Origin of the sequence: Pseudomonas sp. W2Aug9 (genome assembly GCF_023127755.1) — a bacterium.
GTDB lineage: Bacteria > Pseudomonadota > Gammaproteobacteria > Pseudomonadales > Pseudomonadaceae > Aquipseudomonas > Aquipseudomonas synxantha_A.
Genome location: NZ_SPKL01000009.1, coordinates 1 through 52,547, shown reverse-complemented (window position 1 = coordinate 52,547; position 52,547 = coordinate 1). Strand labels below are relative to the sequence as shown.

Here is a 52,547-nt window from a genome sequence, read left to right as displayed (position 1 = left end):
AGCCACAGGCGCTCATCGTCGGGTGCAGTGATGATGGTCGGCGTGGCGGGTGCGTCCACCACCAGGCTGGGATTGACCGCCACTTGCACAGTGCGCGCCGGCAGGCTGGTGCGTTCCAGGTGATCTTCGTGGGTGTTCCACCACACCACTTCCACCGGCGGCAGTTCCAGCTCGCCGGCGCGGGTTGGCACCAGGGCTTCGCGGTCTTCACGGCTGCCGATCAGGCCGCGGTCGCTGGTCTGGTTGCCCAGTACCGGTTGGTCCGGGTAGCGGCGCAGGCCGTTGACGTCGGCGCTGGGCAGCGCCGGCAACTGTGCGCTGGATAAGCCCTCGGCCTGCACGGTGAGGCTGCGAGTCAGAGAGTCGCCGACCTGCACGTGGTCCGGCGTAGGGTTCCAGCCTTCGCTCAGGGTCAGGCTGCGCGCCGGCAGCCAGGGAGCGTCGGCGGGGTAGAGGTCCGGCTTGGGTTTGATCGTCAACGGCAGGGCCGCAGAGCTGACGTGGATCATCTTGCCCGGCTTGGTGCCCTGCAGTGTGTTTTCCTGGGGTGGACGCGACTCCACCAGGGTAGCGCTGAAGGTCTGCGCCGGAATCACCACCGTGCCGCTGTGCTGCGGGTAGACAGCGTAGCGGGTCTCGATCACGCCATGGCGGATGCTGTTGATGACCTTCTCATAGGTACGCGACTCGCCCAGTTGTTCGACACGTGCATCGGGAATCTGCAAGGGCGTGAGGCTGCTGTCGTCATACAGCGATACCGAGTGGTACACGCGTACGGTCAACAGCGCTTGGGCCTGGACGTACACGGCGGTCTGGTCGAGGTTGGCCTCGATAAATACTGGGGCCAGCTCGGTGCTGGTGTTCTGGCTGGCGGTTTCGACCACTTGCAGGGTGATCGGCTGGGTCTTGAGTGCGCCCACTTGCAACGGCGGGATGATCACGTTGCCGTTTTCCTTGGGCAGCAGGGTGATGATCCAGCGGGTGGTGGCGTGGTTATCGCCGCCCAGGGTGGTGAGCTGGTTGATCTGGCGGGTGCCGCTGACTTCAAACTGTGCGTCCAGGGGCGACAGGTCCGGCTTGCCGAATTGGGTTACATCGCTGGACTCCACCGTCAGCTCCACCGTTTCCCCGGAGTTGAGGCGGTTACGGTCAACGCTGGCAACCAGGTTCGCCGCCTGGGCGTGGCCTGCCGACAACGCGAGCAGAAGCAAAAGGGTGGTGCGGCGGCTCATCGAGTCGTGTCCTGATGTTGTTGCTGTTCGTACCAGAATTTGCGCCGCAGCAGCTCACCGGGATTGTCCGGGATCTCTTGCAGCCATTGCTCCAGCGCCTGGCGGCGCTCACCTTCAAGGCGGGTGTCGACAGGGCGCAGGGGCGGCGTGGTGGTGTGCTCGTCGCCCAGTTCGCTGCCCGGCACTTCATTGTGGCCTGGCTGTGGGGTGGCGCCGGCCTGAGTTTCACCGCTGCTGGCTTCGCCCTGGCCCTGGGGCGATTGTTCGCCGCTCTGGCCCGTTTGCCCGCTGGCCCCCGGTTGCGCAGTTTGGCCGGGTTGGGGGCTTTCGTCATCTTCGTTTTTTGCAGGCTGGGTCGGCTCGGGCTCGGCTTGCTCTTGCATCAGGGTTTCAACCAGGGCCTTGTTTTTCAGCGCCGGTTGCAGATCGGGCTGGGCTTCCAGGGCTTGCTCGTAGGCGTCGATAGCGGCTTCAAGTTCACCGGCTTTGGCCAGGGCATTGCCTCGATTGTAGTGGGAATAGGCGTCGTTGCCCTGGGCAAAACGTTTGATCGCCTCGGCGTAATTGCCGGCTTCGTACAGGGCTACACCTTGCCATTGCGGGTCTTGAAAGTGTTCGGCGGCTTCGGCTGGGCGCTTGTGCTTGAGCAGGTATTGACCTTGCTGGTCGGGGCGCAGCCACAGGTCCTGAAGGCCAAAGGCGTAACTGGGTTGTGGCGCGCCCAGCAACAGCAACGGCAGGCAGAACAGCCAGCCGCGACGCCCGGCGCAGGCGGCCAGCAGTAACAGCGGCAGCAGCAGCCAGTAACCCTGATCGGCCCAGGTGTCCAGGTGCAGCACTTGGCCGTCGTTGCGCAGGGCTTGTACGCTGTCGAGCATACCCAGTTGGCGCAGGTCCTTGTCATCCAGGCGCGCTGCACGGTAGCGGCCACCCATTTCACTGGCGAAGGCCTTGAGCGTCGGGCTGTCGAGGCGTGGCACCAGGATCGCGCCCTGGTCGTCCTTGAGGAACTCGCCGCTTTCCTGGGTCACCGGTGTGCCTTCACGGCTGCCGATGCCGAGGATCGACAAGGGCGGTGCCTGGGCGCTTTGCAGTTGCAGGCGGATGCCCTGGCGCTCCTGTTTCGACAGCGAGGAGCCGATCAGCAGCAGGCGCCCCTGGCCGAGCCCGCCTTGCTTGAGCAGGCCGAGGGCTTTTTCCACGGCCAGATCGGCGCGATGGCCGGGCTCGGGCATGATCGAAGGGCGCAGGGCCTCCAGCAGATTGCGGCTGGTGGCCAGGTCGTCCGACAGCGGCACCAGCGTATGGGCGCTGCCCGCATACACGACGATGGCGGTTTGCGCATCGGTGCGTGCTTGCAGCAGGTCATACAGCTTGCGCCGCGCCTGCTCCAGGCGGTTGGGCGGGCTGTCGGTGGCAAGCATTTCCGGGGTCAGTTCCAGCAGTACCACCAGCGGGTCAGCGGGTTTCTGACTGGGCTGTTCAACCCGTTGCCAACTGGGCCCCAGCAACGCCAGCACGGCCAACAGCCAGGCGATGCCCAGCAGCACCCACGGCGATTTGCTCTCGCGGCCGTTGCCGCCACTGAGCAGTACGGCATGGAAGGCCGGTGGCAGGATCATCTGCCAGCGGCCGGCGCGCTTTTGTCGGTGCCACAACTGCCACAGCAACCAGCCGAGCAGCGGCAGCAGCAACAGCCACCAGGGCCGGAACCAGTGCGGCCACAGGGCGATCATCGACGTCTCCGCAAACGCAAGCGCTTGAGGCGCTGGCGCCATTCAGGGTGTTGTTGCAGGAAGATCCCTTTGCTCGACAGCTTGTTGAACCCGCGTTGCAAGGCGTTGTTGGGCCAGCGTTCCTGGATCACCAGCAACAGGCTCAAGATCAGCGCCAGCGCCAGCGGGCCGCTGTACAACGCCTGGGCCGGTCGCGCTTGGGTGGGTTGTTGTTCGACGGGCTCCAGGGTGTCGAGGGTCTCCTTGATCTGCTGCAGTTCCTCGCCGTCATGGGCGCGGAAATATTGACCGCCGGTGGCCTCGGCCATCGCCTTGAGCGCCGGCTCGTCGAGGTCCAGGCTCGGATTTACGCCGAGAATGCCCAGGGAACCGGTTTGCTCCGGGTCGGCGCCAATGCCGATCGGGTAAATCTTCACGCCTTCTTCGGCCGCCAGTCGCGCTGCCGTCAACGGGTCGATCTGCCCGGCGTTATTGGCGCCGTCGGTGATCAGGATCAGCACACGGCTTTGCGCCGGGCGTTGGCGCAGGCGTTTCAAGGCCAGGCCAATGGCATCGCCGATGGCGGTGTTCTTGCCGGCAATGCCGATACGCGCTTCGTCCAGCCAGGTACGTACGGTGCGCCGATCAAAGGTCAGCGGTGCCTGCAGGTAGGCTTGAGTACCAAACAGGATCAAGCCCACGCGGTCACCTTCGCGTTCTTCAAGAAAGTCCCCGAGCAGGTGTTTGACCAGGGCCAGGCGACTCACGTCCTCACCCTGCCAGTGCATGTCGGGGAAATCCATGGAGCCTGACACGTCGACCGCCACCAGCAAGTCCCGGCCACTGGCGGCAATTGGCAAAGGCTCGCCCAGCCATTGCGGGCGTGCGGCGGCAGTCAACAGCAGCAGCCACAGCACCACGAAGGGGGCCTGCTGGCGCCAGCCTGGCAGGTTGGCGCGGGCGCGACGGCGGGCCAAGCCTTCGAGGTCGCTCAGGTAGCTGACTTTCAATGCCGGTTCGCCGCTGTCGGCCACGGGCAGGATCAGGCGCATCAACCAGGGCAATGGCAACAGGGTAAAGATCCACGGCCAGGCGAACTCAAACATGTTTGCGGATCCAGGTGTCGACAGCTTGAGTCAGGCCGGCGATGGCTTTGTCGTCGAGTTTGCATTCGGGCTTGTAGGCGCCTTCCACTAGTACCATCCAGCGCGTCAGGCCGGCGGCGGGGCAGCGGTTGTCGAGGAAGGCCAACCATTTGCGGCCGTTGAGGGTATGGCTCTGGCTATACGGGTAGTCGTTACGGCACAGGCGCTTGAGCAGGCCGTTGAGTTGTTGCAGCCAGGCACCTGCGGGCGCGCCGTCGTAGGGCTTGGGCATCAAGGCCAGTTCGGCGAGGGCGGCGATGCGCAGCGGGTCCAGCGGTTGTTCGGCGCGGGCCACGGGGCGGCGGGTTGGCAGGAAGCGGCGCAACCACCACAGGCCCCAGCCGAGCAGCGGGATCACCAGCAGCAACAGCCACCAGCCGGGCGCAGGCGGCCAGAAGCCGATGGCCGGCGGGGCGATCAGCGGTTGCAGTTGGTCCAGGCTGCTCATTGTTTTTTAACCGGGCGTTGCGGGTTGAGGTACTCGCGCAATTGCTCGACCATTTCACTCTGTGTGCTCAACGGCATCAACAATACCCGCAGCTTTTGCGCGAGCCGTTCCCAGCGGGCGATACGCGCTTCGGCCTGGGCTTTGTAGGCCTGGCGCAAATCAATGTTCAGGGTGTCCAGTTCCAGCTGTGCGCCGCGTTCTGCAAAGCGCAGTAACCCGGCGGCGGGCAGGGCGTGATCAAGCGGGTCGGAAATGGGCAGCAGCAGCAGGTCGCAATGTCGCGACAGCAGGCTCAGCTGTTGCTCGGCGCTGTCAGTCAGCGCCCGTTCATCGCAGATCACAATTCCCAGGCTGCCCGGTCGCAACACTTCACGGCCACGGCGCAAGGCCATGCCCAGGGCATCAGCTTCGGGGCGGCTTTCGGTGTTCAGGCTCTGGTTGACCCGCACCAGGCGGTTAAGCAGCTGCAACAGGCTTTGTTTGCTGCGTCGAGGCTTGATTTCGTAGTGCTCGCTGTCGCCGAACACCAGCCCGCCGACCCGATCGTTATGCCCCAGGGCCGCCCAGCCGATCAGGCTGGCCGCTTGTGCGGCGAGCACCGACTTGAACATCTGCCCCGAGCCGAAGAACAGACGGCAGCTTTGCTCCACCATGATAAAGATCGGCCGTTCGCGTTCTTCGTGGAACAACTTGGTGTGCGGTTCCTGGGTGCGCGCTGTCACGCGCCAGTCGATGGTGCGCACGTCGTCGCCCGCCTGGTACACCCGCACCTGATCGAAGTCCACACCGCGCCCGCGCAGCTTGGAGTGGTGCAGGCCGATCAACGGGCTGCGCTGGCCGGGCGTGGAGAACAGCTGCACTTCGCGCACGTGGTGACGCATCTCAATCAGTTCACTGAGGGTTACGCGTATACCATCGCTGGCGTTCATCGGCTTCAAGCGACGGCAACAACGTCAAGAATGCGTTGCACCACGCGGTCCTGGTCGATCCCGGCAGCTTCGGCTTCGAACGACAGGATGATGCGGTGACGCAGCACGTCGAACAGCACCGCCTGGATATCCTCGGGGCTCACGAAGTCGCGACCGGCCAGCCAGGCGTGGGCGCGGGCGCAACGGTCCAGGGCGATGGAGCCTCGGGGGCTGGCGCCATAGGCGATCCACTCGGCCATTTCCGGGTCGAACTTGGAAGGCGTACGCGTGGCCATGACCAGTTGCACCAGGTATTCCTCTACCGCATCGGCCATGTACAGGCCAAGGATTTCCTTGCGGGCGGCAAAGATCGCCTGTTGGCTGACGCGCCGCTCGGGCTTGGTTTCGCCATTGAGCGCTTCGCCGCGGGCCTGCTGAAGGATGCGCCGTTCGACGGCGGCGTCCGGGAAACCGATCTTCACGTGCATGAGGAAGCGGTCGAGCTGGGCTTCGGGCAGAGGGTAGGTGCCTTCCTGCTCGATGGGGTTCTGCGTGGCCATCACCAAAAACAGCGGCGATAGCTCGTAAGTGCTGCGGCCCACGCTGACCTGGCGCTCGGCCATCGCTTCAAGCAAGGCCGACTGGACCTTGGCCGGGGCGCGGTTGATTTCGTCGGCGAGCACCAGGTTATGGAATATCGGCCCCTGCTGGAACACGAAACTGCCGGTTTCCGGGCGATAGATCTCGGTGCCGGTGATGTCGGCGGGCAGCAGGTCGGGGGTGAACTGGATACGATGGAACTGCGCTTCGATGCCTTCGGCCAGCTCCTTGATCGCCTTGGTCTTGGCCAGCCCCGGTGCGCCTTCGACCAGCATATGGCCGTCGGCGAGCAGGGCGATCAGCAGGCGATCGATGAGTTTTTCCTGGCCGAGAATCTGCGTAGAAAGAAAGGTTCGCAGCGCAAGCAGCGCTTCACGATGTTCCATCGATGACGGTTCCTGGAAAGATGAGCCTGATGGTGGAGCGCGAGCGCCAGGCTTGGGAGGCTTACTTTAATGCATCGAAGGGGGTGACGACTAACGACGTCACGGGTATTTTCAGAAAAACTTGTAGGCTTTTGGTGTGGGAACACGGTCAATGTGGGAGGGGGCTTGCCGCCGATGCCCGTGTGTCGGGCACCGATGTATTAACTGGCCCGCCGCTATCGGGGGCAAGCCCCTTCCCACATTTGAACCAGGGTGCAGCTCAAGTCCGGATGAAAGTGCCAGTGCCTGCGAGGATTTTCTGCAAGGTTTCCTCCACTTCAGCCAGGTCGGATGCGGCCGTGGCGTGGGTGATCTCCAGATGATCCTTGCCACCCAATGCATCGGCATCACCGGCTGCAAGTTCGATCAGCAACGTCGTGGCACTCAAGGTGATCTTCAGCCCATCCAGCGTCGACGGCTCGTAATCCCAGGTCAGTTCCACTTCCTCTTCATCCGGGTAGCGGCTCAACATGAACATTTCGCCGTTCTTGCCGTGGCAGCAAAGCATGGCCATGTTGTCTTCTTCTTCGTCGCACGGGGTGGCCATCAGGGCGTCGGTTTTCAGCTGCAGCATGGGAAATCCTGTGTGGAGGAGGGCGTTGCGCTGGCAATTGTGCCATTGCGGCGAATTTTATGCTGCAGGGTGTGTCAGACCCAGGGCATGACCTGGCTTGCGGTATCAGTCATTTTCGGTACTCAGGGGGTTGAAATACGCAGGTTTTTTGCCCGAAAAAACGCGGTTGCCCAAGTTGCAACCTATTGCCTGCTTACCGATGACCGAATATGTCGCAGCGTCGCAAGCAGCGGTCTTCCTACACTCGTTAAGCTGCGCAACGGATGTGCCCCGCGCCCGGCGCCTGACCTGCCCGTCGTACCGTCACCCGGCAAGGTGTGCATCTTGTGGAAGTTGTATGTGACCTGACTGTCCTGTCCAGCTTCACCCACCTGTCGGCCTGATTCGTTTATCGTGACCCACGAACAGAGCTGACGGTCTCCCCGCAAGGGGATAACACGCGACGCTTCCATCAATAACAAGCCCAAGCGGAGTACCACAGATGGCGTTCTTCACCGCAGCCAGCAAGGCCGACTTCCAGCATCAACTGCAAGCGGCACTGGCGCAGCACATCAGTGAACAGGCACTGCCACAAGTGGCGCTGTTCGCTGAGCAATTCTTCGGCATCATTTCCCTGGACGAACTGACCCAGCGTCGCCTTTCCGACCTGGCCGGTTGCACCCTGTCTGCCTGGCGCCTGCTTGAGCGCTTCGATCACACCCAACCGCAAGTGCGGGTCTACAACCCCGATTACGAACGTCATGGCTGGCAATCGACCCACACCGCGGTCGAAGTGCTGCACCATGACCTGCCATTTCTGGTGGACTCGGTACGCACCGAGCTGAACCGCCGTGGCTACAGCATCCATACCCTGCAAACCACCGTGCTCAGCGTGCGCCGTGGCAGCAAGGGCGAATTGCTGGAAATCCTGCCCAAGGGCACCCAGGGCGAAGGCATCCTGCAAGAATCGCTGATGTACCTGGAAATCGACCGCTGCGCCAACGCCGCCGAGCTGAACGTGCTGAGCAAAGAGCTGGAGCAGGTGCTGGGCGAAGTTCGCGTGGCCGTGGCCGATTTCGAACCGATGAAAGCCAAGGTCCAGGACCTGCTGGCCGGTATCGACGCCAGCGCATTCACGATCGACGGTGAAGAAAAAGCCGAGATCAAGAACTTCCTGGAATGGCTGGTGGGCAACCACTTCACCTTCCTGGGCTATGAAGAGTTCGTGGTACGTGACGAGGCGGACGGCGGTCATATCGAATATGACGCCAGCTCCTTCCTCGGTCTGACCAAGCTGTTGCGCGCCGGCCTCACCGCCGAAGACCTGCGCATCGAAGACTACGCCGTGGCCTACCTGCGTGAACCGACGGTGCTGTCGTTCGCCAAGGCTGCACACCCAAGCCGCGTGCACCGCCCGGCGTATCCGGACTACGTGTCGATCCGCGAGATCAGTGCCGACGGCAAGGTCATCAAGGAACACCGCTTCATGGGCCTCTACACCTCCTCGGTGTACGGCGAAAGCGTGCGAGTGATCCCGTACATTCGCCGCAAGGTAGCGGAAATCGAGCGTCGCTCGGGCTTCCAGGCCAAGGCGCATCTGGGCAAGGAACTGGCCCAAGTGGTTGAAGTGCTGCCCCGTGACGACCTGTTCCAGACCCCGGTCGACGAGCTGTTCAGCACCGTGATGTCGATCGTGCAGATCCAGGAACGCAACAAGATCCGCGTGTTCCTGCGCAAAGATCCGTACGGTCGTTTCTGCTACTGCCTGGCCTATGTGCCGCGCGATATCTATTCCACCGAAGTGCGTCAGAAGATCCAGCAAGTGCTGATGGATCGCCTCAAGGCTTCGGACTGCGAGTTCTGGACCTTCTTCTCCGAGTCCGTGCTGGCCCGTGTGCAACTGATTCTGCGGGTCGACCCGAAGAACCGCCTGGACATCGACCCGCTGCAACTGGAAAAAGAAGTGGTGCAAGCCTGCCGCAGCTGGCAGGACGACTACGCCAGTCTGGTGGTGGAGAGTTTCGGCGAAGCCCACGGCACCAACGTGCTGGCGGACTTCCCCAAAGGCTTCCCGGCCGGCTACCGCGAGCGTTTCGCCGCGCATTCGGCCGTGGTCGACATGCAGCATCTGAACAGCCTCACCGAAGCCAACCCGCTGGTGATGAGCTTCTATCAGCCGCTGGGCCAGATCTCCGGTCAGCGCGAACTGCATTGCAAGCTCTATCACGCTGACACCCCGCTGGCGCTGTCCGACGTGCTGCCGATCCTGGAAAACCTCGGCCTGCGCGTGCTGGGCGAGTTTCCGTATCGCCTGCGCCATGCCAATGGCCGTGAGTTCTGGATCCATGACTTTGCATTCATCGCCGCCGAAGGCGTGAACCTGGATATCCAGCAGCTCAACGACACCCTGCAGGACGCATTCGTGCACATCGTGCATGGCGATGCCGAGAACGATGCGTTCAACCGCCTGGTATTGACCGCCGGCCTGCCATGGCGCGACGTCGCGTTGCTGCGTGCTTATGCTCGCTACCTCAAGCAGATCCGCCTGGGCTTCGACCTGGGCTATATCGCCAGCACCCTGAACAACCACACCGACATCGCCCGCGAGTTGACCCGGTTGTTCAAGACCCGCTTCTACCTGGCGCGCAAGCTCACCGCCGACGACCTGGAAGACAAGCAGCAACGCCTGGAACAAGCGATCCTCACCGCCCTGGACGACGTTCAGGTGCTCAACGAAGACCGTATCCTGCGTCGCTACCTGGACCTGATCAAGGCGACCCTGCGTACCAACTTCTACCAGACTGACGCCAACGGCCAGAACAAGTCGTACTTCAGCTTCAAGTTCAACCCGCACGCGATCCCCGAGCTGCCCAAGCCGGTGCCGAAGTTTGAAATCTTCGTGTACTCGCCCCGTGTTGAAGGCGTGCATCTGCGCTTCGGCAACGTCGCTCGCGGCGGCCTGCGCTGGTCCGACCGTGAAGAAGACTTCCGTACCGAAGTGCTCGGCCTGGTAAAAGCCCAGCAAGTGAAAAACTCGGTGATCGTGCCGGTGGGCGCCAAGGGCGGCTTCCTGCCGCGTCGCCTGCCATTGGGCGGCAGCCGGGACGAGATCGCGGCCGAGGGCATCGCCTGCTACCGCATCTTCATTTCCGGCCTGTTGGACATTACCGACAACCTGAAGGACGGCGCCCTGGTGCCACCGGCCAACGTCGTGCGTCATGACGACGATGACCCCTACCTGGTGGTGGCGGCGGACAAGGGCACTGCAACCTTCTCCGACATCGCCAACGGCATCGCTATCGACTACGGTTTCTGGCTGGGTGACGCGTTCGCTTCCGGCGGTTCTGCCGGTTACGACCACAAGAAAATGGGCATCACCGCCAAGGGCGCGTGGGTCGGTGTGCAGCGTCACTTCCGTGAGCGCGGCATCAACGTGCAGGAAGACAGCATCACCGTAGTGGGCGTCGGCGATATGGCCGGTGACGTGTTCGGTAATGGTTTGCTGATGTCCGACAAGCTGCAACTGGTCGCGGCCTTCAACCACCTGCACATCTTCATCGACCCGAACCCGAACCCGGCCACCAGCTTCGTCGAGCGCCAGCGCATGTTCGAGCTGCCGCGTTCGTCCTGGACCGACTACGACACCAGCATCATGTCTGAAGGCGGCGGTATCTTCTCGCGAAGCGCCAAGAGCATCGCCATCTCGCCACAGATGAAAGAGCGTTTCGACATCCAGGCCGACAAGCTGACCCCGACCGAACTGCTCAACGCCTTGCTCAAGGCGCCGGTGGACCTGTTGTGGAACGGCGGTATCGGTACCTACGTCAAGGCCAGCACCGAAAGCCATGCCGACGTGGGCGACAAGGCCAACGACGCGCTGCGTGTCAACGGCAACGAGCTGCGCTGCAAGGTGGTGGGCGAGGGCGGTAACCTCGGCATGACCCAACTGGGCCGTGTGGAATTCGGCCTCAATGGCGGCGGTTCCAACACCGACTTCATCGACAACGCCGGTGGCGTGGACTGCTCCGACCACGAAGTGAACATCAAGATCCTGCTCAACGAAGTGGTGCAGGCCGGTGACATGACCGACAAGCAGCGCAACCAGTTGCTGGCGAGCATGACCGACGAAGTCGGCCACCTGGTGTTGGGCAACAACTACAAGCAGACCCAGGCCCTGTCCCTGGCCGCACGCAAGGCTTACGAGCGCGCCGCCGAGTACAAACGCCTGATGAGTGACCTGGAAGGCCGTGGCAAGCTGGACCGCGCCATCGAGTACCTGCCGACCGAAGAGCAGCTCACCGAGCGCGCTTCGACCGGCAAGGGCTTGACCCGTCCGGAGTTGTCGGTGCTGATTTCGTACAGCAAGATCGACCTCAAGGAAGCGCTGCTCAAATCCCTGGTGCCGGATGACGAATACCTGACCCGTGACATGGAGACCGCGTTCCCACCGAGCCTGGTGGCCAAGTTCTCCGAAGCCATGCGTCGCCATCGCCTCAAGCGCGAGATCGTCAGCACCCAGATCGCCAACGACCTGGTCAACCACATGGGCATCACCTTCGTGCAGCGACTCAAAGAGTCGACCGGCATGAGCCCGGCGAACGTCGCCGGTGCCTATGTGATCGTGCGCGATATCTTCCACCTCCCGCACTGGTTCCGTCAGATCGAAGCCCTGGACCACCAGGTGTCGGCCGACGTGCAACTGGAGCTGATGGACGAGCTGATGCGCCTGGGCCGTCGTGCTACGCGCTGGTTCCTGCGCAGCCGTCGCAACGAACAGGACGCCGGGCGTGATACTGCGCACTTCGGTCCGCACCTGGCGGCTTTGGGTCTCAAGCTTGACGAACTGCTGGAAGGTCCGACCCGTGAAGGCTGGCAGAACCGTTACCAGGCCTACACCCAGGCCGGCGTACCGGAGTTGTTGGCACGCATGGTTGCAGGCACAACCCACCTGTACACCTTGCTGCCGATCATCGAAGCCGCCGATGTGACCGGGCATGACGCCGCCGAAGTGGCCAAAGCCTACTTCGCCGTCGGCAGCGCCCTGGACCTGCCGTGGTACCTGCAGCAGATCAGCGATCTGCCAGTGGCCAACAACTGGCAGGCCCAGGCCCGCGAGGCGTTCCGCGATGACGTGGACTGGCAGCAACGGGCGATTACCATTTCGGTACTGCAAATGGCCGACGCGCCACAAGACATGGAAGCCCGCGTGGCCCTGTGGCTTGAACAGCACCAGGACATGGCTGATCGCTGGCGTGCCATGATGGTGGAAATTCGTGCTGCGGTTGGCACGGACTACGCCATGTACGCGGTGGCCAATCGTGAGTTGCTGGACCTGGCGTTGAGTGGTCAGTCGGTGTTGCAGCCGGCTTGATGCTTCGGTAAACCAAAAGCCCCCGCATCGTGAGATGCGGGGGCTTTTTATTTGATCTGGAATGCGATCAATGTGGGAGCTGGCTTGCCTGCGATAGCGGTGGGTCAGTTAATAATCGAGTCACTGGTACACCGCTATCGCAGGCAAGCCAGCTCCCACAGTTTGAACTTCATTCGGAATCAGTGGTGTTTGAGTAGCCGGGTTTCCAGGTGATCCAGGTGCTGAGTCATCAGGGCGACAGCCGTGTGGGCGTCGCGCTGTTCCACGGCATCCACAATCGCCACATGCTCCTGCCACGCACAATACGTGCAGGCCTTCGTTTCAAATTGCGCAATGATCAACGACGTCAACGGCACCAGGCTGTTGAGAAACTGTGCCAACGGCGCATTGCCTGCCATGTGCGCCAGTTGCAGATGAAACTCTCCAGAAAACCGGATCGCCGGCCCACGCTGGTCACGCTCAATGGCGTCGCGCTCCTGCGCAATCAGCTCGCGCAGTTGGCGGATTTGCATCGCTGTGGCCTGGGCGCAGGCCAGTTGCACCACGGTCATTTCGGTCAGGCGCCGTGCTTCAAGAATCTGCCGTGTGTGCTGGGCATCCGGCGCGGCGACCTGGGCGCGCTGGTTGGGGCGCAGGATGACCACTTGCTGATGGGACAGCTTGGCGAGCACCCGGCGAATCACGCTGCGGCTCACGCCAAAGAGTTCGCCCAGGCCTTCTTCGGTGAAGCGGCTGGCGGGCGCAATGCGTTGCTCAAGGATCGCGTCGAACAAGCGCGGGTAGATGTCGTCAACCGAAGGCTTCTTGCCCGACACCAGGCGCAGGCAGGGCAGAGGGTCACGTTGCAGGGCGTGGACGTTCATGGCCGGTCTCCAATTATTCAGCTGCCCAGATGGTCATCCGGGATATTCAAGCGAATGCCCATGCGCAAGCCTTCCTGCAGGATGTGCCGACGCATTTCGGCACTGGCCAGGGCGCTGTTCTTGTTGCGGATGGCGCGTACCACGGCTTCGTTCTCTTGCAGGCGTTCGGCCAGGTGTTCAGGGGAGTTGCGCAATACCTGGGCGCTTTGTTTGAGCGCGGTGCTGGTTTGCTGCACCACGTTCTGGAAGATCGGGTTGGAGGTCAGGGCAAACAGTTCTTCGTGAAAGTCGATGTAGGCGTTCATGCCCGCCTCGGCGTCGCCGGCATCCAGGGCTTCGCGCATGTCCATCAGCGTCAGGCGCAGTTGGCCGATTTCCTTGCTGCTGATGGATTGGGCGACCAGGCCGACGATGAAGGGTTCGAGGGTATAGCGCAGTTGCAGGATGTCTTCCAGGCTGGCGTCGGCCACCGCGTCGTTCGACTGCGGCTCGCTGACGCTGGTTTCCAGTACCACCACACCTTTGCCCGGCATGGAACGCACCAGGCCCAAGGTCTCCAGCACGATCACCGCTTCACGCAGGCTCGGGCGGCTGATACCCAGTTGCTCGGCCAGCTCACGCTGGCCTGGCAGCATTTCACCGCGGCGCCACTGGCCTCGCGCCAAGGCGGCGCGCAGTTTTTCTACCACTGAATTGACGACGGTTGAGGTGCTGATCACGTCGAAGGCTCCTTGATGTTGCTCATACAGTATTCAGTCTGGCAAAGGGCCAATGTGGGAGCTGGCTTGCCTGCGATGACTGAGTGTCAGGCACTACATTTGACGCTGACTCACCGCTATCGCAGGCAAGCCAGCTCCCACATTGGATGGGTGTTGTCCTAGAACTCCTGATGCGCCGGCAGCACCGGCTTCTTGGCCTGAAAGGCATAGCCCTGCTGGCCGTCGAGCACCTTGTTGGCACGCTGGATATCGATATCTTTTTCCCAGCGAGCAATCGCCACGGTAGCCACGCAGTTGCCGATCAGGTTGGTCAGCGCACGACCGATCCCCATGAACCAGTCCACCGCCAGCACCAACACCAGGCCCACCACCGGAATTGCCGGGATCGCCGTGAGTGTCGCCGCTAGAATCACCAATGCCGAGCCCGGAATGCCGTGGGCGCCTTTGGAGGTGATCAACGATACCAGGAGGATGGTCAACAAGTCGGTCATCGACAGCGGTGTACCGGTGGCGTTGGCGATAAACACGATGGCCAGGGTCAGGTAGATCGAGAAACCATCGAGGTTGAACGAGTATCCGGTGGGAATTACCAAACCCACGGTGGAACTGCCAATGCCCAAATGTTCCAGCTTGCGCATGATCTGCGGCAGCACAGCGTCGGACGAAGCGGTGCCCATCACGATCAGCAGCTCTTCGCGCAGGTACTTGAGCAGCGGCAGCATCCGCAGGCCGGACAAGCGCATTACCAGCCCGAGGATCAGCGCGACAAAGGCAAAGCACGTCAGGTAGAACAGCCCAACCAGGCTGCCCAGGTGTTGCAGCGAGTCCAGGCCGTAGGTGCTGGTGGTGAACGCGATGGCACCGAATACGCCAATCGGCGCCAGGCGCACGATCATGCCCATGATACGGAAGATCACATGGCTAAGCTCATTGATCAGCCGCGAGATACCGCTGGCCGCTTCGCCCACCAGGTTCAGCGCACTGCCGAACAGCACCGAGAACAGCAGCACCTGCAACACGTTGTTATCGGCAAACGCACCGATCACCGAGTTGGGAATCAGGTCCATCAGGAACTGGCTGGTGCCCTTGATGTGTTGGCCCTTGTCGGCCAGCTCATTCAAGCCGGCGGAAGAGAGTTGCTCAAGATGAATATTGGCGCCGCTGCCGATGCCGGTGCTGAAGGCCATGATCAGGCCAAGCACCAGGGCGACGGTGGTCAGCACTTCAAAGTAGATCACCGACTTGAGCCCGATACGCCCGACCTTCTTCAAATCGCCGGCGCCGGAAATACCGCTGACCACGACACAGAACACGATCAGGCCGATCAGCATTTTGATCAGCTTGATAAAGCCGTCGCCCAGGGGTTTGAGTTGTGAGGAAAATTCGGGAAGGGCCAGGCCGCAGGCGATGCCGAGCATCAGGCCAATCACGACTTGCAGGAAAATCGAACGCGAGCACCATCTGAGCATGGGAGGGATCTCTATTCGGTGCCCTGGTGGTTCCAGGGCTTAATTGTTGTGGTCTTACCGGTAAGTCCAGTGCGCGGCCAGTCTACGCTTGGTTTTTTTCAAACAACAAGTAAATATTCAGCGGTTGGCAGGTCCCGGTCTGACCAGTTGGTCGGTAAGTACGGTGCTTGAGCGGTTGACGGGGATTAATTTTTTTTGCGTATCATCGCCTTGGGCATACGAGGTGATGGATGGACCAATCAGGGCTTACAACCGACGAAGCAGGGCGCATGTATTGCGCCTGGCGCACTGCAGCGCCTGCGTACCTGCATTACCACGACCACGAGTGGGGTGTGCCGGTGGCGGATGACATCGCGTTGTACGAGAAGATCTGCCTGGAGGGGTTTCAGGCTGGGATGGCGTGGATCACCATTCTGCGCAAGCGCGATAACTTTCGGCAGGCGTTCGAGGGTTTTGATTTTCGCCGGGTGGCGCAGTACGGCGAAGCGGACATTGAGCGGTTGATGAGCGAGCCGGGCATCGTGCGCAATCGGGCAAAGATCATCTCGGCCATCAACAACGCACGCCGGGCCTGTGAACTTGTGGAGGAGACCGGCTCGCTGGCGCGCTGGCTGTGGGCGTTCGAGCCCGCCGCAGAAGAGCGGCCGGCAGTGGTGGACATGGCTTACTGGACGGCCAATCCGACCTCAGCGGCTTCGATGCGCTTGTCCAAGGCCCTGAAGAAACGCGGCTGGACCTTCGTCGGCCCGACCACGATGTATGCGTTGATGCAGGCGATGGGGATGGTCAATGATCATCTGGAGGGTTGCGAGTGCCGGCTGCGCATTGAACACCAGCGCGACCTATTCAAACGTCCCTGACCAGACACGGTTAAAACTGTGGGAGCAGGCAAGCCAGCTCCCCCATGGGTTTTGTGGTGTTGCTGATTATTTGGGAAGCGGGGTGAGTACCTCAGCCTTGTCATCCAGCACCATCACCACCAGCAGCCTGGCCGGTTGGGTCTGGCTGGCATTGCTTGACTCAAAATGCCGCGAGCCGGCCGGTTCGTAGAACGATTGCCCGGCTTTGTAGGTGATCGCCTTTTCATCATTGACCCGCGAGGTGATCTCGCCTTCGAGCACATAAGCCACGGCGGTGCCGGTGTGGCTATGGGGCACGGTGGCCTGGCCGGGGGCGTAGTCAACGGTGAGCATGATGGTTTTCTTGCCGGGCACGTTGGTCAAGGGGTGCTCCTGCAGCACCTTGAGCGTTTCCTGGTTGTATACCGGGTCGTGGGCAAATGCGCTGAGGGAGGTGAGCATCAGCGTGGTGGCGAGCAATCGTTTCATGATCAGGATTCCGCGTAGTTCGAGACCTCTTCACCCTACGCCGTAGCCTGTACGCCACCAATGACCAATACGCCGGAAAACCCCTTAGCCAATCTGCCGGAGAATATCGCGCACCTTGTCCAGCGCCGGATCGATGTCCAGGGTCTCGATGGCGCCGAAGCCGAAAATCAGCCCCGAGCGTAATGGCACGTCTTGGAAGAATACGTCCAGGGGGTACAACCCCACCTCGACCTGACGCGCCTGTTCTATCAGCAATGGGATATTCAACGCCACCTTGCACAATGCCGCCAGGTGAAAGCCCGCCACCGTCGGAACCGCCTCGAACCACGGTGACAGATCGCCCGCCAGACGCTGCAGTATTCGTTCGCGACGCCCCGCGTAGATGCTGTGGCAACGGCGAATATGCTTGAGCAGGTAGCCTTCGCTGATGAACTTGGCCAATGCCCACTGCGGCAGGGTAGAGCTGTGCTGGTCGGTCAACTGCTTGGCCTTGAGCACCGCGCCATAGATCGCTGGCGGCAGCACCGCGTAGCCCAGGCGCAACTCGGGCAACAGGGTTTTGGAAAAGGTCCCGACGTAGGTGACCACGCCTCGGGTGTCCAGGCTTTGCAGGGAGTCGGTGGGGCGCCCTTCGTAGCGAAATTCGCTGTCGTAGTCGTCTTCGATGATGATCGCACCCAGCTCGATTGCGCGGTCCAGCAGTGCCTGGCGGCGCCTCTGACTCATCGGCATGCCGAGGGGGAACTGGTGGGACGGGGTTACATAGATCAGACGGGTGCCATCGGGGATCTGATCGACCTGGAGGCCCTGTTCGTCGACGGCCACGCTGGCGACGCTGGCGCCCATCGCTACGAACATTTGGCGCGCGGGGCTATAGCCTGGGTCTTCCATCGCGACCATGCTGCCGGGTTCCAGCACCACGCGGGCAATCAGGTCCAGCGCCTGCTGCGCGCCATTGGTGACCACGATATCGCTGGCGCGGCATTTGACCCCTCGGGAAAACGCGATATGCCCGGCGATGGCCTCGCGCAATGCCGGTAACCCTTCCGGTTGGCTGTAGAAACCATTGTTCTGGGCGATACGGCGCAGCGCATCCTGGGTGCAGCGTCGCCATTCGTCCTGGGGGAACTGGTTGCGTGCAGTCGCGCCGCCGATAAATTCGTAGCGCAGGATGCCCTCACGGGAAGGGTGGCCCATGGGCGAGGGCAGTGCTGCCCACTTGCCCAGGTTGGCGGCGCAGGCCAGGTCGGTGGCGGTTTGCACACGATCGGGTTGGGGCGCCCACGCATTGACGAAAGTGCCGCGGCCGATCTTGCCGATCAGCAGGCCTTCGTACGTGAGGGTGGTGTAGGTATCCGACACCGTCTTGCGCGATACGCCCAGTTGTTCGGCGAGCAGGCGGCTCGGTGGCAGTTGCGCACCCGCCGACAGTCGCCCGGTGGCGATAGCTTCGCGCAGTTGCTGATAAAGCTGGGCAGCCAGGTCCTTGCGGCCATTGATGACGAGGTGCAGTTCCATGTTTCATCCTGGAGACAGATCGATCCGCGCCAAGGTTACGCGCAAATCGATCTGAAGAAACCAGGCAGTGTCAGGACAGGAAGCCGCCGTCTACATTCAACGACACACCGGTGGTGTAGCTCGACGCATCGCTGGCCAGATACAACACCGCGCCGGCCATTTCGCTGGGGTCGGCGACGCGCTTGAGGGGGATCTGTGCCAGGGCCACTTTCAGGATCGAATCGTTCTTGACCAGCGCCGAGGCGAATTTGGTATCAGTCAGGCCCGGCAGCAGTGCGTTGCAACGGATGCCGAATGCCGCGCATTCCTTGGCGAACACCTTGGTCATGTTGATCACGGCAGCCTTGGTGACCGAGTAGATGCCCTGGAACACGCCCGGCGAAATGCCGTTGATCGACGCCACGTTGATGATGCTGCCGCCGCCGTTCTCGCGCATCAGCTTGCCGGCTTCCACCGACATGAAGAAGTAACCGCGGATATTCACGTCGACCGTCTTCTGGAATGCGCCAAGGTCGGTATCCAGCACGTTGCAGAACTGCGGGTTGGTCGCGGCGTTGTTGACCAGAATATCCAGGCGGCCGAACTGTTCGCGGATGCCGGCGAACACCTGGGTAATCTGCTCCATTTCACCGATATGGCAGGCAATCGCCGTGGCCTTGCCGCCGTCGGCAATGATCGCGTCGGCGACGTGCTGGCAACCTTCCAGCTTGCGGCTGGAGACGATCACGTGGGCGCCTTGCTGGGCCAGCAGCTTGGCAATGGCCTCGCCGATACCACGGCTGGCGCCGGAAACGAAGGCGATCTTGCCGTCAAGGTCAAACAGGTTGGTCTTGGACATAAGGGTTCCTTGTGGTTGCGATCAGAGCGCTGATTTGCCTATGACATTCAGGCTCATTTGCTCCAGCAGCTTGTTCATGTGGATGAACTGCGCAAAGCGTTTGTCCTGGGTCTGGCCGTGGAAAAAGCGGTAGTAGATCTGCTGCACGATGCCGGCCAGCCGGAACAGGCCGTAGGTGTAATAGAAATCGAAATTGTCGATCGCAAGCCCCGAGCGCTCGGCGTAGTAGTCGACAAACTGACGGCGGGTGAGCATCCCCGGGGCGTTGCTCGGCTGGCGCCGCATCAGTTGCACCGGCGCCGGGTCTGCGGCTTCGATCCAGTAGGCGAGGGTGTTGCCCAGGTCCATCAGCGGGTCGCCCAGAGTGGTCAGTTCCCAATCCAGCACACCGATGATTTGCATCGGGTTATGCGGGTCGAGGATCACGTTATCGAAGCGGTAGTCGTTATGCACGATGCTGGATGTGGGCGAATCGGCTGGCATTTTGTCGTTGAGCCAGGCGCGCACCGCTTCCCATTTTGGCGCATCAGGGGTCAGGGCTTTTTCGTAGCGCTCGCCCCAGCCACGAATCTGCCGCGCCACGTAGCCTTCAGGCTTGCCCAGGTCGGCCAGGCCGCAGGCGCTGTAGTCGACTTGATGCAGTTCGACGAACTTGTCGATAAAGCTTTTGCACAGCGCTTGAGTCTTGGCCGCGTCCAGGCCCAGTTCGGGCGGCAGGTCAGAGCGCAGGATGATGCCGTTGACCCGTTCCATCACATAGAACTCGGCACCGATCACTGATTCATCGGTGCAGTGCACGTATGCCTTGGGGCAATACGGAAAACCATCTTTGAGCTGGTTGAGAATGCGGTATTCGCGGCCCATGTCGTGGGCGGACTTGGCCTTGTGGCCAAACGGCGGGCGACGCAGCACGAATTCCTGGCCTGGATATTCCAGCAGGTAGGTCAGGTTCGATGCGCCGCCGGGGAACTGACTGATCGCAGGCGTTCCGTTCAAGCCCGGAATGTGGGCCTTGAGGTAGGGATCGATCAGGCTGGCATCAAGTTCTTCGCCGGGGCGAATCTGGGTCGATTGGTCGTTCAGCGCCATGCTTATCCCTTCTGCTTATTCTAAAGGCCTTGGACTATTTCCTAATCTAATGCGCACCGCCGCCCAGCGACAAGGTCGGGGCGGCTTAATAGGTTAGCGTGTTGAAGGGTGATCAGCGTGCCTGATCGGTCATTTTGCGGGCGCTGGCAGCGCAACCGGCGTGAGCACAGGACGGCCGGCGAAGTATTCCACCAGGTTGTCGGCCACCCGCTGCACGGTGTCATGGGCAGCCTCCGGTGACAGGCCGGCCACATGAGAGGTCAGGACGGTATTGCTCAGGCGCTTGAGGGCGTCGGGCACCTTGGGTTCGTCGTCGAATACATCCAGCGCGGCGCCGCCGATACGCCGTTGCTCCAGGGCAGCCACGAGGTCAGCGGTCACCACCACGCTGCCGCGGCCAATGTTCACCAGATAGCCATTGGGGCCCAACGCATCCAGCGCATGTTTATCGATCAGATGGCGAGTGCTGGCCCCACCTGGCGTGGCCAGGATCAGGAAGTCCGAGGTGCGCGCCAGTTCGACGGCCGTTGAACAGTAGGTGTAATCCACGTCATCGCGGGGTTGGCGGTTGTGATAGCTCACCTCCATGCCGAAGCCGAGGGCGGCGCGCCTGGCGATTTCCATCCCCACGGCACCGAGCCCGAGAATTCCCAGTTGCTTGCCGGCCAGGGAAGGGCGCATGACCTTCGGCCATTCGCTGCGCCGCACGGCGGCATCGGTCTGGGGAATCCCGCGCACCAGCGAGAGCAGCAGCGCCATGGCGTGATCGGCCACCGAGGGGGCGTTCACGCCGGCACCGTTGGTGACCACGATCCCACGGTTGCTTGCCGCTTGCAGGTCTACATGCTCGTAGCCAGCACCGATCACGCAGATGATCTCCAGCAATGGAAGCGCGGCGATTTCCTCGGCATACAGCCCCAGCGGCCCGCGGGTCAGCACGGCCTTGATCTGCCCTGCGTGGGCCTTGATCGCCTGGGCCCGTTCTGCGGGCGTCGGCGCCAGGATCACGTGAAAGTCATTGCTTTCGATGATTTGCAGGTATTCGTTGATGGTTTCAACCAGGACTAGAACGGTGGTGGGCATGGGGCAGCTCTCCGGTGAGTTCGATGCTCGGATTATGCTGCATTTGTGTTGTGTGAAATGCTGAGGGCGCAGAGAAAGCGCCACTGATTTTGCGAAAAGTGCCAGCGTCTCGGCGAGTGGGAGACGCTGTTTGCACGCGTGCGAATTATTTAGCGGGTACGGGCTTGCGCACCTTGCTCTGTTCGGCCGCTACGATGTCCATGTAATCGTAGGTAGGAAAGAACTCCGTCCTGAAGGGGCCCCATGCAGAGCGTTCGATGGCGAGATTGACTTCCCGCAGGCGCGAGGCGGGGAAGCGTAGAACGATGACGTGACCGATCCCCATGGCGATGTTCCAACTGACAATCTCTACCCCTTCAGGAGGGAATACTTTAAAGAGTTCCTGTTCGGTGAGTTTTGTTCTTATTTCGTTCAAGTTGCGAGATTGGTCATGTTTGAGGAAGACGGTCAACATGACCGCATTGTCAGCGCTGATGGCGACAGGTTTTCCTGACGTGGAAGCCTGCGCATGAAGGCCGCCTGAAACAAGGGTAGAGAGCAATAAAACAGACGCCAGTAAAGGCTTTAATAGTGTTTTCATTGAGTGAGGCCTTTTATGAGTATTGTCGCTACTCGTGGGATGAGTGTTGAGGGTTAGTGGGTGGGGGTGGTTTTGACTGATCCGGTATAGGGCGCATGAACCACATGTATTCGAACAAGAGGGTTGGCGTCGATCATGTCGCGCGGCACTTCACGAGAATAAGTGAATTCCTGATTGTTCAACGTCTCAAGTTTTCTGACGATGGTTTTCGTTGCACCTTTATCCGGTATCAGGATATGGTTTTTCTTGTCACCCGTTACCATGAAGTAACCGCCGCCGCCGTTGTCATATTTTGATAGCCCGGTATCGCTGTAGAAAAATTCGTAGCGATTACGTTCAGGGTCCCACACTGATATTCCAACGACACCTGGGTACTTGTCCTTTACGTCGATCTCCGGGGCGCCTTCTATATAAACTTTTGTCGTCAGCCAGCGGGGGGATGTACCCAGGGCACTTGCGTCTGAGTTTTCTACTGCCGGTTGTGCTTGGCTGGCCAATGGGCTGAGTATTCCGGTGGCAAGTATCAGGGAGAAAATAAGGTTGTGTTTGTTCATCTAGTCGCTCCTGATGAGTGAGGTTTTTAATTCTGCTGTGGTGGGTTTAGATGCTTTTGTTTTTTTGAACTGGACTGGAATATAAACGTGATAGAAGGGGCTCTCAATGCCTGGGAAAACCCTTGCAACAAATGCCGCAATCATTAGAGTTTCAATCGAGAGGCGTTGATTAACTGTATGTAAGAACTTTCTTATATGTGAGGGTGTTTAACTTTAATTGATATTGGGTCTCTGTCAGCGGCTCCCCACTGGCGAACTTTGAGTGACTGGGTTTATTTAAGCAAAGCTTCGTCGGCCTTGCGTGATCGACCCTCCCAATGCCCCGCTTGCAGGGGCGTTCGTGAGGTGGGTAAAGGCGGTGGACATCTGGCGTTGAATCAACTGAGCCGCCCCATGGGCTGCCTTCCAGCCTTTGCACTGCATTACCGTTCCTCATCTAAGTCTTTGCTTATTCAAGAGAATCCCGGACAATCCGGCCCTTGTTACGGCCAGGGCGCTGCCTGTCAGGTTTTTCTGACTCGTGCTGGCCATGTGAATGCGGAGATCCGACCGGATGAATGATCAGGCCAATAGCGTCGACGAACGCTATGCAACGACACCTGCAACCCTCACAAGCTGGAGCCGCCAGGACACCACCTGGATGCTCGGGCTATTCGGTACCGCCATTGGCGCCGGTACTTTGTTTCTGCCAATCAACGCGGGCCTGGGGGGCTTCTGGCCGCTGGTGATCCTGGCGTTACTGGCGTTCCCGATGACGTTCTTTGCCCACCGTGGGCTGACCCGTTTCGTGCTGTCTGGCCGTGAAGGCTCAGACATCACCGACGTGGTCGAAGAGCATTTCGGTATCAAGGCGGGTGCGTTGATCACCTTGCTGTATTTCTTCGCGATCTTCCCGATCCTGCTGATCTACAGCGTGGCACTGACCAATACCGTCAGCAGCTTCATGGAACACCAACTGCACATCATGCCGCCGCCTCGTGCGATCCTGGCATTTGTGCTGATCCTCGGCCTGCTGGCCGTGGTGCGCTGCGGCGAGCAAGTGATCGTCAAGGCGATGAGCCTGATGGTGTATCCGTTTATCGTCGCCCTGCTGTTCCTGGCCGTGTACCTGGTGCCGCACTGGAATGGCGGCATTCTTAGCACTGCCAGCGAGGTGCCAGCACCGTCGGCGCTGCTCAATACGCTGTGGCTGGCGATTCCGGTGATGGTGTTCTCGTTCAACCATTCGCCGATCATCTCGGCTTTCGCGGTTGACCAGAAACGCCAGTACGGCGCACACGCCGAGGAGCGCAGTTCGCAGATCCTGTCCCGCGCTCACTTGCTGATGGTGGCGATGGTGCTGTTCTTCGTGTTCAGTTGCGTGCTGACCCTGTCGCCCGCGCAACTGGCCGAGGCGAAAGCGCAGAACCTGTCGATCCTGTCGTACCTGGCCAACCACTTCGACAACCCGACCATCGCCTTTGCCGCCCCGTTGATTGCGTTCGTGGCGATTGCCAAGTCGTTCCTGGGCCACTACATCGGTGCCAGCGAGGGTCTCAAGGGGCTGGTGGTCAAGACCGGTCGCCGCCCGGCACCGAAGACCCTGGACCGCATGACCGCCGCCTTCATGCTGGTGGTGTGCTGGATCGTCGCCACGCTTAACCCAAGCATCCTCGGCATGATCGAGACCCTGGGTGGGCCGGTGATTGCGTCGATCCTGTTCCTGATGCCGATGTACGCGATCCGCAAGGTGCCGGCCATGGCCAAGTACCGTGGGCAGGCGTCGAATGTGTTTGTGACTGCAGTTGGCTTGGTTGCCATTACGGCATTGGTGTATTCGCTGGTTGCTTGAGCCCTGATGCGGTCTATCTGACTGTCCAGATATAAATAGGTGGGAGCTGGCTCGCCTGCGATAGCGGTGTATCAGTCACTAGAGAGTTGATTGATACACCGCTATCGCAGGCAAGCCAGCTCCCACTTTTGTTTTGTGTTGGCAGTAAAGGTTAATTCCAGGCGTAAAAAAACGCCGCGTACCTTGCGATACGCGGCGTTCTTCACATCAACACACCTTTAAGCTTGAATCACCGGGATGTTGGCGCTTGCTGCGATCTTGCGGAACTCAGCGATCTGGTCGAAGTTCAGGTAGCGGTAGACGTCACTGGCCATGGTGTCCAGTTTCGCCGCGTAGCCCATGTACTCTTCGACGGTCGGCAGGCGACCCAGGGTCGAGGCCACGGCCGCCAGCTCAGCCGACGCCAGGTAGACGTTGGCACCATCACCCAGGCGGTTCGGGAAGTTACGGGTCGAGGTCGACACCACGGTGGAGTTCGGCTCAACGCGTGCCTGGTTACCCATGCACAGCGAGCAGCCTGGCATTTCCATACGTGCGCCAGCCTTGCCGTAGATGCCGTAGTAGCCTTCTTCGGTCAGTTGGTGAGCGTCCATCTTGGTCGGTGGCGACAGCCACAGACGAGTCGGCAGCTGGCCCTTGACCTGCTCCAGCAGCTTACCGGCAGCGCGGAAGTGACCGATGTTGGTCATGCACGAACCGATGAACACTTCGTCGATCTTCTCACCGGCAACGCTGGACAACAGACGGGCATCGTCCGGGTCGTTAGGGGCGCAGAGGATCGGCTCGTTGATTTCCGACAGGTCGATCTCGATGATTTCGGCGTATTCGGCGTCGGCATCGGCTTCCATCAGTTCCGGGTTGGCAACCCAGGCTTCCATCGCTTGGGCGCGACGTTCCAGGGTGCGGGCATCGCCGTAGCCTTCACCGATCATCCAGCGCAGCAGGGTGATATTGGAGTTCAGGTACTCGGTAACGGACTCTTTGGACAGCTTGATGGTGCAACCGGCAGCTGAACGTTCAGCCGAGGCGTCGGACAGCTCGAAAGCCTGTTCCAGCGTCAGGTCGTTCAGGCCTTCGATTTCCAGGATGCGGCCAGAGAAGGCGTTTTTCTTGCCTTTCTTCTCTACGGTCAGCAGGCCAGCCTGGATCGCGTAGTAAGGAATGGCATGAACCAGGTCACGCAGGGTGATGCCAGGCTTCATCTTGCCTTTGAAGCGCACCAGGATCGATTCCGGCATGTCCAGTGGCATCACGCCAGTGGCTGCGGCGAACGCGACCAGACCGGAACCGGCCGGGAACGAGATGCCCATCGGGAAACGGGTGTGGGAGTCACCACCGGTACCGACGGTGTCCGGCAGCAGCATACGGTTGAGCCAGCTGTGGATGATACCGTCGCCCGGACGCAGCGATACACCGCCACGGGTCATGATGAAGTCAGGCAGGGTGTGGTGGGTGGTCACGTCGATCGGCTTCGGGTACGCCGCGGTGTGGCAGAACGACTGCATCACCAGGTCGGTCGAGAAGCCCAGGCACGCCAGGTCTTTCAGTTCATCACGGGTCATGGGACCGGTGGTGTCCTGGGAGCCCACGGTGGTCATCTTCGGCTCGCAGTAGGTGCCAGGGCGAACGCCTTTGCCTTCCGGCAGGCCGCACGCCTTGCCGACCATCTTCTGTGCCAGGGTGAAGCCCTTGCCGGTGTCGACAGGCGCTTCAGGCAGCTTGAACAGGTCGGTAGGGCCCAGGCCCAGTTCGGCGCGGGCCTTGTCGGTCAGGCCGCGACCGATGATCAGCGGGATACGGCCGCCGGCGCGAACTTCGTCCAACAGTACCGGAGTCTTCATTTCGAAGGTGGTCAGGACTTCGTCGGTGCCGTGTTTGCAGACTTTGCCAGCATGAGGGTACAGGTCGATCACGTCGCCCATGTTCATGTTGGTGACGTCGAATTCGATTGGCAGTGCGCCAGCATCTTCCATGGTGTTGTAGAAGATCGGAGCGATCTTGCTGCCGAAGCAGAAACCGCCAGCACGCTTGTTCGGCACGTAAGGCACGTCGTCACCGAAGAACCACAGTACCGAGTTGGTGGCCGACTTACGCGACGAACCGGTACCGACCACGTCACCGACGTAGGCGATCGGGAAGCCTTGGCCGCGCATTTCTTCGATCTGCTTCATCGGGCCGGTCTTGCCTTGCTCGTCCGGCACGATGCCTTCACGAGCCATTTTCAGCATGGCCAGGGCGTGCAGCGGGATGTCAGGGCGGGACCAGGCGTCCGGCGCAGGCGACAGGTCGTCGGTGTTGGTTTCGCCGGTGACCTTGAACACGCGCAGGCTGATCTTGTCGGCCAGGGTAGGGCGGTTGCGGAACCACTCGCCGTCAGCCCAGGACTGGATCACGCCTTTGGCGTGTTCGTTGCCGTTGCGGGCTTTTTCGGCGACGTCGTGGAACGCATCGAACATCAGCAGGGTGTGCTTGAGTTGGGCGGCCGCGACGGGCGCCAGGGTGGCGTCGTCCAGCAGCTCGACCAACGTCACGATGTTGTAGCCGCCTTGCATGGTGCCGAGCAGTTCAACAGCGCGTTTCTTGTCGATCAGGGGGGAAGTGGCTTCGCCCTTGGCCAGGGCAGACAGGAAACCGGCCTTGACGTAGGCAGCTTCGTCAACGCCTGGTGGAATGCGGTTGGTGATCAGGTCAACGAGGAATTCTTCTTCGCCAGCCGGAGGATTTTTCAGCAGCTCGACCAGGCCTGCGGTTTGTTCGGCGTTAAGCGGCTGGGGAACGATACCCAGTGCTGCACGCTCTTCGATATGTTTGCGGTAGGCTTCAAGCACAGTTATTACCCTCATCAGTGGTCCCACGGGACGCTCATCCAGAAATGAACGGCACGCATGCGCTCAGGGGCTTTTTGGGCCGCAAAGCCAGCGCTGCCGGCATTCCTTTACAGAAGCTGCTTTCAAAGTTTTACGCCTGCAGAACGGAGCTGATGAGGGTTGGCGTGGGGCTCTGACCTACCGGGTCGAAACCACGCCAACACCGTTCTGAAGGAACGACTGTGCTCGTGACGCTTTGAAAACAGCTTCCAGCGGATTATTGGCGCCTTACAAGGCCGGGTGATTCTACGGCAAAAAAAATCTAAAGGTAAGTTGCCTGGCCAAGTTTGCTGGGTGATCAACCTTAGACAAAGGGCTAACATGGCGCACTGTTTCGCTGATTTGCGTGTTATCGCCCATGTCCAACCAAACCATCAAGACCCCCTGCGTCGGCTTGTGCTCCACGGTCTACGGCGACCTCGTGTGCCGCGGCTGCAAGCGTTTCCACCATGAAGTGATCCAGTGGAATGGCTATAACGAAGAAGAAAAGCGTGCAGTCTGGCTCAGGCTTGAGCAATTGCTGGTGCAGGTGATGGCCGGCAAAGTGGAGGTGTTTGACCCCAAGACCCTGCGCGGGCAGTTGGAGCAACGCAAGATCCGCTTCGTGCCGCACCAGTCCGAGTATTGCTGGGCCTACCAGTTGATCGCACGCGGGGCGCGGGTGATCAATAACCTTGAGGCGTACGGCATGGTGCTGTTGCCGGAGTTTCGCGACTGGCCCTTGCCGGACCTGCGCGATGCGATTGATCGGGAGTTCTTTATCTTGTCCGAGGCGCATTACCAGCGCTATATCGCCCCGGGGTTCCTGAGAGATGCGCTGTCTACCTGACAGCATGCATCCAAATGTGGGAGGGGGCTTGCTCCCGATAGCAGTGTGTCAGTCAGCCCATCCTTCACTGACCCACTGCTATCGGGAGCAAGCCCCCTCCCACATTTTGCCCTCTATTGTTCTTCAGGGCTTGGTTGCCAGTTCTTGCAGGTGATCCATCAACGTCTGCGGCTTGAGCACCAGTACATCGCTTTCCACCGCATCGAGCACCACCTCCGCCGTATTACCGATCAACGCCCCCGAAATCCCGGTGCGGGCCACGGTGCCGATGATGGTCACCGCCGCGTGCAACTGATGGGCCATATGCGGGATCAGCACATCGGCCGGGCCTTCCTTGATATGCAGGTGCCTGTCGTCCACGTCGAACTCGTCCTGGAATGCCTTGCATTGTTCGCGATAGCGCGCCTCGATGGTTTCCTTGAGCTGGAAGGTCGGGTCGGCTGCCGACAGCATCGGCGACGGGTGGGCGCTGATCACATGCAGTTGCGCCTTGGCCAGGCTGGCGATATCAAAGCCATGGTCGATGATCGCATTGTGCAGTGAGCGGTGCTCGCTGTCGGTATTGCCTACATCGATGGCCGCCAGAATCACTCCGCCAGCCCATGGCGTAGCGGTCTTGACCAACAACACCGGCGTGGGGCAATAGCGCAGCAGCTTCCAGTCCGCCGGCGTCAACAGGGCTTTTTTCAGCGGGCTGTCGGGAAAGTGCTGTTTGATCACCAGGCCGCAGCCTTCGGCTTGCTGCACCTCGATAATGGTGTCATGCAGGCTTTCGTTCCACGCCTGCTCGGTGGAGACGCTGTAACCGTCGTTCTTTAAACCCTCCTTGAGCACACTCAACAGCGCCGAATGCTCGTGTTTCTTGTCGCAGACCAGCAAGTGCAGATGTGCGTCGGTCACCCCGGCAATCAGCTTGCCACGCTTGAGGGCCAGGCTTTCCGAATGCTCGGGCTCGATGACCACCAGGATGCTGCGGATGGCTTGCATGATCGGGATCTCCAGGAAGGGGCATGCAACAACTATAGTTGCTGCCCGCCAGACGTCATGTTGATGCACATCAAGGCCGGTGGCTGGTGGTCTGCGGCGGGGTCGGTATAATCGGCGCCCTTTTGTGATCCTTTGCCCGTGAGCCCGATGAACCTGCCCGAAATCCACGAATTCCTCGGCTGCCGCACCCCCGACGCCTGGGTCCAGGCCGCTCTGGCCGATCAGGAAACCCTGCTGATCGACCACAAGAACTGCGAATTCAAAGCCGCCAGCACCGCCCTGAGCCTGATGGCCAAGTACCACGGCCATGTTGACCTGATCAATATGATGTCGCGCCTGGCCCGCGAAGAACTGGTGCACCACGAGCAAGTCATGCGCCTGATGAAGAAGCGCAAGGTTGAACTGCGCCAACTGCACGCGGGCCGTTATGCCTCGGGTTTGCGCAAGGTGGTGCGCAGCCACGAGCCGGTCAAGCTGGTGGACACCCTGGTGGTCGGCGCTTTTATCGAAGCACGCAGCTGCGAGCGTTTCGAAGCATTGGTGCCGCATTTGGACGAAGAGCTCGGCAAGTTCTACTTCGGTTTGCTCAAAAGCGAAGCCCGGCACTTCCAGGGTTACTTGAAGCTGGCCTACCAGTATGGCGACGCCAAGGACATCGCCCAGGTGATCGAGCGGGTGAGGGCGGCCGAGCAGGAGCTGATCGAATCACCCGACATCGAGTTCCGCTTTCACAGTGGCGTGCCAGCCTGAGGCCACCGCCACGCCGATCAAGGCGGTGATCCCGGCGAGCAGCAGGATCACCATTTGCGTGCCCAACGGCGCTGCCAGCACGGCGATCATCAGGCCCGCCAACGGCTGTGGCAGGTTGTTGAGCAAGGTGATCACGCCTACCGTCTTGCCGAAATCCTGCACCGGGATCACTTTTTGACGGGTGCTGCGCAGGTACACGTTGAACATCTTGTCGAAGCCCGTCACCAGCAGGAAGCCCACGGCATACGCCCACACACCGGGGCTGACGGCGGTGATCAGCGCGCCGACTGCAATCATCGAATACGACAGCCCACCCATTACTTTCAACGGCAGTGATGAGCGTGCCAGGTAAAACAGAATCCCGATGGTGACCAGCGCGCCGGCGGCTTGCAGCAGGGCGTAGGCATCCTTGTCGGCGGCGTATTGGCCGGTAACCATGGCGGCCGAGGTGGCCAGTGTGACCCCGATAATCAGGTTCACGCCGACTGCCAGAATGATGATGCGCTTGAGTTCCACCAGGTTGCGGATGTGGCCAAACGCGGTGCGCAGCGGTTGCAGCCAGATACCCGGGTGCTGCCCATGGCTTTGCAGGCTCACCGTGGTGTTGCGCTGCCAGATCAGCATTGCCAGGTCAGCGAGAACAAACAGTGCGGCGATGGCCAGCACCACCCAGGGCCAGGCCCAAACCTGCAGCATCAACGCTGCCAGCAACGGCCCGAGCACCAGGCCGCTCTGGTCGGCAATCTGCGAATAGGACAAGGTCTTGGCGTAGGTGTAATGCTGGAAGACATGCGGCATCACCACCTCCCGCGCCATGATGCCTTGAGTGGTCAATACCCCGCACAACGCGGACAGCATCACCAGCCAATGGATCCCGTCGAACAGCCCATACAGTGCCACCGCCACCACGCAGGCCAGTGCCCGATACACTTGGCTGATATGCAGAATGCGTACGGGTGAAAACCTGTCGCACAAGGCTCCGCACACCGGAAATGCCAGATAGCGCGGCAGCGATTCGACAAAAAACGCCAGGCCCGCCCACGACACGCTTTGAGTGGTCTGGAACACGATCAGCGGCACGATGAACAGCAGGATCTGGTCGGCCAGCCGCGAGAGGAACAGCGAAACGAAGAACGCCAGATAATCCTTGCGCATACAACTCCTTGAGAATGGCGTTAAAGATTGCAGGCTATTTGTTAAAAACTCTTAAAAGCATGAAGCTTCATCAGCTCGTACTGGCCAGCTGCTTCTGTGCGCCTGCTTGCCACCTATAATGCGCGCACTTCAATCTGCGTTTCTACACTGAGAACTTATGGAAAACCTGGGTCTGGGCAAGGTCCTGCTCGTTGAGGACGATGAAAAGCTGGCAGGGCTGATCGCGCAGTTCCTGTCGCAGCATGGTTTTGAGGTGCGTGTCGTGCACCGGGGCGATGAAGCCCTGGCAGCGTTCCTGGACTTCAAACCCAGGATTGCCGTGCTCGATTTGATGCTGCCAGGCCAGAGCGGGCTGCATGTTTGCCGCGAAATTCGCAATGTGTCAGACACGCCCATCGTGATCCTGACGGCCAAGGAAGACGATCTGGACCATATCCTGGGCCTTGAGTCTGGGGCTGACGATTACGTGATCAAGCCGATCAAGCCGCCGGTGCTGCTTGCACGTTTGCGTGCCTTGCAGCGCCGCCAGGTGCCCGAGCCCGCGGCGCGGGGTGCCCTGGAGTTCGGCCGCTTGTCGATTGATCGCAGCTGCCGGGTCGTCAGCCTGGGCGGTCAGACCATCGATCTGACGACCATGGAGTTCGAGTTGCTGTGGTTACTGGCCAGCAGCTCGGGCAAGATCCTCTCGCGCGATGACATCCTCAACCGTATGCGTGGCATTGCCTTTGATGGCCTCAATCGCAGCGTTGACGTCTACATCAGCAAATTGCGCGGCAAGCTCAACGACAACCCACGCGAGCCGGTGTGCATCAAAACCATCTGGGGCAAGGGTTACCTGTTCAATCCGTTCGCGTGGGAGGTTTAGATGCTGCGCTTGTATCTGCGCCTCTATGTGATCCTCGCGCTCGGCCTGGCCGGGTCGGTCTGGCTGGTCAACTATGGCCTGGACGCTTACATGCCCGAGTCCAACGAGACGTATAACCGTGAAGCCTTGCGCGGCCCGGCGTGGGCCCTGGTGGAACAATTGCGACCGGTACAGGGAGAGGCGCGCCAGGCACGCCTGGATGAGCTGCAGCCGCATTATGGCTTGCGCCTGAAACTGGTGCAGCGCGACGCCCAGCACCTGAGCGAGCGCGAACAGAAACTCCTGGCGAGTGACCAAGTGGTGGTACGCGAGGATTTTATGAAGTTCCTGTCAGCGATTGACGGCGGCCCGCAATTACTTGAGATCCAGCTGCCGGAAGAACCCAAATGGCTGTACCTGTGGGCTTATGGCTTTCTGGGCGCAGGCCTGGCCATCGTCCTGTATTTCTGGGTACGCCCGCACTGGCGTGATCTGGAGCATATCCGCCTGGCGGCGCAACGTTTTGGTGACAATGACCTCGGCTCACGCATCCTGTTGCCAAGGCGCTCCACCGTTCGCGAACTGGCAGGGCACTTCAACCAGATGGCCGAGCGCATCGAGAGCCTGATCGCCAACCAGCGCGAACTCACCAACGCCGTATCTCACGAATTGCGCACGCCGATTGCGCGCTTGTCGTTTGAACTTGATCAACTGCGCCAGCAGATCGATCCACGCCAGAGCAGCGAGTTGATTGCCGATATGTACGCCGACCTCGGCGAGCTGGAAGAAATGGTTTCCGAACTGTTGACCTACGCCAGCCTGGAGCGCGGTGCCACCCAGGTCACCCGCGAGAACATCGAAGCCCACAGCTGGCTCGACAGCGTGATCGGCAGTGTGGCCCTGGAGGCCGAAGCACAGGGGGTGCAGTTATCGCTGCGTACCTGTGAGGTCGACTTTATCCGCATCGAGCCACGCTTTATGGCGCGGGCGGTGATCAACCTGCTGCGTAACGCCATCCGTTATGCCGATCGCCGCGTGGAAGTGTCGCTGGTCAAGTTCGGCAACGGCTATGAAGTACGGGTCAATGACGATGGCCCAGGCGTGCCGCTGGAGGGCCGCACCAAGATCTTCGAACCGTTCCTGCGCCTCGATGCCAGCCGCGACCGCCGTACTGGAGGGTTTGGCTTGGGCCTGGCATTGGTCAAACGCGTCAGCCAGTGGCATGGCGGGCAGGTGGAAGTGCTGGATTCGGAGTGGGGCGGGGCGTCGTTTCGGATGACCTGGGCGTATGCCGAGTAACACTCTTGAACGTTGTGGAGATCAAATGTGGGAGGGGGCTTGCTCCCGATAGCGCTGGTTCAGTCAACTTAAAAGTGACTGATACACCGCTATCGGGAGCAAGCCCCCTCCCACATTTTGATTGGGTTACCAATTTGAATCAGAAGGTGTATTCCACCATCCCCATCACCGACGTCTGCAAGCGGCGCTCCACAATCGGGCTCTTGCCCGCTTTATCCGCCAGGTACTGCACATCCAGCAGCGTCGAGAACTGTGTGTGCTCGCTGATTGGCAAGCTCCACGTAAGGTTCATGCCATTGCTGATATTGCCGCCGCTGGCCTTGTATGCCTTGAAGCGGCTGCGCGCGGCTTGGCCGGTGGTCACGCCGTACCAGGTCTGCAGGTAGTCGCGGTCACCAAAGTGGCTGTTGATGGCGGTATCGACGGAACCGTAACGGCCTTCATAGAGATTGGTCCCCAGGCTCAACTCCAGATGGGTAAAAGCCTTGCCGGTGTCCTTGTGTTTATCTTCTTCAAGCGCATGTTCCAGGGTGGCGCCAATGATCACAGCGCCGAGGTTGTAGGCGGCACTCACCCCCAATTGCGGGCGTGACTTGATCTCGCCCATGCCTTTGAGGCGTTTGGAGCCGGCATGCATGCTTTCGTTTTTATCCTTGCGCGAATCGCTTGCGCCAACGTATGCGCTGAAGCTCAAGGCATTGCCTTCATAACCCCAGCCCAGGCCCGTATCAGTGTCGAGGAAGACGCCCCAAGGGCTGATGATTTTGCCGCCCAGCACAGGCGCCGTCATGCGTTCGTCGCTGCCACTGTAGCGGGGGGCGTTGGCTATGCCGGCCTTGAGGCTGTATTGCCAGTCTTCGGCAAGCGCCGTGTCGGCGGCGGCAAGCAGGCACAGTGAGGTCACTGACAGGCACAGGTTTTTTGCGTGCATCAGGTGTTTCTCCAGGTTAGAAATTCAAGGGTGTGTGGGGGGACTGGGTGCGTTTGAAGGAATAACCCGAAGCGCTCAGCCCGTTGACCTGGCGGCTGACGGTGTCGCCCAGGCCGTAGCCGGTGCCGGCGAGTACCGCGTGGGCGTTGTCGACCGGCAGCAGGATGTAGTCAGTCAGAGGCTCGTCGTGCAATTGGCCGCGTATCACCAGGAAGCCATCTTCCAGGCGCACACTGATGCCGCTCAACGGTGCGTCGGGTTCATGGCTGTTGAGTACCTGATAGGTGCCGATGGTGTCGGCCCAAGCCGTAGACAGGGTCGGCGGCTCGATGCGCTCACCGATAGCAATGCGTTGGCCGTGGCTGCGGGCCGTGAGCATCTGCCGGCCTTGTACCGTCACTACATCAAGCTGGATGCGACCCAGGTCGCCCAGGTCCTTGAGCCAAAAACCCAGGACCTTTTTCTGCGCACGCAGCCAGCCCTGGTCATCGCGCAACAAGTCGAAGGTGTAGCCGGCCAGTTCGCCAGCCAGGCGCTCACGGTCATCCTTGATACGGAATACGCCCCAGGGGGTCGCGTAGAACCCGGCCAGGCGCTTGCGGTCGACGGCCGCTGGCACGTGGCGCAGTTTCAGACCGTGGCTGGGAGCCTGGCAGTCGTCGGCGCAGGGGCGCTCGCCGGTTTGTGCCTCAAGCATCAGGCGCAGGCTGTCGATGGACAGCGACACCACCATCTCTTCGGCATTGCTGTCGTTGGCCATGATGATCACGGCCAGTTGCTGGTCCGGCAGCAGAGTCACCTGGGCGGCGAAATCATCGCCGCCGCCGCTGTGCTGGTAAGTACGTACACCGGGGGCAATCGGCTCGTCACCGCATGGCGCTAGAAACCAGCCCAGGCCCATCTGGCAGTCAAAATCCAAGGCGTTGCCGGTGTTTTGCTGGGTGAACATTTGATCTATTGAAGCGCTGCCCAGCACGCGGTTGCCCTTGTAGGTGCCTTTGGCAAACAACATCTGCACGTAGTGACTCAGATCCTTGGGGCTGGCCCACAGGCCACCGGCGGCAAGGTCGCGTACCTGGGCGTCGGTGCTGGCGTTGCCGTCCTCATAACCCAGGGCGCGAAAGCTCAATTGCGCGCCGGTGCCGAGGAAACTGGACTGGTTCATGTGCAAGGGGGTCAAGAGGCTGCTTTGTAGCTGGGCTTCGAAGCTTTTGCCGCTGCTGCGCTCGATGGCGGCACCCACCAGCGAATAGCCGAGGTTGGAATAAGCCACCTGAAAACCGGGCGGGCTGCTCAGCCATACGCCCGACACGCGCATCGGCATCTGCCCCATGGCATAGGTGCTGTGCAGGTCACGCAGGTGCTCACTGGGCAGGCCGGATTGATGGCTGAGCAAACGCCGTAACGTGATGGCGCGATCTGCTTCGGCCTGGTCGTCATGAAAGCGCGAGCGTACGTAAAATTCACGCAGGGTTTGCTGGATCGGTGCATCCAGTGCCAGGCGCTGTTGCTCCACCAACTGCAGCGCCGCTGTGGCGGTGATCAGTTTGGAAATCCCCCCGGCGCGAAACGCCGTGTTGGGCGTAACCGGCACGCCCTGGGCCTTGTCGGCCAGGCCAAAGCCACGGGCCCAGATCAACTCCTGGCCATTGACCAGGGCAATCGACAAGCCTGCCACATTTTCCCGGACCATCTCCCGGGGTATGCGTGTTTGCAGGTAACGGATGATCGCGCCGTAATCGCCTTTTTGAATCGGCGGCGGAGCAGGCGGTTGCGAGTGGCAACCGATACTGCTCAGCAGGCAACCCAATAGCGGAATACCGCGCAGTCTGCGAAACATCAAGAGCACCCGAATGATGATTTGGATGCTGAAATGCTAGGGCGGCGGGGGCTGAGAATCTTTGAGTGCTTTGTCGGGAAACTGTCAAAGACTGTTAACGGCCAACTGTAGGAGCGAACTTGCTCGCGCCTACAGGATCAGGGCATCAATGTGGCGATCAGTGCCCGAATGGTCCCCGGCAATGCCTCCAACTCGCGCACCAGAATGCTGCGCTCGCGAATCGCCCAAGGCTCGTCCAGCTTCACCGTCACCAACTGCATGGTGCGGCTGTGGCGCTGGGCGGCGGACTCGGGAATGATCCCGATGCCCACGCCGGCCTCGACCATCCGGCAGATCGCCTCGAAGCTCGACACCTGGATGCGCAGCGACAACTGCTTGCCCAGGCGCTCGACATGTTCGCGCAGGAAACTCAGCAGCGTGCTGCCTTCATGCAGGCCGATATGCTGGTAGGCGAGGGTTTGTTCGAGGGTGACCGAAGGCTGATCGGCCAAGGGATGCCCGACGGGCACCATCAGCACCAATTCATCCGTACTGAAATGCAGCACCTGCAAGCCAGCAGCTTCCACGGGACCGGCAATAATGCCCATGTCGCTGGTGCCATCGAGTACGCCGCGCACGATGTCCCGAGACAGGCGCTCCTGCAGGTCGACGGTCACGCCTGGGCGCTGGGACAAAAAGCCCGCCAGCACTTCCGGCAAGAACTCGGTGACCGCCGTGGTGTTGGCGAAGATGCGGATATGCCCGGCTGAGTCCACGCCGTATTGGGTGAACTCGCTTTTCAGGTAGTCCACCTGACGCATGATCAATCGCGCATGGTGCAACAGGCGCTCGCCCGCCGGGGTGATCTCCACGCCACGGCTGTCGCGGTACAACAGGCGGGTGTCGAGCTGGCCTTCCAGGGCCTTGATCCGCGCACTCGCGGCGGCCGGCGACAGAAACGCACGCTTGGCGCCCTGGGTCAGGCTGGGGGATTCGGCGATATGGATAAACAGGCGCAGGTCGGCGAGATCAAAGTGCATGCAAGACTCCCGGTACAGGGTGGCAGCGTTCAGCATAACCGAACGCTGGTTTATTGAAATGCAAATTCTCAGAACGGGCAGGCCCTTGCATGATCGGCAGCAGACACCCACTGCCTGAGGATCTGCACCCGATGAGCGCCACTGATTGGATCGGCCGAAGCGAGACTGCCCACGATCACCTGAGCCATAACCTGCTCAAGCGCATCGCCGCCACGTTCGGTGAAGGGGTGCCTGCCGACGGTGCAGCCGTACCCGCATTGTGGCAATGGTGCTTTTTCCAGGACCCGCTGCCGGAGTCGGCCCTGGGCAGCGATGGCCACCCGGCTCGCGGCGGGTTCTTGCCACCGGCCGATAACCGTAATCGCATGTGGGCCGGTGGGCGTATCGAGTTTGTGCACCCGCTGCGAGCCGGCGAGGCGGCGACCCGCGTGTCGACCATCACTCAGGTCGAAGAAAAGACCGGTCGCACCGGTTCGCTGTTGTTTGTCACGGTGCGCCACGACTATTCCCAGGCCGGGCGCCTGGCGATCCGCGAGGAACAGGACATCGTCTATCGCGAGCCCACGCCGCCCAAACCCGGCAGCGGCGATGCCCTGGTCCGGGGCGAATGGACAGAAGCGGTGGAACCGACACCAACCCTGTTGTTCCGCTACAGCGCCGTGACCTTCAACGGCCACCGCATCCATTACGACTATCCCTATGTCACCGCCACTGAAGGCTACAGCGGCTTGGTGGTGCATGGCCCACTGATCGCTACCTTGAGCCTGCGCGCGTTCTGCCGGGCGCACCCTGAAGCCACGCTGCGCCGTTTCATCTATCGCGGCGTGCGCCCGTTGATTGCACCGCAGCCGTTTGAAGTAGGCGGGCGCATCAGCGCAACCGGCGTCGCAGAACTTTGGGCCGGCAACGCTGAAGGTCTGGCGCAGACCGCCCAGGTGCATTTCGAATAACCCAAGAACAACAGGCGGAGAGCCGCGCATGAACCCCAATGACAACGAAGAACTCAATGCCATCCGCGAAGGCGTGCGCGCCTTGTGCGCCGAGTTCGATGCCGCCTACTGGCGCAGGATCGACGAAGACAAAGGCTTCCCCGAAGCCTTCGTCAAGGCCCTGACCGCTGCCGGCTGGCTGTCGGCAATGATCCCCGAAGAGTACGGCGGTTCCGGCCTGGGCCTGGCCGAAGCGTCGGTGATCCTCGAAGAGGTCAACCGTTGCGGCGGTAACTCCGGCACCGTGCATGGCCAGATGTACAACATGTTCACCCTGTTGCGTCACGGCAGCGAGGCGCAAAAGCGCTTCTACCTGCCCAAGCTCGCCAGCGGTGAACTGCGTCTGCAATCAATGGGCGTCACAGAGCCCACCACGGGCACTGACACCACCAAGATCAAGACCACCGCGATCAAACGCGGCGACAAGTACGTGATCAACGGGCAGAAAGTCTGGATCTCGCGAGTGCAGCATTCCGACCTGATGATCCTGCTGGCGCGCACTACGCCCTTGGCCGAGGTGAAGAAAAAGTCCGAAGGCATGTCGATCTTCCTGGTCGACCTGCGCGAGGCCATCGGTAACGGCCTGACCGTGCAGCCCATCGCCAATATGGTCAACCATGAGACCAACGAACTGTTCTTCGACAACCTGGAACTGCCGGTCGACAGCCTGATTGGCGAAGAGGGCAAGGGCTTCAAATACATCCTCGATGGCCTCAATGCCGAGCGCACCCTGATCGCCGCCGAGTGCATCGGCGACGGCCGCTGGTTTGTCGAAAAGGCCAGCGCCTATGCTCGCGACCGCGTGGTGTTCGGCCGGCCAATCGGGCAGAACCAGGGCGTGCAATTCCCGATTGCCGAAGCGCATATCGAGATCGAAGCGGCCGACTTGATGCGCTGGCGTGCCTGCGAGGAATACGACAGCGGCAAGAACGCCGGGGCCAGCGCCAACATGGCCAAGTACCTGGCGGCCAAGGCGTCGTGGGAAGCAGCCAACGCTTGCCTGCAAACCCACGGTGGCTTTGGTTTTGCCTGCGAATACGACGTGGAACGCAAATTCCGCGAGACGCGCTTGTACCAGGTGGCGCCGATTTCCACCAACTTGATCCTGTCCTACGTGGCCGAGCACCTGCTCGAACTGCCACGCAGTTTCTGAGGGCCTGAGCATGCGTCATACCCAAGCCCTGTGCCAATTCCTCGCTGATGTGACCTACTCGCAGTTGCCCGAGCACGTACTGGATCGCATCGAGGAGCTGTATCTGGATTGGCTCGCCTCGGCGCTGGCCAGCCAGGGCGCACACCCGATTCCCCTGTTCGAGCGCTATGCGCAGAAGATGGGGCCGAGCAGCGGCCCGGCCCAGGTGATCGTCAGCGGCGCCAGCAGCAGCGCGTATTTTGCGGCACTGGTCAATGCGGCATCGTCGCACCTGGTGGAGCAGGATGACCTGCACAACAGTTCGGTGCTGCACCCGGCCACGGTGGTGTTTCCCGCCGCGCTGGCGGCCGCCCAGGACCTGGGCAAATCGGGTCGCGATCTGTTGCTGGCTGCGGTGGCCGGTTATGAGGCCGGGATTCGCATCGGCGAGTTCCTGGGCCGCTCGCACTACCGCATCTTCCACACCACGGCCACCGTCGGCACCCTGGCGGCGGCGGTCGCCGTGGGCAAATTGCTCGACTTCAACCAGGAACAGTTCATCAACCTGCTCGGCAGTGCCGGCACTCAAGCGGCAGGGCTGTGGGAGTTCTTGCGCGATGCCGCCGACTCCAAGCAACTGCACACGGCCAAAGCCGCAGCGGATGGCTTGCTGGCAGCTTACCTGACAGCCGATGGATTGACCGGTGCGCGCAATATCCTTGAAGGCGATCAAGGCTTGGCGGCGGGCATGTCGAGTGATTCAGAGCCGAGCAAGTTGTCCGCTGATTTGGGTAGCCGCTGGGCGCTGGTGGAAACCTCGTTCAAGTTCCACGCCTCCTGCCGCCACACCCATCCCGCTGCGGATGCGCTACTGGACGTGATGCAGCGTGAAGGCTTGAGCGCGGCGCAAATCTCCCGAGTGGAAACCCGCGTGCATCAAGGCGCCATTGATGTGCTCGGCCGGGTGACGGTGCCGGCCACCGTGCACCAGGCCAAATTCTCCATGGGCACCGTGCTTGGCCTGATCGCGGTGCATGGCAAAGCAGGGTTGCCCGAGTTCCATGAACTGGCGTTGACCGACCCTGCGGTCGCGGCCTTTCGCGACAAGGTCAGCATGACCCTCGACCCCGAGGTCGATAGTGCCTATCCGCAACGCTGGCTGGGCCGTGTCATCGTCACCACCACTGACGGGCGCACGCTGCACGGTGCCATCGACGAGCCCAAGGGCGACCCGGGCAACACCTTGAGCCGCGCCGAACTGGCGGATAAGTTCCAGCGCCTGACTCACTTCAGCGGCGCCCGTACCCCCGCCCAGGCCAGTGGCCTGATCGAGCAGGTATGGAACCTGCGTAACACCGTGTCCATGGCCCATTGGCTTTGAGGGATTTGTCATGAGTAATCAACGACCGCTGGACGGCATCACGGTTGTCAGCCTGGAACACGCGATTGCCGCGCCATTCTGTACCCGCCAATTGGCCGATCTCGGCGCCCGCGTGATCAAGGTCGAGCGCCCCGGTGCCGGTGACTTTGCCCGAGGTTATGACGAACGCGTGCGCGGCCTGGCATCGCATTTCGTCTGGACCAACCGTTCAAAGGAAAGCCTGACCCTGGACCTCAAGCAGGACGAGGCGGGCGCAATCCTTGAAGCGCTGCTGGCCGATGCCGATGTGCTGGTGCAAAACCTTGCACCCGGCGCGGCGGCGCGCATGGGCTTGTCGTTCGAGGTACTGCATCAACGTTTTCCAAGGCTGATCGTCTGCGATATTTCCGGTTATGGCGAAGGCGGGCCCTACGAGAAAAAGAAAGCCTACGACTTGTTGATCCAGAGCGAAGGCGGCTTCCTGTCGGTGACTGGCGGCCCGAGTGATGAGCAGATGGCCAAGGCCGGTTGCTCCATCGCGGATATCTCCGCGGGCATGTACGCCTACAGCGGCATTCTTTCGGCGTTGCTGCTGCGGGGCACGACCGGCAAGGGCAGCCGTATCGATGTGAGCATGTTGGAAAGCCTGGTGGAGTGGATGGGCTACCCGATGTATTACGCCTTCGACGGCGCGCCGCCGCCCCCGCGTGCGGGCGCAGCACATTCAACGATTTACCCCTATGGGCCGTTTCCCACTGGTGATGGCGGCACGGTGATGCTCGGGTTGCAGAATGAGCGCGAGTGGGCGGCGTTCTGCGACAAGGTACTGCTCACCCCGGCGCTGGCGACGGACGAACGTTTCAGCGCCAACTTCAAGCGTTCGGCCAACCGCGAGGCGCTGCGCCAGATTATCGTGGACAGTTTTGCCCGGTTGGACGCCGAGGCGGTGATTCAGCGTCTGGAGGATGCGCAGATCGCCAGCGCGCGGGTCAACGATATGCAAGGCGTATGGGCCCACCCTCAACTCAAGGCCCGCGACAGTTGGCGTGAAGTCGACAGCCCGGCCGGGCCGTTGCCCTCGCTGCTGCCACCAGCGCGTAACGCCGCGTTTACCCCGCGCATGGATGGTGTGCCGGCACTGGGGCAACACAGCCAGGGCATTCTCGACCAGCTGGGTTATTCCGGTGAGGCCATCGACAGCCTGCGTGCGCGCGGCGTTATCTGATCAGGAAGTGTGCGATGCCAAAGCCTTTAGTTCGTTCAGCGTTGTTTGTGCCGGGCAGCCGCCCGGAGCGGTTCGCCAAAGCCTTGGCCAGCGGCGCCGACGCAGTGATTGTGGATTTTGAAGACGCCGTGGAAGAGCCGCTCAAGCGCCAGGCCCGGGACAATCTGGGGATGTTCCTGCAGGCCCACCCCGAGGCTCAGGTGTGGGTGCGCATCAATGCGCCTGGTCACGTCGAGCATTTTGAGGATGTGGCGTTCTGCAAGGCTCATGCAAATGTCGCGGGTGTGCTGCTCCCCAAGGTCGAGAGCGCAGCCCAGGTCGCCGTAGTGGCTGCCACCGGCAAACCCATCTGGCCGATCATCGAAAGCGCTCGCGGCTTGTTGGCGGTGGCCGAGATTGCCCATGCTCCGCTGGTAGAGCGGCTGTCGTTCGGTGGCTTGGACCTGGCGCTGGATCTGAACCTGAGCAGCCATTCCCGCGCTGCTGAGTTTGCCCTCGACCAGGCGCGCCTGTCACTGATCGTGCATTCGCGCGCCGCCGATCTGGTGGCACCGCTGGACGGCGTACATCCGGCCATCGACGACCCTGAGGGCCTGCGCAGTTCGATCCGGCACGCCTATGAAATGGGCTTTGCCGGGGCGTTGTGTATTCATCCCAAGCAGGTGCCGGTGATTCACCAGGCGTTGGCGCCCAGCGCCGAAGAACTGGCCTGGGCCAAGCGGGTAGTGGAGGCGAGTGCCCATGGGGCAGGGGCCTATCAGATTGATGGGCAGATGGTGGATGCGCCGGTGTTGCTGCGGGCACAAAGACTGCTGGCTGCCCAACCCTGACTGGATAAGCCTTCCCACAGGATCGACATGCTCCTTGAGGTTGGTGTTCGGCCAGGCCGAACGCAGGTATCTAAAATTCGAAATTCTCAATATGCAGCACATCAGGCACTTTGCCTTACAACACAACAATAAGAAGGTGATTTCCCATGCTCAAGCTCTCTCGGGCGCTGCTGTGCGCCGCCACCTTGTTCGCCGCGGGCCTGGCCCAGGCGGCTGACCCGATTGTGATCAAGTTCGCCCACGTGGTGGCCGAGAACACGCCCAAAGGCCAGGGCGCGCTGCTGTTCAAGAAGCTCGCCGAAGAACGCCTGCCCGGCAAGGTCAAGGTCGAGGTGTACCCCAACTCGTCGCTGTTCGGCGATGGCAAGGAAATGGAAGCGTTGCTGTTGGGTGACGTGCAGATGCTGGCGCCGTCCCTGGCCAAGTTCGAGCAGTACACCAAACAGGTGCAGATCTACGACCTGCCGTTCCTGTTCAACGACCTGGCTGCCGTCGACCGTTTCCAGGCCGCCCAGGGCAAGCAACTGCTGACAGCGATGCAGGACAAGAACATTCTCGGCCTGGCCTATTGGCACAACGGCCTCAAGCAACTCTCCGCCAACAAGGCCCTGCACGAACCCAAGGACGCCCGTGGCCTGAAGTTTCGCGTGCAAGCCTCCAGCGTGCTTGAAGAGCAGTTCAAGGCGATCCGCGCCAACCCGCGCAAGATGAGCTTTGCCGAGGTTTACCAGGGCTTGCAGACCGGCACCGTGAATGGCACTGAGAACACCTGGTCGAACTATGAAAGCCAGAAGGTCAACGAGGTGCAGAAGTATTTCACCGAGTCCAACCATGGCCTGATCGACTACATGGTGATCACCAACGCCAAGTTCTGGAACGGCCTGGCGCCGGATGTGCGCAGCACGCTGGAGCAGATCATGGCCGAAGTCACTGTCGAGGTGAACAAGCAGGCCGAAGCGCTGAACCAGTCGGCCAGGCAGAAGATCATCGATGCCAAGACCAGCGAGATCATCGAACTGACCCCCGAGCAACGCACGCTCTGGCGCGAAGCCATGCGCCCGGTGTGGCAGAAGTTCGAAGGCCAGATCGGGGCTGAGCTGATCAAGGCAGCGGACGCTTCCAACCAATAATCCCAGGGTGTACTGAGATCCAATGTGGGAGGCGGCTTGCTCCCGATAGCGGTGGATCAGAGACAGATCTGCAAGCTGACACACTGCTATCGGGAGCAAGCCCCCTCCTACATTTGGGCAAGTTCCACCCTGGTATTTCATTTGCCTCGCGAGGTTTTGCCATGCAAACGCTAAGGCGCGTCTGGGAGCACCTGGAGGAAGGCTTTATTGCCTTCCTGCTGGCCGCCATGACCCTGGTGACATTCGTCTACGTCATGCTCAATAACATCTACACCCTGTTCTTTTCCCTGGCCGACAAGTGGGCCTTGAGCAGCGACTTCTTCAACGCGGTAGGCGACGCCACCATGACTTGGGCCCAGGACATGACCTGGAGCGTGGCGCTGACCAAGGCCATGTTCGGCTGGTTGATTTTCTTCGGCATTTCCTACGGAGTACGCACCGCCGGCCACCTGGGCGTGGACGCGCTGGTCAGGTTGACCAAACGCCCGGTACAACGCTTGCTCGGGATGCTCGCCTGCCTGTGCTGCCTGGCCTACGCCGGCCTGTTCATGGTCGCCAGCTACAAGTGGGTGAGTGCGGTAATGACCGCACATATCGGTGCCGAGGACCTTGACCAGTTCGGTATCGACGTCGGTGACATCGTGGTGATCGTGCCTATCGGTTTTGCCTTGGTATTGATTCGCTACCTGGAAATTTTCTACCGCATTTTTACCCACCGCCAGGTCGGGTTGGGATTGGCCGATGAGGCCGGTGAGGCCAGCAAGTTGGCCGGCAGCCATGAGGAGCGTCACTGATGGCCGTGCTCTGTCTGTTTCTGCTGTTGTTCGTGTTCATGTTCCTTGGCGTGCCGATTGCGATTTCCCTGGGGCTGTCCGGCGCGGTGTCGATCCTGATGTTCAGCCAGGACTCGGTGAGCTCCCTGGCGATCAAGCTGTTTGAAACCAGCGATGCCTACACCTTCCTGGCGATCCCGTTCTTCCTGCTGTCCGGTGCCTTTATGACCACTGGTGGCGTGGCTCAGCGGCTGATCGACTTTGCCAATGCCTGTGTCGGTCATATCCGTGGCGGTCTGGCGATTGCGGCGGTGCTGGCCTGCATGTTGTTTGCGGCGCTGTCCGGCTCGTCACCGGCCACGGTGGCAGCGGTGGGCTCGATTGCCGTGGCAGGCATGGTGCGTTCCGGTTATCCGAAGGAGTTTGGTGCGGGGATCATCTGCAACGCCGGGACCTTGGGTATCCTGATTCCGCCTTCGATTGTGATGGTGGTGTATTCGGCGGCGACCGAAACCTCAGTGGGCAAGCTGTTCATGGCTGGGGTGATCCCGGGACTGTTGCTGGGCCTGATGTTGATGATCGCGATCTACATCGTCGCGCGTATCAAGAAGCTACCCGCGCAACCACGGGCGACGTTCCGCGAGTGGCTCAGTTGCGCACGCCGGGCGTTCTGGGGCCTGTTGCTGTTGGTGATCATCCTCGGCGGTATCTACAGCGGCATGTTCACCCCGACTGAAGCCGCAGCGGTGGCGGCGGTGTACTCGGCGTTTGTCGCGCTGTTCATCTACAAGGACATGACGCTGCGCGACTGCCCCAAGGTGCTGCTGGAGTCGGGGCGCTTGTCGATCATGCTGATGTTCATCATCGCCAACGCCATGCTGTTTGCCCATGTGCTGACCACGGAGCAGATCCCCCAGGAAATCACTGCGTGGGTGATCTCCGAAGGGCTGACGCCGATTGGTTTTCTGATCATGGTCAACGTGGTGCTGCTGATTGCCGGCAGCTTTATGGAGCCTTCGGCGATTGTGTTGATCCTGGCGCCGATCTTCTTCCCGATCGCGATGAAGCTTGGGATTGACCCGATTCATCTGGGGATCGTGATGGTGGTGAATATGGAAATCGGCCTGGTGCACCCGCCGGTGGGGTTGAACCTGTTCGTGACCTCGGCGGTGACCGGGCTGACATTGGGGCAGACCATTCGCGCGGCGATGCCGTGGCTGATGATTTTGCTGGTGTTCCTGATCATGGTGACTTACTTGCCATTCATTTCCCTTGCGCTGCCGCATTGGCTGGGGATGTAAGGTGGGAGGGATTGCCCCCTCCCACATTTGTTGATTGTTTCGGCCTTACTGATCCATCGCACTCAAGATCGCATGGGCCACTTTTACCCGCTCGGCATTCGGGTAGTTCTTGTTGGCCAGAATCACCACGCCCATATCCTTGCTCGGCACATACGCCACATACGCACCAAAGCCACCGGTAGAGCCGGTCTTGTTGTACAACACGTTGGCCGGCTGCGCCTGGGCCGGGTTGAGCCAGGTGACCTTGTGCGGCTCCATTGCCATCGGTGTGGAGTTACCGTCGATCAACGCTTGCAGGGTGATGGGGTAGGGGTAGCGCTCCCAGCCCAGGCCCTGGGTCATGCCGTTCACGGTGTAGTAGCCAGCGTGGGTGGCGGCGATGGCCTGTTGCACGGGCTGTTCCAGGGTTTGCGGGTGCATGTTCGCAATGACATAGCGGGCGAGGTCCTGGCTGGTGGTCTTGAGCCCGTAGGCTTCACTGTCCAGCGCGCCGGGGCTGACGCGCACAGGTTTTTGCTGCTTGTCATAGCCTTGGGCATATTGGCTGGCTTTGTCCGTGCGCACGCTGACATAGGTGTTGGTCAACCCTAGCTTGGGCAGCAGCGTCTTCTCCATGGCAACGTTGAACGGCTGGCCCAGGCTTTGCGCGGTCAGGTAGCCGAACAGGCCGATGCTGGGGTTGGAGTACAAGCGTTGTTCACCCGCAGCGTAAGTGGGCTTCCAATGCTGGAAGTAGCCCAGCATGGTCGATGCACTGTCGGCTGCATCCGGAAATTGCAGCGGCAAGCCGCCAGGGGTATAGGTCGCCAGTTGCAGCAGGCTGATGCGATCGAACGCGCTGCCGGCCAGGGACGGCAAGTACTGGCTGGCTGTGTCCGACAGCTTGAGCTTGCCGATGGCCTGGGCATAACCACCAAGGGTAGCGGTGAAGGTTTTACTTACCGAGCCGATTTCGAACAGCGTGTTTTGAGTGACCGCGGCCTGGGTGTCCTTGGCGGCTACGCCGTAATTAAAGTATTGCACCTTGCCCTGGTTCACCACCGCGACTGCAAGGCCGGGGATGCCTTGCTGTTGCATCAAGGGTTTGACGTTGCTGTCCACGACCTGGCGTATATCGGTGGCGGCCATACAGCCGCCGGATACGAGCAGCAAAGCTGAAACCAGGTACTTTGGCTGATATTTCATGGTGATTCGCTTCCATGTAAAAGTGGCAATGATGATCAGAGCCTGCGCAGGCGTGGCAAATCTAGGTGGATTTTATACCCGGAGCAAACGATGATATCTCGCACCAGCCATTAGAAAAATTGGGGTAAGCCTTGTTGCGTTCCCATCTGCCCCTCAATGCCCTGCGCGCTTTTGAAGCCTCGGCGCGCCATTTGAGCTTTACCCGCGCGGCCATCGAGCTATGCGTGACCCAAGCCGCAGTCAGCCATCAAGTCAAAAGCCTCGAAGCGCAGCTCAATGTCACGCTGTTCAAGCGCCTGCCACGCGGCCTGATGCTCACTCGCGAAGGCGAAACCCTGTTGCCGGTGTTGCGTGAAGCCTTCGACCGTATTGCCCACACCCTGGGCCAGTTCGAGGGCGGTCACTACCGCGAGGTGCTGACAGTGGGCGCGGTCGGCACCTTCGCCGTGGGCTGGCTATTGCCTCGTTTGGCGGATTTCCACAGCCGCTATCCGTTTATTGATTTGCGCCTGTCCACCCACAACAACCGCGTTGATGTCGCTGCCGAGGGCTTGGATTACGCCATTCGGTTTGGCGCAGGCGCCTGGCATGGCACCGAGGCCTGCCCTTTGCTGGAAGCCCCGCTGACGGTGTTGTGCGTGCCGCAGATTGCCGAGCAATTGCACAGCCCGGCCGACGTGTTGAAGCACACCTTGCTGCGCTCTTACCGTGCCGATGAGTGGAGCCTTTGGTTGCAGGCTGCCGGGTTGCCGGCAGACACCCTGGTGCCGCGCAGTATCGTGTTCGACTCGTCGCTGGCGATGATGGAGGCCGCCCTGCAAGGCAGCGGTGTGGCCCTGGCGCCAGCGTTGATGTTTTCACGCCAGTTGGAAAGCGATGTGATCCGCCAGCCGTTCGATGTGGGGATCACGACCGGCAGTTATTGGTTGACCCGTTTGCAGTCACGCAACGAGACACCCGCGATGTCGGCGTTCAAGGGGTGGTTGCAGACGTGTATTGAATAAGAATGTGGGAGGGGCGGCTAGGCGAGGTATTTGCGGAACCAGCCCAGGGTGCGCTCCCAGGCCAGGTTGGCTGCTGCCTCGTCATACCGCGGCGTTGAGTCATTGTGAAAACCGTGGTTGGCGCCTTGGTAGATGTAAGCCTCATACGTCGTGCCCGCAGCTTTCAACGCCTGCTCATACGCCGGCCAACCCTCATTGATCCGCGTATCCATTTCCCCGAAATGCAACATGATCGGTGCCTTGATGCGCGGCACGTCTTTGGCCTCGGGTTGGCGCCCGTAGAACGACACCGCAGCGCCCAGTTCCGGGTAGGCCACCGCCGCCGCGTTGGTCACGCCGCCGCCGTAACAGAAGCCGGTGATGCCGACTTTGCCGGTACTGCTGTCGTGGTGCATCAGCCATTCGATGGCGGCGAAGAAGTCGTTCATCAGTTTGGTCGGGTCGACAGTCTGTTGCAGCGCCACGCCTTTTTCATCGTTGCCGGGGTAGCCGCCCACGGACGTCAGGCCATCGGGTGCCAGGGCAATGAAGCCGGCTTTGGCCAGGCGCCGGGCCACGTCTTCGATATAGGGGTTCAGGCCACGGTTTTCATGCACCACCACCACGGCGGGCAGTTTTGCCGCAGCCTTGGACGGGCGCACCAGGTAGCCGCGCACCGTGCCGTTGCCCTTGGGCGAAGGGTAGGTGATGTAGTCGGCGACGATATCCGGATCGGTGAATTTGACCTGTTCGGCCAGGGCGTAGTTGGGGCTCAGGGCTGCCAGCAGCGCCGAGGCGGTGAGGCCGCCCAAGGTGAACAGCGCGGCACGGTCGAGAAACTCGCGGCGGTTGATCTTGCCGTGGGCGTAGCCGTCGTAGAGTTCCAGCAGTTCGGGAGCAAAGTCCTTGGCGGTAAGACGGGGCATGGGTGCAGTCCTCGATCAGCGGTTGCAGTCACTGTAGACCAGGATCACGCCTCGCGACCATGGGCGGCCGCGGCCAATTGCCCGGTGTCGACGCGTACGAAAACTGAATCGCCGATGGCCGTGAGCACGTCACCGGCGTACACCTCGCAGACCACGCGGCTTTTGCGCCCGATGTCGCCTTCGACCCGTGCGCGCAGGGTCAGTGGCACGCCCATCGGTGTGGGCTTGATGAATTTGATCCCCAGGTTGCCGGTGACGCAGTCGATGCGCGGCAGGCTGCCGGGTTCGCGCTGTTCGGCGCGGTAGTGGTAGGCCATGGCGGTCCAGTTGGAATGGCAATCCACCAGCATGGCGATCAGGCCGCCGTAGACCAGGTCTGGCCAGCCGCTATATTTGGCTTCGGGTTGATGCTCGGCGACCACGTGTACGCCATCTTCGGCCCAGCGGCTCTTGATATGCAGGCCATGGGGGTTGCTGCTGCCGCAGCCGTAGCAGATGCCTTCTGGCGCGGTGATGTCTTGGAGAGAAGCGGTGGTCATGCAAAGTCCTTGTTATTGTTCAGGCGACTTCCCTGTTTAGCAGGCCACGCGTCAGCGGGCAAACTTCTTCGCCCCGGCCACGCAGCCGATCACCGCGAACGTCACCAGCACCATGCCCAGGCTGACCTGCTCATGCAGCAGGCCCGCGGCCAGCGCCAGGCCGAAGAAAGGTTGCAGCAGCTGCAACTGGCCGACTGCGGCAATGCCGCCCTGGGCCAGGCCGCGGTACCAGAACACAAAGCCGATCAACATGCTGAACAGCGCCACGTACCCCAGGCTCAGCCACGCCGGCAGGCTAATGCCGCTGAGGGTCGAAGGCGCCAGCAGCAGGCTCAACGGTGCCACCAGCGGCAGCGACACCACCAGCGCCCAACAAATCACCTGCCAGCCACCCAGGCTGCGCGACAGCTTGGCGCCTTCGGCATAACCCAGGCCGCAGACCAGCACCGCCAACAGCATCAACAAGTCGCCTGCAGGGGCGGCGCTCAAGCCTTGGGCAAAGGCGTAACCCATCACCAACAGGCTGCCCAGGATGGAAAACAACCAGAACACTGGCTTGGGTCGCTCGCCGCCACGCAGCACGCCAAATACCGCCGTGGCCAGGGGCAGCAGGCCGATGAAGACGATTGAATGGGCCGAGGTCACGTATTGCAGGGCCAGGGCTGTGAGCAGTGGGAAGCCGATCACCACGCCCAGAGCGACGATCACCAAGGGAGCCCATTGCTGACGGGTGGGGCGTTTTTCCTTGAATAGCCACAACAGGCAGCCCCCCAGCAGGGCGGCGAGGGTGGCGCGGATCATGGTCAGGAACACCGGGTCGAACTCCATGACCGCCAGGCGCGTGGCCGGCAGCGATCCGCTGAAAATCACCACGCCGATAAAACCGTTGATCCAACCCTGAGTGCTGACATCCAGGGTGCCGAAGCGGGCGATGCGTTCCATGGCGGTATGTCCGAAAGTGGGGTTGCGTGCGGCTCATCCTAGGGCTGAAGATTAGGACAATCAAAAAATTGTCATGGATACATCCCGATGCCCCGTGCGCGCTACAAATCGCTGGTCGATACCTTCGCCGAGGCCATCCGCAGTGGACGAATGCCTGCCGGCACGCGCTTGCCTACTCATCGCCAGTTGGCCGCTGAACACGGCTTGGCGCTGGTCACCGCGAGCCGGGTGTACAGCGAGTTGGAAGCCATGGGCCTGGTCAGTGGCGAGACCGGTCGCGGTACCTTCGTGCGTGAAATCACCTTGCCGCCGGGGCAGGGCAGCGGGCAGATGACGGTGGCGCCGGGCCTGCTCGACCTGAATTTCAACTACCCGTCCTTGCCTGGGCAGGCCGAGCTGTTGCGCACGGCGTTGCGCCAGTTGGCGTTGTCGGGCGATCTGGAGGCACTGCTGCGTTACCAGCCCCATGCAGGGCGCGTGCATGAGCGCGCCGCCATGGCCCGGCACTTGTTGAATCGAGGACTCACGGTGGCCGCCGAGCAGGTACTGGTGGTCAGCGGCGCCCAGCACGGCTTGGCGGTGACCCTGATGACGTTGCTCAAGCCTGGGGATGTGATCGCGGTGGATGCGCTGACTTATCCGGGCTTCAAGGCGCTGGCCGAAACCCTGCACCTGGAAATCGTCGCCATCCCGGTGACCACGGCCGGCCCGGACCTGGACCATCTGCATAGCCTGTGTCGCCAGCGCCCGGTACGTGCGGTATACAGCATGCCAACCCTGCATAACCCGCTGGGCTGGGTACTGAGCCTGGAGCAGCGCGAGCGTTTGGTGGCGATTGCCCGGCAGCACAACCTGATGATCGTCGAGGATGGCGCCTATGCGTTTCTCGCCGAAGATGCACCTGCGCCGTTGGCGGCACTGGCCCCGGAGCGCACGGTGTATGTGGGTGGGCTGTCCAAGAATGTCGCCGCCGGTTTGCGCATAGGGTTTATCGCGGCGCCTTCAGCTTGGGTGAGCAGGTTGGAACGTACGATCATGGCCACCACCTGGAGCGTGCCAGGCGTGATGAGTGCCATTGCAGTGGCCTGGCTCGAAGACGGTACGGTGGCGCAACTGGAGGCGCAAAAACGCGCGGATGCCCAAGCCCGCCAGGCACTGGCAGCCCAAGTGCTGACGGGCGTGCGGTATGTCAGCCATCCGTCATCGTATTTTTTGTGGCTGCCTTTGGCAGAAGAGGCTCGCGCCGATCAAGTCGTCATGACCTTGCAGCGCGAAGGCATTTGCGTGTCCACCGCCGAACCGTTCGCAGTCTCGGCCCAGGTGCCCCACGCACTGCGCGTGGCCCTGGGGTCGGTGCCGATGGCGCAGTTGCGTGGGGCCCTGGAGACGATACGCAAAGTGGTGGCGTGGTGAGCTGTGCTCAGTATTTGTAAGCCTGGCGCCCGATCAGTAGCCACTTGCCGTGTTGCTTCTGCCAGACCTGGAAGTTGTCGATATCGGTTGGCGTGTCCACACCACTGTTCACCGCCAGGGCATGGAAGTGGTTGCGCACCAGGGCGGTATCGCCATTAAGGGTGATGGTCTGGTTCTGCATTTCCAGAGTCTTGAAGGCGCTGGTGTGGGTTTGCAGGTCGGCGATAAATTGCGCCTTGTTCTGCACTTTGCCGCTGGAGTGGCCGTAGGTGAGCGTGTCGGATGTCAGCGCGTGAAGTTGCTTGACGTCCAGATGCAACATGGCTTGGGTCAGTTGGTCGACTGCCTGGGCCACTTCCTTTTCAGCGGGGGCAGCGGCGACGTAGCCGGAGAACAGGCACAGGAAGCCGATCAGCACTTTGAGGTTGGGCATGGGTGTTCCTTGTTTTTGTTGGGTGGATACGACGAGGTATGTCGTCGTACAACCATGCAATAATTTCGGCAGGGAAGGAAAGTGAAATTTTGAAATGGGCTGAGATGATTCGAGGTTAGAGTGGTAACCAGCACCCCATAGCCGAGGTAAAAATGGCTTTTGACTGGCACAGCGACCCTCTCACCCGTGGGACACCGGTGACCCCGGGCTATAAAAACACTCAGAACGTGCGCCGTTTCATGCGTGAACAGTGCGGGCCGACGTTCAAGTTCAACCGCCCCTTTATGGCGTGGATTCTCAATGGCGCCCCCAAGACTATGGGTGATGTGGTGGACGAGTGGCAGCGTCGCGAGGTGACGCTGCCCTAAGCCACGGTGCTTGATTGCAAATACAGCAAAATGTGGGAGGGGGCTTGCTCCCGATGGCGGCCTCAGGGCCGACCAGGATGTTGGATCAGGCCGAGTACATATCCATTGCTGCGGTAACGACCACTATTGGTTCCGCTTTTACAGCGGGTCACTTTTGAAAAGCGTGTATAGACCGGACACATGGTGGACACATGTGCGGGGACATGGTTGACACATTATGGGCCATAG

At 61.0% G+C, this 52,547-nt stretch carries 46 protein-coding genes; 18 read left to right on the top strand and 28 right to left on the bottom strand.

Going from position 1 to position 52,547, the window contains the following annotated elements:
- The 7 genes from E3O56_RS06680 to E3O56_RS06650 all read right to left on the bottom strand — a co-directional run.
- On the bottom strand, nt 1-1,232 hold a 1,232-nt coding region (locus E3O56_RS06680; RefSeq protein WP_248128006.1), incomplete at its 3' end, for a BatD family protein.
- Nucleotides 1,229-2,968, bottom strand: coding sequence for a tetratricopeptide repeat protein (locus E3O56_RS06675; protein WP_078821215.1), 1,740 nt, complete (start codon nt 2,966-2,968; stop codon nt 1,229-1,231). The genes E3O56_RS06680 and E3O56_RS06675, both read right to left, overlap by 4 nt.
- Nucleotides 2,965-4,053 (bottom strand): VWA domain-containing protein, encoded by a 1,089-nt coding sequence (locus E3O56_RS06670; RefSeq protein WP_032880830.1) that lies wholly within the window; start codon nt 4,051-4,053, stop codon nt 2,965-2,967. Before E3O56_RS06670 ends, E3O56_RS06675 begins: the two co-directional genes overlap by 4 nt.
- A complete protein-coding gene (locus E3O56_RS06665; protein ID WP_017136650.1) occupies nt 4,046-4,540 on the bottom strand; it encodes a DUF4381 domain-containing protein in 495 nt (164 codons plus the stop codon). The genes E3O56_RS06670 and E3O56_RS06665 overlap by 8 nt, the downstream gene beginning before the upstream one ends.
- Nucleotides 4,537-5,469, bottom strand: coding sequence for a DUF58 domain-containing protein (locus E3O56_RS06660; RefSeq protein ID WP_005787858.1), 933 nt, complete (start codon nt 5,467-5,469; stop codon nt 4,537-4,539). Before E3O56_RS06660 ends, E3O56_RS06665 begins: the two co-directional genes overlap by 4 nt.
- A 5-nt stretch (nt 5,470-5,474) precedes the next feature.
- Complete coding sequence (locus E3O56_RS06655) at nt 5,475-6,434, bottom strand: MoxR family ATPase (RefSeq protein WP_005787860.1); 960 nt, start codon at nt 6,432-6,434, stop codon at nt 5,475-5,477.
- 259 nt (nt 6,435-6,693) lie between these two features.
- Nucleotides 6,694-7,047 (bottom strand): hypothetical protein, encoded by a 354-nt coding sequence (locus E3O56_RS06650; RefSeq protein WP_078821216.1) that lies wholly within the window; start codon nt 7,045-7,047, stop codon nt 6,694-6,696.
- 481 nt (nt 7,048-7,528) lie between these two features.
- Between E3O56_RS06650 and E3O56_RS06645 the strand changes: the two genes are divergently transcribed.
- Nucleotides 7,529-12,397 carry an NAD-glutamate dehydrogenase gene (locus E3O56_RS06645; RefSeq protein WP_248128005.1) on the top strand — a complete coding sequence of 1,623 codons (4,869 nt, stop codon included), beginning with the start codon at nt 7,529-7,531 and terminating at the stop codon, nt 12,395-12,397.
- 179 nt (nt 12,398-12,576) lie between these two features.
- Here the strand turns inward: E3O56_RS06645 and E3O56_RS06640 are convergent, their stop codons facing one another.
- The 3 genes from E3O56_RS06640 to E3O56_RS06630 all read right to left on the bottom strand — a co-directional run bounded on the left by E3O56_RS06640 (nt 12,577) and on the right by E3O56_RS06630 (nt 15,463).
- Nucleotides 12,577-13,260 (bottom strand): GntR family transcriptional regulator, encoded by a 684-nt coding sequence (locus tag E3O56_RS06640; RefSeq protein ID WP_078821218.1) that lies wholly within the window; start codon nt 13,258-13,260, stop codon nt 12,577-12,579.
- Nucleotides 13,261-13,277: 17 nt separating this feature from the next.
- Entirely contained in the window at nt 13,278-13,979 is a 702-nt protein-coding gene (locus E3O56_RS06635; RefSeq protein WP_005787865.1) for a FadR/GntR family transcriptional regulator, read from the bottom strand.
- Nucleotides 13,980-14,137: 158 nt separating this feature from the next.
- A complete protein-coding gene (locus tag E3O56_RS06630; protein WP_177327440.1) occupies nt 14,138-15,463 on the bottom strand; it encodes a C4-dicarboxylate transporter DctA in 1,326 nt (441 codons plus the stop codon).
- Nucleotides 15,464-15,678: 215 nt separating this feature from the next.
- Between E3O56_RS06630 and E3O56_RS06625 the strand changes: the two genes are divergently transcribed.
- On the top strand, nt 15,679-16,308 hold the full coding sequence (locus E3O56_RS06625) for a DNA-3-methyladenine glycosylase I (RefSeq protein WP_282445154.1): 630 nt from the start codon (nt 15,679-15,681) through the stop codon (nt 16,306-16,308).
- Between the two features lie 66 nt (nt 16,309-16,374).
- Here the strand turns inward: E3O56_RS06625 and E3O56_RS06620 are convergent, their stop codons facing one another.
- The 7 genes from E3O56_RS06620 to E3O56_RS06590 all read right to left on the bottom strand — a co-directional run bounded on the left by E3O56_RS06620 (nt 16,375) and on the right by E3O56_RS06590 (nt 22,438).
- Nucleotides 16,375-16,776: a cupin domain-containing protein gene (locus tag E3O56_RS06620; protein ID WP_248128004.1), complete on the bottom strand. Its 402-nt coding sequence runs from the start codon at nt 16,774-16,776 to the stop codon at nt 16,375-16,377.
- A gap of 84 nt (nt 16,777-16,860) precedes the next feature.
- Nucleotides 16,861-18,294: a PLP-dependent aminotransferase family protein gene (locus E3O56_RS06615; protein WP_248128003.1), complete on the bottom strand. Its 1,434-nt coding sequence runs from the start codon at nt 18,292-18,294 to the stop codon at nt 16,861-16,863.
- A 70-nt stretch (nt 18,295-18,364) separates the two neighbouring features.
- Nucleotides 18,365-19,132, bottom strand: a complete 768-nt coding sequence (locus E3O56_RS06610) for an SDR family oxidoreductase (protein ID WP_032880837.1) — start codon at nt 19,130-19,132, stop codon at nt 18,365-18,367.
- Between the two features lie 21 nt (nt 19,133-19,153).
- Nucleotides 19,154-20,221 carry a phosphotransferase family protein gene (locus tag E3O56_RS06605; RefSeq protein WP_032880838.1) on the bottom strand — a complete coding sequence of 356 codons (1,068 nt, stop codon included), beginning with the start codon at nt 20,219-20,221 and terminating at the stop codon, nt 19,154-19,156.
- Between the two features lie 129 nt (nt 20,222-20,350).
- Nucleotides 20,351-21,304: a 2-hydroxyacid dehydrogenase gene (locus E3O56_RS06600; protein WP_032880839.1), complete on the bottom strand. Its 954-nt coding sequence runs from the start codon at nt 21,302-21,304 to the stop codon at nt 20,351-20,353.
- A gap of 145 nt (nt 21,305-21,449) precedes the next feature.
- Complete coding sequence (locus E3O56_RS06595; protein WP_032880840.1) at nt 21,450-21,884, bottom strand: hypothetical protein; 435 nt, start codon at nt 21,882-21,884, stop codon at nt 21,450-21,452.
- Between the two features lie 53 nt (nt 21,885-21,937).
- Nucleotides 21,938-22,438: a DUF4822 domain-containing protein gene (locus tag E3O56_RS06590; protein WP_248128002.1), complete on the bottom strand. Its 501-nt coding sequence runs from the start codon at nt 22,436-22,438 to the stop codon at nt 21,938-21,940.
- 553 nt (nt 22,439-22,991) lie between these two features.
- On the opposite strand from E3O56_RS06590, the gene E3O56_RS06585 reads away from it, so the two are divergent.
- Nucleotides 22,992-24,269 carry a serine/threonine transporter gene (locus E3O56_RS06585; protein ID WP_005787881.1) on the top strand — a complete coding sequence of 426 codons (1,278 nt, stop codon included), beginning with the start codon at nt 22,992-22,994 and terminating at the stop codon, nt 24,267-24,269.
- Between the two features lie 218 nt (nt 24,270-24,487).
- Here E3O56_RS06585 and acnB read toward each other — a convergent pair whose 3' ends face one another.
- Entirely contained in the window at nt 24,488-27,097 is a 2,610-nt protein-coding gene (gene acnB, locus E3O56_RS06580; RefSeq protein ID WP_005787883.1) for a bifunctional aconitate hydratase 2/2-methylisocitrate dehydratase, read from the bottom strand.
- A gap of 397 nt (nt 27,098-27,494) precedes the next feature.
- Here acnB and E3O56_RS06575 point away from each other — a divergent pair, with 397 nt between their 5' ends.
- The gene (locus E3O56_RS06575) at nt 27,495-27,965 is read left to right on the top strand and encodes a DUF1289 domain-containing protein (RefSeq protein WP_078821225.1); all 471 of its coding nucleotides are present in this window, start codon (nt 27,495-27,497) and stop codon (nt 27,963-27,965) included.
- A 123-nt stretch (nt 27,966-28,088) separates the two neighbouring features.
- Here the strand turns inward: E3O56_RS06575 and E3O56_RS06570 are convergent, their stop codons facing one another.
- Nucleotides 28,089-28,952: a universal stress protein gene (locus tag E3O56_RS06570; protein ID WP_148853927.1), complete on the bottom strand. Its 864-nt coding sequence runs from the start codon at nt 28,950-28,952 to the stop codon at nt 28,089-28,091.
- A gap of 147 nt (nt 28,953-29,099) precedes the next feature.
- Between E3O56_RS06570 and miaE the strand changes: the two genes are divergently transcribed.
- On the top strand, nt 29,100-29,702 hold the full coding sequence (miaE, locus tag E3O56_RS06565) for a tRNA isopentenyl-2-thiomethyl-A-37 hydroxylase MiaE (RefSeq protein WP_032880843.1): 603 nt from the start codon (nt 29,100-29,102) through the stop codon (nt 29,700-29,702).
- On the opposite strand, the gene E3O56_RS06560 is transcribed toward miaE, so the two are convergent.
- Complete coding sequence (locus E3O56_RS06560; RefSeq protein WP_078821228.1) at nt 29,658-30,857, bottom strand: MFS transporter; 1,200 nt, start codon at nt 30,855-30,857, stop codon at nt 29,658-29,660. The genes miaE and E3O56_RS06560 overlap by 45 nt on opposite strands.
- 157 nt (nt 30,858-31,014) lie before the next feature.
- Here E3O56_RS06560 and E3O56_RS06555 point away from each other — a divergent pair, with 157 nt between their 5' ends.
- Together E3O56_RS06555 and E3O56_RS06550 are read left to right on the top strand one after the other, a co-directional pair.
- Complete coding sequence (locus E3O56_RS06555) at nt 31,015-31,722, top strand: winged helix-turn-helix domain-containing protein (RefSeq protein ID WP_248128001.1); 708 nt, start codon at nt 31,015-31,017, stop codon at nt 31,720-31,722.
- Nucleotides 31,723-33,000, top strand: a complete 1,278-nt coding sequence (locus tag E3O56_RS06550; protein ID WP_248128000.1) for an ATP-binding protein — start codon at nt 31,723-31,725, stop codon at nt 32,998-33,000.
- A gap of 139 nt (nt 33,001-33,139) precedes the next feature.
- Here the strand turns inward: E3O56_RS06550 and E3O56_RS06545 are convergent, their stop codons facing one another.
- From E3O56_RS06545 to E3O56_RS06535, 3 genes are all read right to left on the bottom strand, one after another.
- A complete protein-coding gene (locus E3O56_RS06545; protein ID WP_148853930.1) occupies nt 33,140-33,931 on the bottom strand; it encodes a MipA/OmpV family protein in 792 nt (263 codons plus the stop codon).
- Nucleotides 33,932-33,947: 16 nt separating this feature from the next.
- Complete coding sequence (locus E3O56_RS06540) at nt 33,948-35,771, bottom strand: serine hydrolase domain-containing protein (protein ID WP_216091275.1); 1,824 nt, start codon at nt 35,769-35,771, stop codon at nt 33,948-33,950.
- A gap of 137 nt (nt 35,772-35,908) precedes the next feature.
- The gene (locus E3O56_RS06535; protein WP_032880850.1) at nt 35,909-36,790 is read right to left on the bottom strand and encodes a LysR family transcriptional regulator; all 882 of its coding nucleotides are present in this window, start codon (nt 36,788-36,790) and stop codon (nt 35,909-35,911) included.
- Nucleotides 36,791-36,921: 131 nt separating this feature from the next.
- On the opposite strand from E3O56_RS06535, the gene E3O56_RS06530 reads away from it, so the two are divergent.
- The 8 genes from E3O56_RS06530 to dctM all read left to right on the top strand — a co-directional run bounded on the left by E3O56_RS06530 (nt 36,922) and on the right by dctM (nt 45,530).
- Entirely contained in the window at nt 36,922-37,740 is an 819-nt protein-coding gene (locus E3O56_RS06530) for a MaoC family dehydratase N-terminal domain-containing protein (RefSeq protein ID WP_032880852.1), read from the top strand.
- Nucleotides 37,741-37,768: 28 nt separating this feature from the next.
- On the top strand, nt 37,769-38,932 hold the full coding sequence (locus E3O56_RS06525; RefSeq protein ID WP_248127999.1) for an acyl-CoA dehydrogenase family protein: 1,164 nt from the start codon (nt 37,769-37,771) through the stop codon (nt 38,930-38,932).
- A gap of 10 nt (nt 38,933-38,942) precedes the next feature.
- A complete protein-coding gene (locus E3O56_RS06520; protein WP_248127998.1) occupies nt 38,943-40,292 on the top strand; it encodes an MmgE/PrpD family protein in 1,350 nt (449 codons plus the stop codon).
- 10 nt (nt 40,293-40,302) lie between these two features.
- Nucleotides 40,303-41,496: a CaiB/BaiF CoA-transferase family protein gene (locus E3O56_RS06515; RefSeq protein WP_103735003.1), complete on the top strand. Its 1,194-nt coding sequence runs from the start codon at nt 40,303-40,305 to the stop codon at nt 41,494-41,496.
- A 14-nt stretch (nt 41,497-41,510) separates the two neighbouring features.
- Nucleotides 41,511-42,326, top strand: coding sequence for a CoA ester lyase (locus E3O56_RS06510; protein ID WP_148853935.1), 816 nt, complete (start codon nt 41,511-41,513; stop codon nt 42,324-42,326).
- Nucleotides 42,327-42,472: 146 nt separating this feature from the next.
- Nucleotides 42,473-43,456 (top strand): TRAP transporter substrate-binding protein, encoded by a 984-nt coding sequence (locus tag E3O56_RS06505; protein ID WP_005787905.1) that lies wholly within the window; start codon nt 42,473-42,475, stop codon nt 43,454-43,456.
- A 161-nt stretch (nt 43,457-43,617) separates the two neighbouring features.
- Nucleotides 43,618-44,250 carry a TRAP transporter small permease gene (locus E3O56_RS06500; protein ID WP_032880859.1) on the top strand — a complete coding sequence of 211 codons (633 nt, stop codon included), beginning with the start codon at nt 43,618-43,620 and terminating at the stop codon, nt 44,248-44,250.
- Nucleotides 44,250-45,530 carry a C4-dicarboxylate TRAP transporter large permease protein DctM gene (gene dctM, locus E3O56_RS06495; RefSeq protein ID WP_032880861.1) on the top strand — a complete coding sequence of 427 codons (1,281 nt, stop codon included), beginning with the start codon at nt 44,250-44,252 and terminating at the stop codon, nt 45,528-45,530. The genes E3O56_RS06500 and dctM overlap by 1 nt, the downstream gene beginning before the upstream one ends.
- A 45-nt stretch (nt 45,531-45,575) precedes the next feature.
- Here the strand turns inward: dctM and ampC are convergent, their stop codons facing one another.
- A complete protein-coding gene (gene ampC, locus E3O56_RS06490; RefSeq protein WP_032880862.1) occupies nt 45,576-46,715 on the bottom strand; it encodes a class C beta-lactamase in 1,140 nt (379 codons plus the stop codon).
- Between the two features lie 131 nt (nt 46,716-46,846).
- Between ampC and E3O56_RS06485 the strand changes: the two genes are divergently transcribed.
- Nucleotides 46,847-47,719, top strand: coding sequence for a LysR family transcriptional regulator (locus E3O56_RS06485; protein ID WP_032880863.1), 873 nt, complete (start codon nt 46,847-46,849; stop codon nt 47,717-47,719).
- Nucleotides 47,720-47,736: 17 nt separating this feature from the next.
- On the opposite strand, the gene yghX is transcribed toward E3O56_RS06485, so the two are convergent.
- The 3 genes from yghX to E3O56_RS06470 are packed head-to-tail and all read right to left on the bottom strand — an operon-like array spanning nt 47,737 to nt 50,105.
- Nucleotides 47,737-48,624: a YghX family hydrolase gene (gene yghX / locus E3O56_RS06480; protein WP_248127997.1), complete on the bottom strand. Its 888-nt coding sequence runs from the start codon at nt 48,622-48,624 to the stop codon at nt 47,737-47,739.
- A gap of 44 nt (nt 48,625-48,668) precedes the next feature.
- A complete protein-coding gene (locus tag E3O56_RS06475) occupies nt 48,669-49,163 on the bottom strand; it encodes a thioesterase (protein WP_103735007.1) in 495 nt (164 codons plus the stop codon).
- A 51-nt stretch (nt 49,164-49,214) separates the two neighbouring features.
- The gene (locus tag E3O56_RS06470; protein ID WP_032880867.1) at nt 49,215-50,105 is read right to left on the bottom strand and encodes a DMT family transporter; all 891 of its coding nucleotides are present in this window, start codon (nt 50,103-50,105) and stop codon (nt 49,215-49,217) included.
- Between the two features lie 87 nt (nt 50,106-50,192).
- Here E3O56_RS06470 and E3O56_RS06465 point away from each other — a divergent pair, with 87 nt between their 5' ends.
- Entirely contained in the window at nt 50,193-51,518 is a 1,326-nt protein-coding gene (locus E3O56_RS06465; protein WP_248127996.1) for a PLP-dependent aminotransferase family protein, read from the top strand.
- A 7-nt stretch (nt 51,519-51,525) separates the two neighbouring features.
- Here the strand turns inward: E3O56_RS06465 and E3O56_RS06460 are convergent, their stop codons facing one another.
- Nucleotides 51,526-51,951, bottom strand: coding sequence for a nuclear transport factor 2 family protein (locus E3O56_RS06460; RefSeq protein ID WP_032880870.1), 426 nt, complete (start codon nt 51,949-51,951; stop codon nt 51,526-51,528).
- 152 nt (nt 51,952-52,103) lie between these two features.
- On the opposite strand from E3O56_RS06460, the gene E3O56_RS06455 reads away from it, so the two are divergent.
- The gene (locus E3O56_RS06455; protein WP_078821237.1) at nt 52,104-52,319 is read left to right on the top strand and encodes a DUF6434 domain-containing protein; all 216 of its coding nucleotides are present in this window, start codon (nt 52,104-52,106) and stop codon (nt 52,317-52,319) included.
- Nucleotides 52,320-52,547 lie beyond the last annotated feature (228 nt).

Bases quoted from the DNA above. Each gene is read 5' to 3' on its own strand.
- E3O56_RS06520 (WP_248127998.1), top strand. From the start codon at position 38,943: ATGCGTCATACCCAAGCCCTGTGCCAATTCCTCGCTGATGTGACCTAC.
- E3O56_RS06465 (WP_248127996.1), top strand. From the start codon at position 50,193: ATGCCCCGTGCGCGCTACAAATCGCTGGTCGATACCTTCGCCGAGGCC.
- E3O56_RS06505 (WP_005787905.1), top strand. From the start codon at position 42,473: ATGCTCAAGCTCTCTCGGGCGCTGCTGTGCGCCGCCACCTTGTTCGCC.
- E3O56_RS06625 (WP_282445154.1), top strand. From the start codon at position 15,679: ATGGACCAATCAGGGCTTACAACCGACGAAGCAGGGCGCATGTATTGC.
- E3O56_RS06665 (WP_017136650.1), bottom strand. From the start codon at position 4,540: ATGAGCAGCCTGGACCAACTGCAACCGCTGATCGCCCCGCCGGCCATC.
- E3O56_RS06610 (WP_032880837.1), bottom strand. From the start codon at position 19,132: ATGTCCAAGACCAACCTGTTTGACCTTGACGGCAAGATCGCCTTCGTT.
- dctM (WP_032880861.1), top strand. From the start codon at position 44,250: ATGGCCGTGCTCTGTCTGTTTCTGCTGTTGTTCGTGTTCATGTTCCTT.
- E3O56_RS06595 (WP_032880840.1), bottom strand. From the start codon at position 21,884: ATGAAAACACTATTAAAGCCTTTACTGGCGTCTGTTTTATTGCTCTCT.
- E3O56_RS06675 (WP_078821215.1), bottom strand. From the start codon at position 2,968: ATGATCGCCCTGTGGCCGCACTGGTTCCGGCCCTGGTGGCTGTTGCTG.
- E3O56_RS06640 (WP_078821218.1), bottom strand. From the start codon at position 13,260: ATGAACGTCCACGCCCTGCAACGTGACCCTCTGCCCTGCCTGCGCCTG.
- E3O56_RS06535 (WP_032880850.1), bottom strand. From the start codon at position 36,790: ATGCACTTTGATCTCGCCGACCTGCGCCTGTTTATCCATATCGCCGAA.
- E3O56_RS06645 (WP_248128005.1), top strand. From the start codon at position 7,529: ATGGCGTTCTTCACCGCAGCCAGCAAGGCCGACTTCCAGCATCAACTG.
- yghX (WP_248127997.1), bottom strand. From the start codon at position 48,624: ATGCCCCGTCTTACCGCCAAGGACTTTGCTCCCGAACTGCTGGAACTC.
- E3O56_RS06550 (WP_248128000.1), top strand. From the start codon at position 31,723: ATGCTGCGCTTGTATCTGCGCCTCTATGTGATCCTCGCGCTCGGCCTG.
- E3O56_RS06555 (WP_248128001.1), top strand. From the start codon at position 31,015: ATGGAAAACCTGGGTCTGGGCAAGGTCCTGCTCGTTGAGGACGATGAA.
- E3O56_RS06530 (WP_032880852.1), top strand. From the start codon at position 36,922: ATGAGCGCCACTGATTGGATCGGCCGAAGCGAGACTGCCCACGATCAC.
- miaE (WP_032880843.1), top strand. From the start codon at position 29,100: ATGAACCTGCCCGAAATCCACGAATTCCTCGGCTGCCGCACCCCCGAC.
- E3O56_RS06515 (WP_103735003.1), top strand. From the start codon at position 40,303: ATGAGTAATCAACGACCGCTGGACGGCATCACGGTTGTCAGCCTGGAA.
- E3O56_RS06470 (WP_032880867.1), bottom strand. From the start codon at position 50,105: ATGGAACGCATCGCCCGCTTCGGCACCCTGGATGTCAGCACTCAGGGT.
- E3O56_RS06540 (WP_216091275.1), bottom strand. From the start codon at position 35,771: ATGTTTCGCAGACTGCGCGGTATTCCGCTATTGGGTTGCCTGCTGAGC.
- E3O56_RS06460 (WP_032880870.1), bottom strand. From the start codon at position 51,951: ATGCCCAACCTCAAAGTGCTGATCGGCTTCCTGTGCCTGTTCTCCGGC.
- E3O56_RS06525 (WP_248127999.1), top strand. From the start codon at position 37,769: ATGAACCCCAATGACAACGAAGAACTCAATGCCATCCGCGAAGGCGTG.
- E3O56_RS06660 (WP_005787858.1), bottom strand. From the start codon at position 5,469: ATGAACGCCAGCGATGGTATACGCGTAACCCTCAGTGAACTGATTGAG.
- E3O56_RS06455 (WP_078821237.1), top strand. From the start codon at position 52,104: ATGGCTTTTGACTGGCACAGCGACCCTCTCACCCGTGGGACACCGGTG.
- E3O56_RS06605 (WP_032880838.1), bottom strand. From the start codon at position 20,221: ATGGCGCTGAACGACCAATCGACCCAGATTCGCCCCGGCGAAGAACTT.
- E3O56_RS06655 (WP_005787860.1), bottom strand. From the start codon at position 6,434: ATGGAACATCGTGAAGCGCTGCTTGCGCTGCGAACCTTTCTTTCTACG.
- E3O56_RS06475 (WP_103735007.1), bottom strand. From the start codon at position 49,163: ATGACCACCGCTTCTCTCCAAGACATCACCGCGCCAGAAGGCATCTGC.
- E3O56_RS06510 (WP_148853935.1), top strand. From the start codon at position 41,511: ATGCCAAAGCCTTTAGTTCGTTCAGCGTTGTTTGTGCCGGGCAGCCGC.
- ampC (WP_032880862.1), bottom strand. From the start codon at position 46,715: ATGAAATATCAGCCAAAGTACCTGGTTTCAGCTTTGCTGCTCGTATCC.
- E3O56_RS06650 (WP_078821216.1), bottom strand. From the start codon at position 7,047: ATGCTGCAGCTGAAAACCGACGCCCTGATGGCCACCCCGTGCGACGAA.
- E3O56_RS06620 (WP_248128004.1), bottom strand. From the start codon at position 16,776: ATGAAACGATTGCTCGCCACCACGCTGATGCTCACCTCCCTCAGCGCA.
- E3O56_RS06615 (WP_248128003.1), bottom strand. From the start codon at position 18,294: ATGGAACTGCACCTCGTCATCAATGGCCGCAAGGACCTGGCTGCCCAG.
- E3O56_RS06670 (WP_032880830.1), bottom strand. From the start codon at position 4,053: ATGTTTGAGTTCGCCTGGCCGTGGATCTTTACCCTGTTGCCATTGCCC.
- E3O56_RS06560 (WP_078821228.1), bottom strand. From the start codon at position 30,857: ATGCGCAAGGATTATCTGGCGTTCTTCGTTTCGCTGTTCCTCTCGCGG.
- E3O56_RS06500 (WP_032880859.1), top strand. From the start codon at position 43,618: ATGCAAACGCTAAGGCGCGTCTGGGAGCACCTGGAGGAAGGCTTTATT.
- E3O56_RS06570 (WP_148853927.1), bottom strand. From the start codon at position 28,952: ATGCAAGCCATCCGCAGCATCCTGGTGGTCATCGAGCCCGAGCATTCG.
- E3O56_RS06545 (WP_148853930.1), bottom strand. From the start codon at position 33,931: ATGCACGCAAAAAACCTGTGCCTGTCAGTGACCTCACTGTGCCTGCTT.
- E3O56_RS06600 (WP_032880839.1), bottom strand. From the start codon at position 21,304: ATGCCCACCACCGTTCTAGTCCTGGTTGAAACCATCAACGAATACCTG.
- E3O56_RS06590 (WP_248128002.1), bottom strand. From the start codon at position 22,438: ATGAACAAACACAACCTTATTTTCTCCCTGATACTTGCCACCGGAATA.
- E3O56_RS06585 (WP_005787881.1), top strand. From the start codon at position 22,992: ATGAATGATCAGGCCAATAGCGTCGACGAACGCTATGCAACGACACCT.
- E3O56_RS06575 (WP_078821225.1), top strand. From the start codon at position 27,495: ATGTCCAACCAAACCATCAAGACCCCCTGCGTCGGCTTGTGCTCCACG.